This window comes from Tistlia sp. (assembly GCF_040905785.1).
In the GTDB taxonomy this organism is placed as follows: Bacteria; Pseudomonadota; Alphaproteobacteria; order Kiloniellales; family DSM-21159; genus Tistlia.
The window spans coordinates 1-40933 of sequence record NZ_JBBDQW010000016.1 but is presented as its reverse complement, the minus strand read 5'-3'; the positions used below and the strand labels follow the sequence as shown (position 1 = coordinate 40933).

Annotated in this window: 31 protein-coding genes; 12 read left to right on the top strand and 19 right to left on the bottom strand. The window is 71.1% G+C overall.

Annotated features, from left to right (window positions below):
- Positions 1-454: 454 nt before the first annotated feature.
- The 5 genes from WD341_RS04320 to eutB all read right to left on the bottom strand — a co-directional run bounded on the left by WD341_RS04320 (position 455) and on the right by eutB (position 5397).
- Positions 455-952, bottom strand: coding sequence for an Lrp/AsnC family transcriptional regulator (locus tag WD341_RS04320; protein WP_368424196.1), 498 nt, complete (start codon positions 950-952; stop codon positions 455-457).
- A gap of 10 nt (positions 953-962) precedes the next feature.
- Entirely contained in the window at positions 963-1982 is a 1020-nt protein-coding gene (gene doeB, locus WD341_RS04315) for a N(2)-acetyl-L-2,4-diaminobutanoate deacetylase DoeB (protein ID WP_368424195.1), read from the bottom strand.
- Between the two features lie 85 nt (positions 1983-2067).
- The gene (gene doeA, locus WD341_RS04310; RefSeq protein ID WP_368424194.1) at positions 2068-3249 is read right to left on the bottom strand and encodes an ectoine hydrolase DoeA; all 1182 of its coding nucleotides are present in this window, start codon (positions 3247-3249) and stop codon (positions 2068-2070) included.
- A 73-nt stretch (positions 3250-3322) separates the two neighbouring features.
- On the bottom strand, positions 3323-4315 hold the full coding sequence (locus WD341_RS04305) for a cyclodeaminase (RefSeq protein ID WP_368424193.1): 993 nt from the start codon (positions 4313-4315) through the stop codon (positions 3323-3325).
- 104 nt (positions 4316-4419) lie between these two features.
- Positions 4420-5397: a hydroxyectoine utilization dehydratase EutB gene (eutB, locus tag WD341_RS04300; RefSeq protein WP_368424192.1), complete on the bottom strand. Its 978-nt coding sequence runs from the start codon at positions 5395-5397 to the stop codon at positions 4420-4422.
- Between the two features lie 85 nt (positions 5398-5482).
- Here eutB and WD341_RS04295 point away from each other — a divergent pair, with 85 nt between their 5' ends.
- Positions 5483-5704, top strand: coding sequence for a hypothetical protein (locus WD341_RS04295; RefSeq protein ID WP_368424191.1), 222 nt, complete (start codon positions 5483-5485; stop codon positions 5702-5704).
- Complete coding sequence (locus WD341_RS04290) at positions 5701-6414, top strand: GntR family transcriptional regulator (RefSeq protein WP_368424190.1); 714 nt, start codon at positions 5701-5703, stop codon at positions 6412-6414. Before WD341_RS04295 ends, WD341_RS04290 begins: the two co-directional genes overlap by 4 nt.
- On the opposite strand, the gene WD341_RS04285 is transcribed toward WD341_RS04290, so the two are convergent.
- Entirely contained in the window at positions 6411-7127 is a 717-nt protein-coding gene (locus tag WD341_RS04285) for a class I SAM-dependent methyltransferase (protein WP_368424189.1), read from the bottom strand. The two genes, WD341_RS04290 and WD341_RS04285, sit on opposite strands and share 4 nt — an antisense overlap.
- Positions 7128-7291: 164 nt before the next feature.
- On the opposite strand from WD341_RS04285, the gene WD341_RS04280 reads away from it, so the two are divergent.
- Both WD341_RS04280 and WD341_RS04275 read left to right on the top strand, forming a co-directional pair.
- Positions 7292-7918, top strand: a complete 627-nt coding sequence (locus tag WD341_RS04280) for a carbonic anhydrase (protein WP_368424188.1) — start codon at positions 7292-7294, stop codon at positions 7916-7918.
- Between the two features lie 7 nt (positions 7919-7925).
- Positions 7926-8345: a secondary thiamine-phosphate synthase enzyme YjbQ gene (locus tag WD341_RS04275; RefSeq protein WP_368424187.1), complete on the top strand. Its 420-nt coding sequence runs from the start codon at positions 7926-7928 to the stop codon at positions 8343-8345.
- A 25-nt stretch (positions 8346-8370) separates the two neighbouring features.
- Here WD341_RS04275 and treY read toward each other — a convergent pair whose 3' ends face one another.
- The 10 genes from treY to WD341_RS04225 form a co-directional block, all read right to left on the bottom strand.
- Positions 8371-11052 carry a malto-oligosyltrehalose synthase gene (treY, locus tag WD341_RS04270; protein WP_368424186.1) on the bottom strand — a complete coding sequence of 894 codons (2682 nt, stop codon included), beginning with the start codon at positions 11050-11052 and terminating at the stop codon, positions 8371-8373.
- The gene (gene malQ, locus WD341_RS04265) at positions 11049-12932 is read right to left on the bottom strand and encodes a 4-alpha-glucanotransferase (RefSeq protein WP_368424185.1); all 1884 of its coding nucleotides are present in this window, start codon (positions 12930-12932) and stop codon (positions 11049-11051) included. Before malQ ends, treY begins: the two co-directional genes overlap by 4 nt.
- Positions 12929-14755 (bottom strand): malto-oligosyltrehalose trehalohydrolase, encoded by a 1827-nt coding sequence (gene treZ, locus WD341_RS04260; RefSeq protein ID WP_368424184.1) that lies wholly within the window; start codon positions 14753-14755, stop codon positions 12929-12931. The genes malQ and treZ overlap by 4 nt, the downstream gene beginning before the upstream one ends.
- Positions 14752-16839, bottom strand: a complete 2088-nt coding sequence (gene glgX / locus WD341_RS04255; RefSeq protein ID WP_368424183.1) for a glycogen debranching protein GlgX — start codon at positions 16837-16839, stop codon at positions 14752-14754. Before glgX ends, treZ begins: the two co-directional genes overlap by 4 nt.
- Before the next feature lie 12 nt (positions 16840-16851).
- On the bottom strand, positions 16852-19059 hold the full coding sequence (gene glgB, locus WD341_RS04250; RefSeq protein WP_368424182.1) for a 1,4-alpha-glucan branching protein GlgB: 2208 nt from the start codon (positions 19057-19059) through the stop codon (positions 16852-16854).
- The gene (gene treS / locus WD341_RS04245) at positions 19056-22445 is read right to left on the bottom strand and encodes a maltose alpha-D-glucosyltransferase (protein WP_368424181.1); all 3390 of its coding nucleotides are present in this window, start codon (positions 22443-22445) and stop codon (positions 19056-19058) included. The genes glgB and treS overlap by 4 nt, the downstream gene beginning before the upstream one ends.
- A 12-nt stretch (positions 22446-22457) precedes the next feature.
- On the bottom strand, positions 22458-24554 hold the full coding sequence (locus WD341_RS04240; protein WP_368424180.1) for an alpha-1,4-glucan--maltose-1-phosphate maltosyltransferase: 2097 nt from the start codon (positions 24552-24554) through the stop codon (positions 22458-22460).
- 237 nt (positions 24555-24791) lie between these two features.
- Complete coding sequence (locus tag WD341_RS04235; RefSeq protein ID WP_368424179.1) at positions 24792-26255, bottom strand: HWE histidine kinase domain-containing protein; 1464 nt, start codon at positions 26253-26255, stop codon at positions 24792-24794.
- A 213-nt stretch (positions 26256-26468) separates the two neighbouring features.
- Entirely contained in the window at positions 26469-27173 is a 705-nt protein-coding gene (locus tag WD341_RS04230; RefSeq protein WP_368424178.1) for a peptidoglycan-binding protein, read from the bottom strand.
- 254 nt (positions 27174-27427) lie between these two features.
- Positions 27428-28204, bottom strand: a complete 777-nt coding sequence (locus WD341_RS04225) for a response regulator (protein ID WP_368424177.1) — start codon at positions 28202-28204, stop codon at positions 27428-27430.
- A gap of 229 nt (positions 28205-28433) precedes the next feature.
- Here WD341_RS04225 and WD341_RS04220 point away from each other — a divergent pair, with 229 nt between their 5' ends.
- Entirely contained in the window at positions 28434-28691 is a 258-nt protein-coding gene (locus WD341_RS04220) for a NepR family anti-sigma factor (RefSeq protein ID WP_368424176.1), read from the top strand.
- Positions 28692-28703: 12 nt separating this feature from the next.
- On the opposite strand, the gene WD341_RS04215 is transcribed toward WD341_RS04220, so the two are convergent.
- Positions 28704-31355 carry an HWE histidine kinase domain-containing protein gene (locus WD341_RS04215; RefSeq protein WP_368424175.1) on the bottom strand — a complete coding sequence of 884 codons (2652 nt, stop codon included), beginning with the start codon at positions 31353-31355 and terminating at the stop codon, positions 28704-28706.
- Entirely contained in the window at positions 31352-31948 is a 597-nt protein-coding gene (locus tag WD341_RS04210; RefSeq protein WP_368424174.1) for a biliverdin-producing heme oxygenase, read from the bottom strand. Before WD341_RS04210 ends, WD341_RS04215 begins: the two co-directional genes overlap by 4 nt.
- A gap of 385 nt (positions 31949-32333) precedes the next feature.
- Between WD341_RS04210 and WD341_RS04205 the strand changes: the two genes are divergently transcribed.
- The 6 genes from WD341_RS04205 (at position 32334) to WD341_RS04180 (ending at position 38910) form a co-directional block, all read left to right on the top strand.
- On the top strand, positions 32334-32720 hold the full coding sequence (locus WD341_RS04205) for a hypothetical protein (RefSeq protein ID WP_368424173.1): 387 nt from the start codon (positions 32334-32336) through the stop codon (positions 32718-32720).
- Between the two features lie 175 nt (positions 32721-32895).
- Complete coding sequence (locus WD341_RS04200) at positions 32896-33447, top strand: cupredoxin domain-containing protein (protein WP_368424172.1); 552 nt, start codon at positions 32896-32898, stop codon at positions 33445-33447.
- Entirely contained in the window at positions 33444-35255 is a 1812-nt protein-coding gene (locus WD341_RS04195; RefSeq protein WP_368424171.1) for a copper resistance system multicopper oxidase, read from the top strand. Before WD341_RS04200 ends, WD341_RS04195 begins: the two co-directional genes overlap by 4 nt.
- 2 nt (positions 35256-35257) lie before the next feature.
- Positions 35258-35995: a copper resistance protein B gene (locus WD341_RS04190; protein ID WP_368424170.1), complete on the top strand. Its 738-nt coding sequence runs from the start codon at positions 35258-35260 to the stop codon at positions 35993-35995.
- 106 nt (positions 35996-36101) lie between these two features.
- Entirely contained in the window at positions 36102-38423 is a 2322-nt protein-coding gene (locus WD341_RS04185) for a heavy metal translocating P-type ATPase (RefSeq protein WP_368424169.1), read from the top strand.
- The gene (locus WD341_RS04180) at positions 38416-38910 is read left to right on the top strand and encodes a cytochrome c (protein WP_368424168.1); all 495 of its coding nucleotides are present in this window, start codon (positions 38416-38418) and stop codon (positions 38908-38910) included. The genes WD341_RS04185 and WD341_RS04180 overlap by 8 nt, the downstream gene beginning before the upstream one ends.
- 47 nt (positions 38911-38957) lie before the next feature.
- Here the strand turns inward: WD341_RS04180 and WD341_RS04175 are convergent, their stop codons facing one another.
- Positions 38958-39920: a LysR family transcriptional regulator gene (locus WD341_RS04175; RefSeq protein ID WP_368424167.1), complete on the bottom strand. Its 963-nt coding sequence runs from the start codon at positions 39918-39920 to the stop codon at positions 38958-38960.
- A 153-nt stretch (positions 39921-40073) separates the two neighbouring features.
- Between WD341_RS04175 and WD341_RS04170 the strand changes: the two genes are divergently transcribed.
- A complete protein-coding gene (locus WD341_RS04170; RefSeq protein ID WP_368424166.1) occupies positions 40074-40868 on the top strand; it encodes an ABC transporter substrate-binding protein in 795 nt (264 codons plus the stop codon).
- Positions 40869-40933: the final 65 nt, after the last annotated feature.

Sequence of the window (40933 nt, the reverse complement as noted above, 5' to 3'; positions counted from 1 at the left end):
CGGGGCGGGGGGTTTCTTTTTGTCCCGCGTTCCGGGCCGGGGTGCGCGGAGAGCCAGACGACCCTGAGGCGTCAGGCCTTCGGCGAGTCGACCTTGACGGCGCCGGGCGCAGCCGGAAGGGCGACCGCCGCGGCCTTCGGGGCCGCAGTCTGCGGAGCCGCAGTATTGGGGGCCGCGGTCTTGGGGGCCGCCGAGACCGGGCTGGCGGTGGGGGTCTTCTGCTTGGACGACCAGTCTTTGAAGGACATGTTCATGTCTTCCCTGAGCCAATAAATGAACGACCACTTCGAAATATCTGGTCGGTCGCGCTGAAGTTATCAATCAGGTGGCATCGCTATTTATATTTGCGCAACGCCACGGCGCCTCGGGAGCGCTCCGGTTCGTTTCGCGCCGGGCGCGTGAGGGCGCCCGATCCCCAGGCGGCTTCGCCAGTCCCTACGGCGACGAGTCCCGGCTACCGCTCCGCCACCAGCCGCTCGACCGGCAGCGGGGCCTGGCTCTTCACCGAGCGGGTGACGATGTAGGTGAAGTAGCGGTCGATGCCGATCTCGGCCTCGAGCAGGCGGTCGATCAGGCGCTGGTAGCCGTCGACGTCGGCGGCGACGACGCGCAGCAGGTAGTCCAGGCCGCCGCCGGTCGCCCAGCAGTCGAGCACCTCAGGCGTCTCCTGCATGGCCTGCTCGAAGCGCGCGAAGTCCTCCTGGCGGTGGTGCTCCAGGGTGACCTCGACCAGCACCTCGGTGATCGGCGCGACGCGGGCGAGGTCGAGCCTGGCCTGGTAGCCCTTGATCAGGCCGGCCTGCTCGAGCCGCTTCAGGCGCTCCCAGCAGGGGCTCGGCGAGAGGTTGACGGCCTCGGCCAGGCCGACCTTGGTGATCCGGCCGTCGCGCTGCAGCACGGCCAGGATCTTCAGGTCGACGGCGTCGAGCCGCAGCGGGGCGGGCTTGGCCATGGGCGGCCGGTCAGCCGGGGACGGCGATGACGCCGAGGCAGTCGCCGGCCTGGACCATGCCGGGGAAGTGGCGTGCGGCGAGAATGCCCGAGACCGGCGCGCGGTACTCGATGGTCGCGCCCGCAGTGCGCCGCTGGTCGAACACGCGGGCGACCAGTTCGCCCTCGGCCACCGGGTCGCCGAGGTCGAGGCAGGGCTCGACCAGGCCGTGATGCTCGCTGACGACGTAGCCCTCGTCGGGCATGGTCAGCAGGGTGCTCTCGACCGGCTCCGGCGCGCCCTCCAGGATGCCGGCGTGGCGCAGCAGGTTGAGGATGCCGCGCTCGGCGATGCGCACGGTCGAGGCGCGCGCCGTACCGCCGCCGCCCAGCTCGGTGGTGACGAAGGTCTTGCCGAACTCCTCGACGACGGTGTCGTAGAGGCCGCTGGCGTCCATCTCGGTCATGATCACGGAGTAGGGCGCGCCGAAGGCCTCCATGGCGGAGCGGCAGCGTGCCTCCTGCTCCTTGTCGTCGAGCGCGTGGCAGGCGGCGAAGGGCAAGAACTCCAGGGTGCGCCCGCCGGAGTGGAGGTCGAGCACGAGGTCGGCGCGCGGCAGCAGGTTGCGGCAGAAGTAGTCGGCGATCTTCTCGGTCACCGTGCCGCTCGGCGAGCCGGGGAAGACCCGGTTGAGGTTGCCGTTGTCGATCGGCGAGGTGCGCCGCCCGGCTTCGAGAGCGGGGTAGTTCATCGCCGGCACGATGATGACGCGGCCGCGCACCTGCGCCAGGTCGATGGCGGCGGCGAGCTTGTAGAGCGCGATCGGCCCCTCGTACTCGTCGCCGTGGTTGCCGCCGGTCAGGAGCGCCGTCGGGCCCTCGCCGTTGCAGGCGACACAGATCGGGATCATCACCGAGCCCCAGGCCGAGGCGTCGCTGGAATGCGGCAGCTTGAGGAAGCCGTGGCGCAGGCCCGGCGCGTCCAGGTCGATGGAGGCGCGGATCGGCGAGGGCTTCAGGCCCGGGCCCGTGGCCATGCTCATGTTGGTCATCGACCTTGCTCCTCGCTTCCCGCGGACAGGGCCTTGCCCCGCCTCGTTCTCACCCGGGTCGTCGTCCCCGGCCTCGTCTCCCGCGTCATCCCTTGACGAACAGCTTGCGCGGCACCGACGCCAGGGTCTCGCAGCCGCTCTCCGTTATCACGATGGACTCGGTGATCTCCAGGCCCCAGTCGTCGAACCAGAGGCCGGGCATGAAATGGAAGGTCATGCCCGGCTCGAGCAGGGTGACGTCGCCGGGACGCAGGCTCATGGTGCGCTCGCCCCAGTCGGGCGGGTAGCTGAGGCCGATCGGGTAGCCGCAGCGGCTCGACTTCTCGATGCCGTGGCGCGCGAGAGCCTGCAGGAAGGCCTGGGCGATGGCCTCGCAGGGCTCGCCCGGCCTGGCCGCGGCAAGCCCGGCCTCCAGGCCCTCGATGGCCGCCTGCTCGGCGTCCAGCACGCGCGCCGGCGGCCGGCCGAGATAGAGCGTGCGCGACAGCGGACAGTGGTAGCGGTGGTAGCAGCCGGCGATCTCGAAGAAGGTCGCCGTGTCCAGCCCGAGCGGCCGGTCGTCCCAGGTCAGGTGGGGCGCCGAGGCGTCGACGCCGGTCGGCATCAGCGGCACGATCGCCGGGTAGTCGCCGCCGGCATCGGGCAGGCCCTCGGTCCCGGTCTTGAGGATCTCGGCGACGATCTCGTTCTTGCGGCGGCCCGGCTCCGCGACCTCCAGGATGCGCGCGTGCATGCGCTCGACGATGCGCGCGGCGGTGCGCATGTAGTCGAGCTCGCGCGGCGACTTGACGGCGCGCTGCCAGTTGACCAGGGCGGTGGCGTCGCCGAAGCGCGCGTCCGGCAGGTGGCGCTGCAGCGAGGCGAAGGCGGCGGCGGAGAAATAGTAGTTGTCCATCTCGACGCCGATGTGCCGGCGCCCCCAGCCGCGGTCGGTGAGCAGGGCCGAGAGCTGGTCCATCGGATGGCGGATCGTCGACTGCACGTACTCGTCGGGATAGGAGAGGATGCGCTCCTCCGCCATCCAGACGGTGCGCCGGGCGCCGTTGGCGTCCTGCGCGCGGCCCCACCACAGGGGATCCGCGTCGATCGGCAGGACGACCGCCTGGTGGACGTAGAAGGACCAGCCGTCGTAGCCGGTCAGCCAGGCCATGTTGGAGGGATCGGTGACGACCAGCAGGTCGAGATCGCGCGCGGCCATGGCTCGCTTCGTCTTGTCGATGCGCCGGGCATACTCGGCCGGCTCGAAGCGCGGGGCGGGGGCGGTCATGGTTGTCGCTCCGAAGGGCGCCGATCCGGGCGCCGGTTTTCCGATCGTTCGGGGAGGACGAAGGCCGGCGACCCTAGGCCTCGATCTCGCTGCCGACGCCGGCCGCCTTGCAGCGCGCGAAGGCGGCCGTGGCGACGGCGGTGTCCTGGATGCCGGTGCCGGTCAGGTCGGCGACGGTGACCTGCTCGTCCGAGCGCCGCCCGGCGGCGAGGCCGGCGATCACCTGGCCGAGCTCGGGCGGGGCGGGCTCGGCCGGCAGCAGGCCGGCCTCGAGGGCGCTACGCAGCTCGCCGAGCCGGCTGCACTGGCTGACCCGGTCGCAGACCAGCAGGTCGGCGTGCGCCAGCACCGCCGGATCGAGCTCGTTCTTGCCGGCCGCGTCCGAGCCCATCGCGGTGATGTGCAGCCCCGGATGGAGCCACTCGGCGCGGATCAGCGGCTCACGGCTCGGCGTCGTGGTGACGACGACCTGGGCGGCACGAACAGCCTCCTCGGGACTCGCCACCGCGCGCACCGGCAGGCCGAGGCGCGCCGACATCTTCGCGGCGTAGGCGGCGGCCTTGGCGGCATCGCGCGCCCAGACCAGCAGCTCCTCGAAGGGGCGCACCAGCGACAGGGCCTCGAGCTGCAGCTCGGCCTGGACGCCGGCGCCGAGCACCGCCGCGGTCCGCACCCGGCTCGGCGCCAAGTGTCTCGCGGCGACCGCGCCGGCGGCGGCGGTGCGGATGTCGGTGAGGTAGCCGTTGTCGAGCAGCAGCGCCTGGACGATGCCGGTCTCGGCGCTGAGCAGCACCATCAGGCCGTTCAGGCTGGGCAGGCCGAGCTTGGGGTTGTCGAAGAAGCCCGGGCTGATCTTGATCGCGAAGCCCTCGAGCCCGGGCACGTAGGCCGTCTTGACGTCGACCTCGCCGTGGCGCTCGGGGATCTCCATCGACAGGATCGGTGGCATCACGACCGCCTTGGTCGCGAGCGCCGCGAAGGCCTGCTCGATCAGCTCGACCAGCGCGAGGTCGAGCGTCACCTGCCCGCGCAGGTCGCTCTCGGTCAGGATGCGGATCGTCGGCATGGCTCTCCCTCGCCGTCCATTTCGTCATCCCTGCGAAAGCAGGGATCCAGAGACCTCCGCCGCCTGTGCGGACAGCCGGCGGGCTGGTGCGACCGACGATACTTTCAGTCGCCGTAGCCGATCGCCTGGAGGAACTGGCGCCGGTCGACGTTGCGGCCGGAGACCACGACGCCGACGGTCTCGCCCAGCTCCGCCGCCAGCCGCTCCAGCAGCAGCGACACGCCGACCGCGCCGCCGCCCTCGACGACCAGGCCCTCCTCCTCGAACAGCCAGCGCATGCCGCGCGCGATCTGCGGCTCGTCGAGCAGCACGACGTCGTCGACCAGGTCGCGCACCAGGGCGAAGGTGCAGCGGTTGGACAGACCGATGCCGCCGCCCAGGGAATCGGCGAGGCTGGCCTCCTCCTCCACGGCGACGGGCCTGCCGGCGGCCAAGCTGGCGTGCATCGCCGCGCCGCGCGCCATGGAGATGCCGACGATCCGGATCGAGGGCTTCAGCGCCTTGGCGGCGAGCGCGATGCCGCCGATCAGGCCGCCGCCCGACAGCGGCACCAGCAGGGTGTCGAGCGCCGGCGCGTCCTCGAGCATCTCCAGGGCGATGGTGCCCTGGCCGGCGACCACGTCGGGATGGTCGAAGGGCGGGATCTCGGCCATGCCCTCCTCGGCCACCAGGCGGTCGACCTCCTGCTGGGCCTCGTCCTGGGAGCGCCCGCCGATCCGGGCCTCGGCGCCGAGCGCCTCGATGGCGGCGACCTTGTTGGCCGGTACCAGCCTCGACATGCAGACGATCGCGGGAAGGCCGAGGCGCCGCGCCGCATAGGCGACGGCGCGCCCGTGGTTGCCGGTCGAGGCGCAGGTGACGCCGCGGGCGGCGACGGCCTCCGGCAGCCTGGCGACGGCATTGGCGGCGCCGCGGATCTTGAAGGCGCCGATCGGCTGCAGCGTCTCCAGCTTAAGCAGCACGCGGCGCCCGGTCTCGGCCGACAGCGCGGCCGAGGGCACCAGCGGCGTGCGCAGGGCGATGCCGGAGACGCGCTCTGCGGCCCGGCGGACGTCCTCGAGCTGGGGAAGGTCCGAAGTCACTGAAGTGTACATCTAAAGGAAGGCATGCGGGTATTGCGGCCATATGGCGTCATCGAAGTGCTCGAAAACGTCATGATATACACAAGTGTTGCGCAGGAGCCGATGTTTCCGCAAGCTCGGCGAGGAGCACGACCTGACGATGATCATGGTGACCCACCAGATGGGCTTCGCGCGCGAGTTCGCCGACCGCGTCTGCTTCTTCTACCAGGGGCGGATCGCCGAGGCGGGCCCGCCGGCCCAGCTGTTCGGCGACCCCCAGAACGAGCGCACGCGCCAGTTCCTCGGCGCCGTGCTCGAGGCGGGATGAGCGTCCTCGATTCCGGACGCACGGCCGGCCTGACGCCGGCGCGCGAGCGCTTCGAGCGCATCTACGCGACGATCCGCGACCGCATCTGCCTGCTCGAGTACCTGCCGGGCGAGCGTCTGTCGGAGGAGGAGCTGGCCGAGGAGTTCGCGGTCAGCCGAACGCCGATCCGCGGCGTGCTGAGCCGGCTCGAGGCCGAGGAGCTGGTCGAGATCCGCCACGGCGTCGGCAACTTCGTGACCGACGTCGACGAGGACGACCTGCGCCAGGTCTATCGCCTGCGCATGGAGCTGGCGGTGCTGATCGGCCGGCTCGACCCGCTGCCGCGCTCGGCCGAGGATTTGGCGCGCCTGGAGGCGCTGCTCCGGCGCTGCGACCGCCAGGCGCGCGACCCGGAGGCGCCGGCCTTCGCCCGGCTCAACATGGAGTTCTTCCTGGAGCTCAACGCCATGATCGGCAACCGGCCGCTGCGCGAGGTCACCGCGCGGCTCTACTACCTGACCAGCCGGATCTGGCTGAAATCGGTGCCGCGCCTCAACCTCGGCGACGAGATCGCGATCTTCCGCCGGGAGATGGCCGAGACCCTGGCGGTGATGCAGAGCGGCGACCTGGAGGCCGTCGGCCACATCCGCCGCCACCATATCTCCATGAGCGCCAAGCGCATGCTGGCCTACGACCAGGCGGAGGGGTCGGGGGCGCCGGCGAAAGGCTAGACGCTGACCTCGCCGGCCGGGGCGGGGGCGCCGCCGGCACCTGCCTGCTCCTTGCGGCGAAAGCGCACGACCGTGTAGCTGCCGAACAGCCCGACCTTGCGGCAGTCGAGCAGCTCGGCGCGCCCGTCGGCTTCGGCCCAGCGGCGCAGGCGGTCGAGGGGGAACTCCGGGCGCAGGCCGAAGCGGCGCAGGGGGGCCGCGGCCGCGCGCTCGACCCGGGCGGCGAGGCCGCGCTCGGAGTAGAAATGGCTGACCAGGACGATCTGCCCGCCGGGCCGCACGACGCGGACGCATTCGCTCAGCACCTGCTCCGGCCGGGCGACCAGGGTGATGACGAAGGGGGCGACGACGGAGTCGAAGAAGCCGTCGGCGAAGTCGAGCCTGTGGGCGTCCATCACCTCCAGCTGCCGGACGTGGGGATGGCGGCCCGAGAGCAGCCTGCGCTGCGCCCGCGCGAGCATCTCGCTGCTGAGGTCGATGCCGTACAGCGCGATCCCGGGTTTGCGGTAGTGCTCCATCGACAGGCCGGTGCCGATCCCGATCTCCAGGATCCGGCCGCCCTGCGCGGTGGCGGCCTCGGCGGCCGAGCGGCGCGCCTGCTCGAAGATCGAGCCGCAGACGACGTCGTAGACCGGCGCCCAAAGCCGGTAGGCACGCCTAACGGTCCGGTCGTCCAGGTCGTCGGGCACGCCCTGGAGGGCTGGCTCGGTCATGGTCCTTCTCCTTTTGCCACCCTGTTGCGGGGGCTCTGCCGCTCCCGTAGCGCAACGGGCGCCGCGGACAGGCGTTCCCCGGCACGAGATGCGGTCGCTCGACTGCGGGCCAAATGCCGCGCGGACGCTTGACCTTGCCGGGCCTGCGACCGATGTTCCTCGCCATGAGCGACTCAGCCCCTCCCGGTCCCGCCCTGCTCGACCACCTGCTCGGCCAGAACCGCCGCTGGGCGGCGGAGCGCGAAGCCTCCGACCCCGGCTACTTCGATCGCCTTTCGCACCAGCAGAGCCCCGAGTACCTGTGGATCGGCTGCTCCGACAGCCGCGTCCCGGCCAACGTCATCACCGGGCTGGATCCCGGCGAGGTCTTCGTCCACCGCAACATCGCCAACGTCGTCCACGGCGCCGACATCAACTGCCTGTCGGTCCTTCAGTTCGCGGTCGAGAACCTCAAGGTCCGCCACGTCATCATCTGCGGCCACTACGGCTGCGGCGGCATCAAGGCCGCGGTCGAGGGCGCAACCGGCCTGCTCGATTACTGGCTGCACCCGGTGCGCCGCCTCGCCCGCGAGCAGCGCGACGTGCTGGACGTCGTCGCCGACGAGAGCCATCGGCTCGACCGCCTGTGCGAGCTCAACGTCGCGCTGCAGGTCGAAACCCTGGCACGCACGCCGATCATCGAGGCGGCCTGGGCGCGCGGCCAGGAGTTGCGCATCCACGGCTGGTGCTACGACCTGAAGGACGGCCTGATCCGCAACCTGGAGTGCGGGCGCGCCGGACCGCGGGACTGAGCGCGGAGTGCGCCAGGCGAGCCACCGGATCGTCGTCGAGAGCGGCGGACGCGGCCTCACCGAGTTCACGGGCGCCGTTGCGGGCTGGGTCGCGGGGCAGGGCGTCGCCACCGGCCTGCTGACCGTCTTCTGCCGGCACACCTCGGCGTCCCTGCTGATCCAGGAGAACGCCGACCCCGACGTTCAGCGCGACCTCGAGGCCTTCTTCCAGCAGATCGCGCCGGAACAGCCGGGGCGCTACCGCCACGACGCCGAGGGACCGGACGACATGCCGGCCCACATCCGCGCCGCCCTGACTCAGGTGCAGCTCTCGATCCCCGTCGAGGCGGGCCGCTTGGCGCTCGGGACCTGGCAGGGGCTCTACCTCTTCGAGCACCGGCGCCGACCGCACCGCCGCGAGCTCGCCCTGCACCTGATCGGCGAGTAGTGGCCTCCTTGCCGGCGTCGGGAGCCTAATCGCCGAGCAGGAGCGCCAGGGGCAGGGTCCGGAGCCGCTCGCCGAGCAGGAGCTCGCCCTTGCCCGACTCGCCGCTCAGCGCGTCGCTCCAGGCGCGGTCCTGCAGGTCCCGCGGCAGGGCGACCGCCGTGTCGCCCCAGGCCTCGGCGGGAATCGTCGGGAGTTGCCGGTCGAGCAGGGCGAGCGGACAGCGCGGCGCGACGACCAGGGCGGCCTGCTCGCCGAGGCCGCGGGCGAAGGCGATGACGTGGTCGGCGCGGGCGCCGGAGACCTCGAGCGGCCGGTAGTCGCCCTCGGAGAAGAGCGCCGGCCGGTCGCGACGCACCGCCAGGACAGTGGCCAGCAGGCGCTGCTTGATAGCGCCGCCGCGCCAGTCGGCGAGCAGCGCCTCCCAGGGCTGTGCGGCGAGGCCCTCGAGCCGCCCGGTCAGGAGGTCGAACTCGACGGGGCGGCGGTTGTCGGGATCGACCAGGCTGAGGTCCCAGGACTCCGTGCCCTGGTAGAGGTCGGGCACGCCGGGAGCGGTCAGCTTGAGCAGGCTCTGGGTCAGGCTGTTGACGACGCCCGCGCGCAGGAAGGGCTCGGCGGTCGCCGTGAAATCCTTGAGGAAGATCCGGTTTCCGGGATCGAGCAGGCCCTTGGCGAACGCCTGGACCGCGGCTTCGTAGGGTTCGTCGGGCGCGGTCCAGCGGGTCCGCAGCTTGGCCTCGCGCAGCGCCTTCTCCAGGAAGGCCGAGACGCGGGTCGCGAGGGTCTCCAGCCCCTCGGGGTCGTCCGGCTCGAGGCCGGCGGGCCAGGCGCCGAGCAGCGTCTGGTAGAGCAGCCATTCGGTCTCGCGCTCGGGCAGGGCCTCGCTCTCGCCCTCGAGCTGGCTGCGCAGGCCGGCGTTCATCATCGACCAGCGCGACAGCGCCTCGGCCCACAGCCCGGGCGCCTCGCTGAGCGCGTAGAGCCGGGCCCGCGCGTCCTCGCCGCGCTTGGTGTCGTGGGTCGCGGTCGTCGAGAGTCCGCTGGGCTGGGTCGCCTGCCGTCGCGCCATGGCCTCGTGGAAGGCCTCGGCCGAGGCCTCGACGAGGTCCGCCTCGCCGCCGACCTCGTTGAGCGCGATCAGCCGGTGCTCGCGATAGAAGACCGTGTCCTCCAGGGCCTTGGCCATGATCGGGCCGGTCGTCTGCTGGAAGCGGGTGACGAAGCGCAGCGTGTCCTCGCGGTCCTCCTCGGGCACCTCGAGCAGCAGCAGGCTGGCGAGGAAGTCGACGGTACGCGGCTCTTCGACGTCCGGGCGCAGCTTGGCCCGCTCGGCTACCTCGGCGAGCAGCCGGCGGTCGGCGTCCGAGGCGCCCTCGGCGTCGACGTAGCTGCGGTAGACGGGAAAGGCCGCCATCAGGGCCGTCAGGGCGCGCCGCAGCGAGTCGGGTCCGAAATCGCGGGTCGCGATCTGGCGTTGCGCCAGGTCGCTGGCCTGGGCGACCAGGGTACCCAGTTCGGAGGCCAGGTTCTCGGTCAGGATCTGCAGCTTGGCGGCCTCGACCGCCGCCTCGAGATCGGCCGGCCGGCCGATGAAAGCCTCGTAGGCGCTGCCCAGCTCGGCCAAGCCGGCGCCGTCGCACAGGCCGGCGGCGAGGGCTGCGATGAACTCGTAGCCGGTCGTGCCGGCGACCGGCCACTCAGGCGGCAGCCTCTCGCCGGCCTCTAGGATCTTCTCGACGATCAGGTAGCAGTCCTCGGGCAGCGCATCGGCCAGCCGCGCGAGGTAGCCCCGCGGGTCGGCCAGACCGTCGATGTGGTCGAGGCGCACGCCCTGCACCAGGCCCTCCTCGACCAGGCGGAACAGCAGCGCGTGCACGGCGTCGAAGACCGCCGGCTCTTCGACGCGCACGCCGACCAGCCCGGTGATCTCGAAGAAGCGACGATAGGTCAGGCTGTCGCGGGCGGCGCGCCAGTAGGCCAGGCGCCAGGCCTGCGCTTCGTGGACCTCGTGGATCAACGCCTGGTCGCGCGACAGCTCGGCGAGTGCCGCGCGCAGGCCGTCCGCCGTGGCCGCCTCGGCGAGCACCCCGCGCAGCGCCTCGCGCAGCGGATCCTGCGTCTCGGGCGTCGCGCCGGCGAGCGGCCCCGCCAGACGCTCCAGCGCCGGATCGCCGGAGCGCGCCAGCAGCTGCGCGGTGCCAGCCGGGTTGAGCGGCAGCGCCGTCTCGAAGTAGCGCAGCAGCAGGCGGCCGGCGCCAGCATCGAGGTCGAAGGAGAGCTCGCCTGCCTCCAGCACCTCGGCGTAGGGCGCCCCCAGGATCGGCTGCAGCAGCTTGTCGGCGGTCCAGTCGATGTCGAAATGGTCGGCGGTCGGGCTCGCCTCGCCCCACTCGAGCAGAGAGCGCCACCAGCCGTTCTCGGGCGTCGCGCTCATGTGGTTGGGCACGAAGTCGAGGATCAGTCCCAGGCCCTCGCGCTGCAGGGCCCGGGCCATGTCCCGGAAGCCGGCCTCGCCGCCGAGCGCCGGCTCCAGGCTGTTGAAGTCGGCGACGTCGTAGCCGTGGGTCGAGCCCTCGGCCGCCGTGAAGACCGGCGAGGCGTAGAGATGGCTGATGCCGAGCTGCCGCCAGTAGGGGGCCAGGGCCGCGGCGCGGGCGAAGGTCATGCCCTCGCGGAACTGCAGGCGGTAGGTGGCGCGGGGGCTCATCGCTTCGGCCGCTCGGCCGCGACGCCCCCGGCGATGGCCTGCGCCAGCTCGCTGTCGGCCAGCTGCTCCAGGGTCGGGCCGAGCCGGCGCCGCCAGTTCGGATGCTCGTCGTGCGTGCCCGGCACGTTCACGGCCAGACGCTCGCCCGCCAGATCCTCGAGACGCACGGCGAAGAGCCGCGAGGGCGCGCGGGCGAGGTGGCGGTGCACGGCGACCGCGAGCGCCTCGAGCGCGCTTGGCGACAGCCGGTCCTGCAGGAGCGCGCGCGCCTCCGTGCCGCCGAGCAGGCCCTCGGCGGCCAGTCCCTCGACGAGCCCGCGCTGGTCGTCGCGGCGGCGCGTCAGCTCGGTCCCCGCCAGCGCCTCGTCCATGAAACCGAACTCCTGCTGCAGGGCGACGTCGTCGCCCTGCCACCAGCCGAGCAGCGGCGGCAGGTCGTGCGTCGACAGGCAGGCCAGGGCCTGGCGTGGCCAGTCCTGCGGCGGCTTCAGGCCCTGTTCCAGGCGCTCGAAGTAGAGCAGGCGGTAGGACTGGATCTCGGCCGCGGCCATCGTCTCGCGGAAGCCGTCGGGCACCGTGCCCAGGTCCTCGCCGATGATCACCGTGCGGCGCTTATGGCTCGCCTCGGCCAGGGCGGCGAGCATCTCCGCCAGGGGATAGAGCAGGTAGGTGCCCTCGCTGGCCGGATGGCCGGCGGGAATGAAGAACAGCTGGCGCAGGCCCATGACGTGGTCGATGCGCAGCGCGCCGGCGTGGCGGACGACGTCTTCCAGGGTCGCCTCGTAGGGCGCCAGCTTGCGCTCGCGCAGCGTCGCCGGCGACAGGGGCGACAGGCCCCAGTCCTGGCCGCCGATGTTGAAGGAATCCGGCGGCGCACCGATCCTGGCGCCGGTCACCATCAGCTCCGGGTCCGCCCAGGTCGCCGATCCGTCCGGCGCGTCGCCGACGGCGAGATCGAGGTAGAGCCCGATGCGCATGCCCGCCGCCCGCGCGCGGCGCTTGGCCGTCTCGAGCTGCCGGTCGGCCAGCCACTGGAGCCAGCACTGGAAGGCCAGCTCGTCGCGGTTCTTCGCCTCGAAGGCCTGGACGGCCTCGCCGTCGGGCCGTTGGAAGGGCTCCGGCCAGCCCTGCCAGCCGGCGCTGCCGCCGCGGGCGACGAAGTGCGCGGACAGCGCTTCGAACAGCGCGTGGCGCGCGAGCGGCATGCCCCGCTCGGCCCGGAAGGCGTCGAAGGCGGCCCGGTCGTCGGGACCGTTCCCGCTCGCCCGCTCTCGCCAGATCGGCCAGAGGCGGCGCAGGGCCGCGAGCTTCAGCGCGGCGACGCCGGCGTAGTCCACCATGTCCAGGCCGCGCAGCCGCTCGCGCTCTTCCCCGTCGGCCAGCTCCTCCCGGAAGCCGGCGACCCGGTCGACCGCGATGTAGAGCGGGTTCAGGAAACGCCGGTTGGAGGGCGAGAAGGGGCTGCAGTGCCAGGGATTGGCCAGGAAGAGGGCGTGCAGCGGATTGACGCCCAGAAAGTCGGCGCCCAGCGCGCCGGCCTGCTCGCCCACGCGTGCCAGGTCCTCGAAGTCGCCGATGCCCCAGTCGCGCGCCGAGCGCAGCTGGTAGAGCTGCAGGGCGACGCCCCAGACCCGGCCGCGGTCGAGCCAGTCCGGCAGGAAGCAGCGCTGGTGATCCTGCACCTCGACCTGGGCTTCCGGCGGCTCGGGCGCCTCCGCCAGGGCCCGGCGCAGCGCCGCCTCGTCGCCGCACGGCACGCCGATCGCCTCCAGCAGCGCCCGCTTGACGGGCTCGGAGACGGTCCTGACGTCGCCCATCTGGTCTCGGTAGCTGATCGCGATTCCGTGGCGCTCACACAGGCGGTCGAGCAACGCCGTCATGGCCGGGCCCCGCCCAGCGACACCACGATCGAGCTTGCGATCATACGACCCGCCGACAGCGCCTCGGCCGCGCCCTCCGGCCGCTCATGGAGCAGGCGCCCGGGCGGCGGCGGCGCGGCCGGCCGCGCATCGGCCGCCAGGTTCGCGTCGAGCCGAAGCCGGCTGCCGTCGGCCAGCGTCCAGGTGACGGCGACGACGCCCTCGTCCTGCGTGCGGATCTGGCCGCATTCGCCGCCCAGGCCGGCGAGGCGCGGCACGATCTCGGCCGCCCGGATCGCCAGCAGGCGGCGCACCAGCGCCAGATGCTCGCGGCCCCGCTGCCCCTCGCGCTCGCCCCAGTCGAGCCGCGAGGCCTCGAAGGTCGCCGGGTCGTTGGGGTCGGGAATCTGCGCGCGGCTGGCTGCGTCGGCAAAGGCCGACCAGGCGCGGAACTCGCGGCGGCGTCCCTCGCGCACGGCGTCGGCGAGCTCGCCGTGGAAGTCGGTGAAGAAGCAGAAGGGGCGGCGCTCGGCCCACTCCTCTCCCATGAACAGCAGCGGGATCGCGGGGCTGAGCAGCAGCATCGCCGTCAGCAGCTCGAGTGTTCCGTGGTCGGTCAGCTCGGTCAGGCGCTCGCCGAAGGCGCGGTTGCCGGTCTGGTCGTGGTTCTGCAGGAAGTTGACGAAGGCGACCGGCGGCAGCTCCGCGCTCGGCTCGCCGCGCGGCTTGCCGCCGGCGTGGTCCGAAACCTCGCCCTGGAAGACGTAGCCCTCGGCGAGGGCGCGGGCCAGCTTGCCCCAGTGGTCGGCGGCGAAGTCGCGGTAGTAGCCCTCGCTCTCGCCGGTCGCCAGGGCATGCACCGTGTTGTGGAAGTCGTCGTTCCACTCGGCGGTGAACAGCGGCACGCCGCCGTCGGAGTCGCGCCGGTGCAACTTCACGGTGTTGCTGCTGTCCTCGCTGGTCAGGTGGACCGGGCGGTCGGCGATCCGGGCCCGCACCAGCCGCGCCATCTCCTCCAGGATCGGCTCCTCGGAGGGGTCGTGGATCTGGTCGATGGCGTCGAAGCGCAGGCCGTCGAGCCGGTACTCCTCCAGCCAGTAGAGCACGTTCTCGCAGAAGAAACGCCGCACCTCCGGCTTCTCGTAGGCGATGGCGCCGCCCCAGGGAGTGTGGCGCTCCGCGTGGAAGAAGTCCGGCGCATAGAGATGCAGGTAGTTCCCGTCGGGACCGAAGTGGTTGTAGACGACGTCGAGCAGGACCATCAGGCCGCGGGCGTGGGCCGCCTCGACCAGCGCCTTCAGGCCTTCGGGCCCGCCGTAAGCTTCGTGCGGCGCATAGAGCAGCACGCCGTCGTAGCCCCAGCCGCGGCGGCCGGAGAACTGCGCGACCGGCATCAGCTCGATGACGGTGACCCCGAGCTCCGCCAGGTGGTCGAGCCGCTCGGCGACGCCGGCGAAGGTGCCGGCCTCGGTGAAGCTGCCGACGTGGAGCTCGTAGATCACCGCCTCTTCCCAGGGCCGCCCGGCCCAGCCGGTCTCGGCCCAGCGGTGGGCGGCGGGGTCGACCAGCCGCGACAGGCCGTGGACGTCGCCGACCTGGGCGCGCGCCGCCGGATCCGGCACGACGCGCCCGTCGTCCAGCCGGAAGCCGTAGCCTTCGCCGACCGCGACGGCTTCGGTGGTCAGCTCGAACCAGCCGTCGGCCAGGCGCCGCATCGGCAGGTCGCCGCCGCCGGCGTGGAGGGCGACGGCCGACTGCGCGGGGGCCCAGAGCCGGAAGCGGGCGCGGCCGTCGCCGAGCGGCTCGGCGCCCCAGGAGCGGGGCGTGCTCCTTGCGTCGCTCATTCGGTCTCGCCCTCCAGGACCAGCACGGCGCGATCGGGCAGCTTCAGGCTCTCGCGTGCCCGGTGCAGGGGGCCTGCCGGCCGGACGCGGCCGGTGGCGCTGTCGATCAGCACGCGCCAGCGCAGCGCCGTCTCCTTGGCGGGCAGGACGAAGGGCAGCGCCTCGTCATGGGCGTTGAAGAGCACCAGGTGCCGCTCGCCGCCGGTGCCGCAGAACAGCAGCGCGACGGAGCGCGAGTCCGGATTGTTCCAGTCGCCCGGCTCCATCGGGTGCGAATCGTGCCGCAGCCAGACGACGTCGCGCAGCTCCTCGTCCGGCAGCCGCCGGCCGTGGAGGAAGTTCCTCTGGCGCAGGGTCGGGGTCTGGCGGCGGATCTCGACGACCCGGCGCAGGTACTCGAGGAAATCGGCGTCGCGCTCCTCGATGTCCTCCCAGGGCAGCCAGTTGAGCTCGTCGTCCTGGCAGTAGGTGTTGTTGTTGCCGTTCTGGGTGCGGCCAACCTCGTCGCCCATCAGCAGCATCGGCGTGCCCTGAGAGATGAGCAGCGTCGTCGCGATGGCGCGGCGCAGCCGGTCGCGCAGCGCCAGGACCTCGGGATCGTCGGTCGGGCCTTCGACGCCGCAGTTCCAGCTGAGATTGTGGTTGTGGCCGTCCTGGTTGTCCTCTCCGTTCGCCTCGTTGTGCTTCTCGTTGAAGGACACCAGGTCGGCCAGCGTGAAGCCGTCGTGGGCGGTAGCGAAGTTGATGCTGGCCCAGGGCCGGCGGCCGCGGCGGTCAAACAGGTCGGCCGAGCCGAGCAGGTTCTTGGCGAGGCCCGGCAGGGTGCCGGGATCGCCGCGCCAGAAGGCGCGCAGGCCGTCGCGGTAGCGGTCGCTCCATTCGGCCCAGCTCGGCGGGAAGTTGCCGAGCTGGTAGCCGTCCGGCCCGGTGTCCCAGGGCTCCGCGATCAGCTTGACCCGCGACAGCGTCGGGTCCTGGCGGACGGCGTCGAGGAAGACCGCGTTCGGATCGAAGGCGTCGCGGTCGCGGCCGAGCGAGCTGGCGAGGTCGAAGCGGAAGCCGTCGACGTGGCAGTCGCGGACCCAGTAGCGCAGCGAATCGGTGACCATCTGCAGCACGCGCGGGTGGCGCAGGTCGACCGTGTTGCCGCAGCCGGTGGAGTCGAAATAGTAGCGCGGATCGTCGCCCAGCAGGTAGTAGCTGGCATTGTCGATGCCGCGGAACGACAGCGTCGGCCCGAGCTCGCTGCCCTCGGCGGTGTGGTTGTAGACGACGTCGAGCAGGACCTCGATGCCGGCCTCGTGCAGGCGCCGCACCATCAGCTTGAACTCGTGCAGGTTGCCGCCACGCGAGATGAAGCGCTCCGCCGGCGCGAAGAAGCCGATGGTGTTGTAGCCCCAGTAGTTGCTCAGTCCCTTCTGCACCAGGTAGCGGTCGTCGAAGAAGGCCTGGGTCGGCATCAGCTCGACGGTGGTGACGCCGAGCCCGGCCAGGTACTCGACGACCTGCGGCTGCGCCAGCCCCGCGAAGGTGCCGCGGACCTGGGGCGGCAGGTCCGGGTGTCGCGCGGTCATGCCCTTGACGTGGGCCTCGTAGATGATCGTCTCCGACCAGGGCACGCTGGGGCTGCGGTCCGGCCCCCAGGTCACGGCCGGGTCGATGACCACGCACTTCGGCATGACGAAGGCCGAGTCCCGACGGTCGAACGAGAGGTCGCCGCGGGTGTGGCCGACGCGATAGCCGAACAGCGCGTCGTGCCAGCGCAGCTCGCCGTGCAGCGCCAGGGCGTAGGGATCGAGCAGCAGCTTGTTCGGGTTGAAGCGGTGACCGTTGCGCGGGTCGTAGGGCCCGTGCACGCGGTAGCCGTAGAGCTGCCCGGGACGCACGTCGGGCAGGTAGCCGTGCCAGACCTCGTGGGTGAACTCGGGCAGGGCGATGCGGTCGGTTTCGCGGCGGCCGTTGCGCTCGAACAGGCAGAGCTCGACCTTGGTCGCGTTGGCCGAGAACAGGGCGAAGTTCACGCCCGAGCCGTCCCAGGTGGCCCCGAGCGGGAAGGGCGACCCGGCATTCAGCTTCGTCGTCATTGTCGTCTGTTCCTAGGAGGAGGGTCGCAGAATCAACGTCGCCAGCGGCGGCAGGGTCAGGGACAGGGAGGCGGGACGGTCGTGCCGGCCGGGCTCCGCTGCGACCACGCGGCCGCCGTTGCCGACGTTCGAGCCGCCGTAGAGCTCGGCGTCGCTGTTGAAGATCTCGTCCCAGGCGCCGGCGCGCGGCACGCCGATGCGGTAGTCCGTGCGGACCACCGGCGTGAAGTTGCAGACCACGACGACGGGGTCGCCGCCCTCGTCCGCGTTACGCTGGTAGACGAACGTGCTGCCGGCGGCGTCGCTGGCGTCGATCCACTCGAAGCCGGCGGGATCGCAGTCGCGCTGGTGCAGCGCCGGAACCTCGCGGTACAGGCGGTTGAGGTCCCGGATCAGGCGCTGCAGGCCGCCGTGGGCCGGGTCGTCGCAGAGGTGCCAGTCGAGCGAGCGGTCGTGGCTCCACTCGCGCTCCTGCCCGAACTCGCAACCCATGAACAGCAGCTTCTTGCCTGGATGGGTCCACATGAAGCTGTAGTAGGCGCGCAGGTTGGCGAACTTCTGCCAGCGGTCGCCCGGCATCTTGTTGAGCAGCGAGCCCTTGCCGTGGACCACTTCGTCGTGGCTGAGCGGCAGCACGAAGTTCTCGGTGAAGGCGTAGTGCAGGCCGAAGGTCAGCTGGTCCTGGTGGTGGCGGCGATAGAGGGGGTCGCGGCGCATGTACTCCAGGCTGTCGTGCATCCAGCCCATGTTCCACTTGTAGCCGAAGCCCAGGCCGCCGCTGTGCACCGGCGCGCTGACCTGCGGCCAGGCGGTCGATTCCTCGGCGATCGTGGTGACGCCGGGATGCTCGGCGTAGGCGCGGGTGTTGACCTCGCGCAGGAAGGCGATGGCGTCGAGGTTCTCGTTGCCGCCGTGGACGTTCGGAATCCACTGGTCGGGCTCGCGGCTGTAGTCGAGGTAGAGCATCGAGGCGACGGCGTCGACGCGCAGCGCGTCGATGTGGAATCGCTCGAGCCAGTAGAGGGCGTTGGCCTGCAGGAAGTTCGACACCTCGCGGCGGCCGAAGTTGTAGATCAGCGTGTTCCAGTCCTGATGGAAGCCGAGCCGAGGATCCTCGTGCTCGTAGAGCGCCGTGCCGTCGAAGTGCGCCAGGCCGTGCTCGTCGCTCGGGAAGTGCGCCGGCACCCAATCGATGATCACGCCCAGGCCGGCCTCGTGGCAGCGGTCGACCAGCCGCGCGAAGGCCTCGGGCGGTCCGAAGCGGCTGGTCGGCGCGAACAGGCCGATCGGCTGGTAGCCCCAGGAGCCGGTGAAGGGATGCTCGCTGACCGGCAGGAACTCCAGGTGCGTGAATCCCATGTCCAGGGCGTGGGGGATCAGCCGGTCGCCGAGCGCGTCGTAGCCGAGCAGGCTGTCGTTCTCGCCGCGCTGCCAGGAGCCGAGGTGGACCTCGTAGATCGAGATCGGCGCCGAGACCGCCTGGCGCGCGGCGCGCTCCTCCATCCAGGCGCCGTCGCGCCACTCGTGCTGCGGGAGGCCGTGAACCAGCGAGGCCGTCTCGGGCGCCTGCTGCTGGAAGAACGACACGGGATCCGCCTTGAGCGGAAGGCGCTCGCCCTGTGCGCCGAGGATCTCGTACTTGTAGTGCGCGCCCTTCGGCAGGCCCGGCACGAAAAGCTCCCAGATGCCGGCCTCGTAGCGCCGGCGCATCGGGTGGCGGCGGCCGTCCCAGGCGTTGAAGTCGCCGACCACGCTGACCCGCTGGGCGTTCGGTGCCCAGACTGCGAAGCTCACCCCCTCGACGCCCTCGAGCGTGGCGGGATGGGCGCCGAGCCGCTCGTAGAGCCGCCGGTGCCGGCCCTCGGCCAGCAGGTGGCTGTCGAGCTCGCCGAGCAGCTCCGGGAATCGGTAGGGATCCTCGGCCTCCCAGCTGTTCTCGCCGGCGGCGAACTTCAGGCGGTAGGGGAAGGGCTTCTTGCGGCGCGGCAGGCTGCCGGTGAAGAAGCCTTCGGGGTGGATGCGCTCCAGCTGCGCGACCGGCTTGCCGGTGTTCGCGTCGATCACGGCGACCTCGGCCGCCGGCGGTGCGAAGACGGAGACGCGCAGCGGCCGGTCGCCGCCGCCGTGCATGCCGAGCACGGCGAAGGGGTCGCCATGGCGGCCGCGGACGATCGCCTCGACGGCGCTCTGGTCGATCGGAAGGGCAGATTCGCTACTCATGAGTTTCCCTGGCTTCCTTCGGGCCCGGGTGATTCTTCGAGCCCCTCGTTTCCGTCTAGCAGGTCGAGGAGGCCGGCGAGCGGGACGCCGACCCAGGTCGGGCGGTTGGCCAGCTCGTAGCCGATCTCGTAGACGGCCTTCTGCAGCAGGAAGAGGTCGAGCAGGCCCTCGGCGAGACGCTCGTCGGTCGGCCAGGTCGGGGCGCCGGCGATGCTCTCGCGATAGGCGGCCAGCACCGCGGCCGTAGTCTGGTCGCGCCACCGGCGGGCCCGCCCGGCGACGGCCTCCCGGTCGATGCCCGGGCGCTGGCCGTAGTGGCTCGCCGCCATCGCCGCGGCGTAGTCGAGCGAGCGCAGCAGGCCCGCGAGATCGCGCAGCGGCGAGGACTTGAGGCGCCGCTCGGCCAGATTGCGTCCCGGCTCGCCCTCGAAGTCGATGATCGTCAGGTCGTTCTGGGCGACCAGGATCTGGCCCAGGTGATAGTCGCCATGGATGCGCGAGCGTGCGCCCGACGGCTTCAGCGCTGCAACCGCCTTGAGCCTGTCCAGCAGGCGTCCCTTGAGGCCGAGCAGGCGCCGGGCGTCGGCCTGCGCCGCCTCGGGCAGGTCCCGCGCCGACTGCAGCCTGGTCAGCAGCTGCCTGGCCTCGGCCTGGGCCTCGCCGACCCAGGCGCGCAGGTCGGCCTTGGTCAGGGGCTCGCAGGCGAAGGCGGGATCGTCCGTCGGCGCCGCCAGTGCACGGTGGAGCTCCGCGGTGCGGCGGCCCAGCAGCGGGCCCAGGCCGAGCTGGGGCGAGAACTCCTCCCTCGGCGCTTCCGTTTCCGGCGCCTGCTCGGTCGGCTGCAGGGCCTGCTCCTCGAGGTCGCGCTCCAGCGCCTCGACGATGACGCCCCAGGCATCGCCCTGGTTGGGAACGAAGGCGTAGGCGGCGGCCAGGGTCGTCGCCTCGCCCTTGCCGTCCAGCGCCTCGATGGAGCCGAGCAGGGCCGGCGTGTTCGGGTAGCCGGCGGTCTCGGTGAGGAAGCGTGCGACCTCGACGTCGGGCTGTTCGCCCGGACGCAGGCGCCGATAGAGCTTCATGATGACCTGGTCGCTGAACACGATCGAGACGTTGCTCTGCTCGACGCCGAGCGGCCGCGGCGCGCCGAAGTCCTCGATCGCCGAGAGGCGTTCGCTGCCGATGCAGCGCAGCCGGCTGCCCTCGTCGCCGCCGTCCCGCCCATCCGCGGGGCCGGCCTGCATGGCCCGCAGCAGCGAGGCGGCGAAGGCCTCGTCCTGGGCGCCGTCGATCAGCGCGCCGATGCGCGGGCCCCTGCGGATCTTGGCCAGGGTGTAGGACAGCTTGGCCGCCCCGGCGCGCAGGTTCTCCTCGCCCCAGCGCGCCGCCAGGGGCAGGAAGTAGCGCTGGCTCTCCTCGCCGATCTCGACGTCGGCGGTGACCAGCAGGTGGTCGCTGTCGCCGAGGCCGCCGAGGGCGGTAAGGGTGACGCTGCGAATCCGCTGGTCCTTGGCGGCGAACCAGCGCTGCAGGGCCAGGTAGGTCGGCAGCGTCTCGGTCTCGAGCTGTCGCTTCTCGCGGCCGCTCAGCACGCTGGCGACCGTGCCGTCGCGGCTGGTCAGGGTGATGAATTCGGGCAGGATTTCGGGCATCTGCTGGTGCCAGGAAGGGGCCTCGGCCTCGTCGGCGAGCAGGAACCAGTAGAAGCCGTAGGCGGGGAGGGTCAGCAGGTAGGGCAGGTCGCCCACCGGCGGGAAGGCGGCGCCGCCGGTCAGCTCGATCGGCACCGCGCCGCGAAAGCGCGACAGGTCGAGCTCGACCGCCTGGGCCGAGCGGCCAAGGTTGGCGACGCACAGGATGCGCTCGTCCTCGTGCTCGCGCACGTAGGCCAGGATCTTGCGGTTGTGCGGGTAGATGAAGCCGATCGACCCGCGCCCGAAAGCCTTCCGGTCCTTGCGCACCGCGACCATGCGGCGGGTCCAGTTGAGCAGCGAGGAGGCGTCGGCGCGCTGCGCCTCGACATTGATCGCCTGGTAGCCGTAGATCGGGTCCATGATCGGCGGCAGGTAGAGCTGCTGAGGGTTGGCGCGCGAGAAGCCGGCGTTGCGGTCGGTCGACCACTGCATCGGCGTGCGCACGCCGTCGCGGTCGCCGAGATAGTAGTTGTCGCCCATGCCGAGCTCGTCGCCGTAGTAGAGGATCGGCGTTCCCGGCATCGACAGCAGCAGGGCGTTCATCAGCTCGATCTTGCGCCGATCGTTCTGCATCAGCGGCGCCAGGCGCCGGCGGATTCCGAGGTTGATCCGCGCGCGGGTGTCGGCGGCGTAGGTCTGCCAGAGGTAGTCGCGCTCCTCCTCGGTGACCATCTCGAGCGTCAACTCGTCGTGGTTGCGCAGGAAGATCGCCCACTGGCAGGCCTCCGGAATCTCCGGGGTCTGGCGGATGATGTCGGTGACCGGGTGCCGGTCCTCCTGGGCCAGCGCCATGTACATGCGCGGCATCAGCGGGAAGTGGAAGCCCATGTGGCACTCGTCGCCGTCGCCGAAGTAGGGGCGGGTGTCCTCGGGCCACTGGTTGGCCTCGGCGAGCAGCATGCGGTCGGCGTACTTCTCGTCCAGGCTGGCGCGGATCTGCTTCAGCACGACGTGGGTCTCGGGCAGGTTCTCGTTGTTGGTGCCCTCGCGCTCGACCAGGTAGGGGATGGCGTCGAGCCGGAGCCCGTCGACCCCCATGTCGAGCCACATGTGCATCACCTTCAGGACCTCCTTGAGGACCCTCGGGTTGTCGAAGTTGAGGTCGGGCTGGTGCGAGTAGAAGCGGTGCCAGAAGAAGGCCTCGGCGACCGGGTCCCAGGTCCAGTTCGACTTCTCGGTGTCCAGGAAGATGATCCGCGTGCCGTCGTAGCGGTCGTCGGTGTCGCTCCAGACGTAGAAGTTGCGCGCCGCCGAGCCGGGCTTGGCCGTGCGCGCCTTCTGGAACCAGGGGTGCTGGTCGGAGGTGTGGTTGATGACCAGCTCTGTGATCACCCTCAGGCCGCGCCGGTGCGCCTCGGCGACGAAGATCTTGAAGTCGCGCATCGTGCCGTAGCTCGGATTGATCGAGCGGTAGTCGGCGATGTCGTAGCCGTCGTCGCGCAGCGGCGAGGGATAGAAGGGCAGCAGCCAGATCGCCGTGACGCCGAGCTCCTGCACGTAGTCCAGGCGTTGCATCAGGCCGGCGAAGTCGCCCAGGCCGTCGCCGTTGGAATCCTGGAAGGCCTTGACGTGGAGCTGGTAGACGATCGCGTCCTTGTACCAGTCGGTGCTGGAGCGATCGATCGCGCCGTCCCGGCGTACCCGGCCGTCGCCGGCCGGGGTGCGCGTCACCTTCGCGGGGAGCGGACTGTCCATGCTCGCCACCTCCTAGCGCGGCGCGCCCGGCGGGATCAGCCGCCAGATCGCATAGGGGCGTTGGGCCGGGTCCAGCCAGAGGTGCTGGACCTTGCCGTGCCAGGTGAAGTGGCTGCCGGTGACCAGGTCCTCGACCTCGACGGTCGCCTCGTCGGGCAGGCCGAACTCCCAGAGCGGCACCTCGAAGGCCGCACCCTGGGCGCTGTGCGGGTCGAGGTTGACGGCGAATAGGAGGAAGCTCGAGAGGTCAGGCGTGCGCTTGCCGTAGTAGAGGATGTTGTCGTTCCAGGCGTTGTAGAATTCCACGTTGGCGAACTCCTGCAGCGCCGGGTGGCGGCGGCGCAGGTCGTTGAGCAGCCGCACGTCGTCCTTGATGTGGCCGGGCCGATCCCAGTCCCAGGCACGGATCTCGTACTTCTCGGAGTTGAGGTACTCCTCCTTGCCGGGCACGGCGGCGGCCTCGCACAGCTCGAAGCCGCTGTAGAGGCCGTAGTTGCCGGCCAGCGTCGCGGCCAGCGCCAGGCGGACGCGGAAGCCGGCGCGGCCGCTGTGCTGCAGGTAGTAGGGGTTGATGTCCGGCGTGTTGACGAAGAAGTTCGGCCGCATGTAGTGGCGGCACTCCTCCCGGGTCAGCTCGGTCAGGTAGTCGGCCAGCTCCTGCTTCTGGTTGCGCCAGGTGAAGTAGGAGTAGGACTGGCTGAAGCCGATCTTGGCGAGCCGCTTCATGACCTTGGGCCGGGTGAAGGCCTCGGCCAGGAAGATCGCCTCCGGGTGGCGTGCATGGACGTCGCCGATCAGCCACTCCCAGAAGGGAAAGGGTTTGGTGTGGGGGTTGTCGACCCGGAAGATCGTCACGCCCTGCTCGATCCAGAAGAGGACGACGTCGCGCAACGCCAGCCACAGGCCCGGGATGGCGTCGCGGTAGAAGTGGACGTTGACGATGTCCTCGTACTTCTTCGGCGGGTTCTCGGCGAACTTGATGGTGCCGTCCGGGCGCCAGTCGAACCACTCCGGATGCTGCTTGATCCAGGGGTGGTCCGGCGAGCACTGGATGGCGAAGTCGAGGGCGATCTCCAGCCCCTCGACGCGCGCCGCCGACACCAGGCGCCGGAAGTCCTCGAGCGTGCCGAGTTCAGAGTGGATCGCGTCGTGGCCGCCGTCCTGCGCGCCGATCGCGTAGGGGCTGCCGGGATCGTCGGGCTCGGGGACCAGGCTGTTGTTGCGGCCCTTGCGGTTGGTCTTGCCGATCGGGTGGATCGGCGGGAAGTAGAGCACGTCGAAGCCGAGCTCGCGCACGTAGGGCAGGCGGGCGATGACGTCATCGAAGGTGCCGTGGCGCGCGGCGTCGCCCGACTGCGAGCGCGGCATCAACTCGTACCAGGCGCTGAAGGCGGCGGCCGGGCGGTCGGCGAAGACCTGCAGCACTTTGTTGTAGTGCGACAGGTTGGTGCGCGGTCCGGCCCGGCGCAGCAGCGCCGCCGTGTCGTCGCTCATCAGCAGGGAGAAGCGGTCGCCCTCGACGGCGTCCGCCCGCAGCGCCTCGTCGAGCCGCGCCATGGCCTTGCGATCCTCGGCGGTGCCGCGCTCGGCCTGGGCCAGGGCGCTGGCGACCAAACGGCAGCCCTCTTCGATCTCCAGGCCGATCGGCACGCCCGCCCCGTACTTCTTCGAGACCTCGCCGCGCCAGCTCGCGAAGAGATCGCGCCAGGCGACGAGCGTGAAGTCGTAGAGGCGGTTCTCCGGCAGCTCGGCCGAGCCGTGCCAGCGGTCGTTGTCGAACAGCACCATCGGCGCCTCGGTCCAGGCGCTCTCCGTGGCGCCGGCGGGACGAACCAGCAGCGCCGCCTCGAGGACGTCGTGACCGTCGCCGAAGATGTCCGCCTCGACCCGGAAGCGGCCGCCGGCGACGCTCTTCGCCGGAAAGCGGCCCCCGTCGATCTCGGGTTCGACGCCCTCGATGGCGATGCGGTCGGCGGCGAGTTCGCGCAGGCGCGTGTCCTCTCGCGTGTCCTCTCGCGTGTCCTCTGCGGCGTGCAGTGGACCCGTGGTGGCGCGCTTCGGCGCCCGCGCCTTCTTCGGCGCGGTGGGCTTCTTTTCCTTGGCCGTCACGTGATCAATCCGCCTCCCCGTGCGGTTCCTGGTCGTCGGTTTCCAGCCTGCCCTACAGCGGCGGGAAGCCGGCTCAGCCTAACCCCGGCGACCGCCGATCGTTAAGCGTCCAGCCGGCTGGAGCACCGGCAAGGAGCCGCGGCGGCGGTCTGTGCGGGAGACCGGACGTCGGGACGTTGTGGTTCCTAACGCCAGAGCCGGGCCGGCGTTCCGCCCGCGCCGGCAGCGGGCGCGCCGTCAGGGATCGAGCGGGAAGCTGATCCGCCAGCGCAGGCCGCCTTCGGGGAAGTCGAGCTCGGCGGTCCCGGAGATCGCGTCGGGTACCAGCTTCTCGAGCATCAGCCGCCCGAAGCCGGCGGCGTCGGGCTCGACCACCGGCGGCCCGCCGACCTCGTGCCATACCAGGGTCACGCAAGGTCCGTCGGCGGCCACCTCGACGTTCCAGGCGACCTCCACCGATCCGCTCTCGACCGACAGGGCACCGAACTTCGTCGCGTTGGTCGAGAGCTCATGGATGGCGAGTGCCAGGTTCTGCGCCTGGTTGGCGCCCAGCTCGAGGTCGGGCCCCTCGATCCTCACCGCCTGGCGGGGGCCGTCGGGCAGGTAGGCCAGCTGGTCCTCGACCAGTTCCTGAAGTGAGGCCGCCGACCAGCCGCGGTTGACAAGTATGTCGTGCGCACTGGCGAGCGCGCTGAGGCGCGCCGAGAAGCGCTTGATGAAGTCCGTCGGGCTGTCGACGTTGCGTGCGGTCTGGCGCGCGATCGCCTGCACGATCATCAGAATGTTCTTGGTCCGGTGGGTGAGCTCGCGCAGCACGATGCGCAGCTGCGTCTCGACGGCCTTCTCGTCGGTGACGTCGATCGCGACGCAGGAGATGCCGGAGATCGTTCTGTCGGTCCCCTCGTGCAGCGGCTCGATGAACAGCTTGAACCAGCGATCCTTTCCGGCGCTCGGCAAGGGCACCTCGACCACGGTCGTCTCCCCGGTCTCGAGCACTGCCCGCTTGGCCGGCTCGATGGTCGCGAGGGTGACGTCCGGCAGGCCCAGCTCCCGCTCGGTGCGGCCGATGAACTGCCGGTCCGCCAGCTCCTGCGGCGGGTTGTACATCCAGGTGTAGGTCAGATTGCGATCCTGCTGGAAGACGGTGACGCCGGAGCCGCGCAGGGTCAGGTCGAAGCGCTCGCTGATCTCCTGCAGCTCGCGGGTGCGCGCCTCGAGCGCGCTGCTCAGCTCGGTCTCGGCCTTGCGCAGCTTTGCCGAAGTCTCCCTGTGCGCGGCAGCTTCCTTGCGCAGCCCCTCGTTCATGGCCTGCAGCTCGCCCGGCGAGAGCAGGGACAGGAAGCTCGGCACCAGCGACCAGAGCGTCATGGCCGTGTAGAGCGAGACGACCGCCGTCGCCGCCTTGATCAGGCCCTCGGCCCCGTAAGCGGGAATCCAAAGCGTCACCACGCCCGCCAGGTGGGTCAGGGCGCTGAGCAGGATGAAGAGCACGAAGAGGTAGCCGAGCCGGCGCTCGACCGGTCGCAATCCCTCGCGCTTCCTCACGAACGACAGGATCGCCAGGGGGATCGCGAAGTAGGCGACGGCGATGAGCGCGTCGGACACGGCGTGGAGGGCGACGAGGTCGGATCGCCAGAGCAGGCAATCGCCGTGGGGCATGAAGGAAGCCGCCCCGAAGAGGTACTGCAGCAAGCTATCCATCGGCGAATCCCGACTTGCATGGCGCCCGGCGTCCCCTAGCACCGGGCATCGCCCAACGGCAATCCAACTTGTCCGCTCCGGCGGAACCGCCGGAACCGCCGGAACCGCCGGATCCGGCTCCGGTACGCTCGGCCCGGCTCCGGCGCCCAGACGAGAATACCCCGGCTCTTGGGCGAGAGAGCCGGGGTTTCAGCAATCGGGATCCTCGTTGGTTCACCGCGTGGCGTCGAGCGCCTGCGCCTGGACCAGGTCGAACATCGCCCCCGACAGGCTGCTCACGATCGACCAGGATTCCGCGATCGCGTCGCGAAGGCCGTAGTCCTGCGGGCCGGCCGGTGCGACGCGCGCCGCCGGCACCGGCTCCGCCGCCTCGGCACTGGAGATCAGCCGGACGCGCGGCTTCGAGGGCTCCTCCGCGGCGGTCACGATCGGCTCCACCGCCGCGGGTGCCTTCGCGACGGTCGCCGGGCGCCGGCTCTGCCTGGCTTCGGCCAGGGCGCCGGAGAGGTCGCGCAGCAATGCCGGGCTCGCCCTGCCGCTCGGGGCCTGCTGCCGCTCCTGCTCGAAGGCGCGGATGGCGCTGCGCGTCTGCGGCCCGAGCTTGCCGTCGAGCGGGCCTGGATCGAAGCCGAGCTGAGTCAGCGACGCCTGGATCCGGCGAATCTCGGCCGAGCGCCGATCGGCGGCCTGCTGCGCGGTCTCCATGCGCTGGAGTTGAGGCTCCGAGGAGCGATAGGCCGAGCGGTGCTCCTGCATCACGGCCTGCTGGAACAGCGCGACCGGCTCGGCGACCCGGGGCGGGGCGGCCTCGCCGGCCTGCGCGGCGGAGACGCCCGCGACCAGGACGAGGCTCGCCGCCAGGGCGAGTGTGCGAGCCGGTAAGAGGCCCACGGGGATCGTGCCGAACGAGCGTGTCATCTGGTCCTCCTGGACTCTGGTCCGGGGCACAGGCGCTCTGTCATGCCATCGACCCCTCGATGGCTCTGCGCCGCCGCTCCACCGTCCTGCTTGCGCGAACCAACGCGGTTCCGCAGCGGGAAGTTCCCGCGGCGCCGGGTGCGTCGCCCGGACAGGTCAGGGCATGAAAGAACCCGGCCGGAGCAGGCTCCGGCCGGGTTCTTTCATGCTGAGGACGAGGGCTGCGGGGAGGGGCCCCGCCGGTCAGTCGGCGGTCAGTCGGCGGCCTTCTGGCGGAAGAACAGCGCCTGGCCGATCGCGGCCCGCACGGTGTCGTCCTGGTAGGGCTTGGTGATCAGGAAGGAGGGCTCGGGCCGCTCGCCGGTCAGCAGACGCTCCGGGAAGGCCGTGATGAAGATGACGGGCACGTCGAAGCTGGAGAGAATCTCGGTCACGGCATCGATGCCCGACGAGCCGTCGGCCAGCTGGATGTCCGCGAGGACCAGGCCCGGCCGCTCTCGCTGGGCCGTGCTGACCGCCTCGCTGCGCGTCCGCGCGACGGCGATGACGTCGTGGCGCAGCCCCTTCACGATCATCTCCAGGTCGGCCGAGATGATCGGCTCGTCCTCGATGATCAGGACGCGCGTGCGGGCCTGACGCTCGATCTCGCCGATGGCGTCGGCGATCAGGCCCTGAACCTCCTCCGCGGTGCTGTCCAGGATGGTCGCGGCTTCCTCGACGGAGAAGCCTTCCAGCGCGGTCAGCAGCAGCGCCTGGCGGCTGCGCGGGGTCAGTCGCTCCAACCGCCGCTGGGCACCGGACTCCCCGGGGCTTTCCGGCTCAGAGGGTTCGTAGTCGTCGTTGTGGGTGCTCGCCCAGATCCGATGGAAAACCTTGTAGAGCCCGGCCCGCGGCCCGAGCTCGCGCGGAAAGTCCTCCGGCTCGGCGAGCAGCGCCTCCAGGGTCGCCACGACGAAGGCGTCGCCGGCTTCCTGCTGCCCTCTGAGCGCGCGGGCGTAGCGCCTCAGAAAGGGGATCTGTGGAGCGATCATGGTCGAGAGCGACAAAGCGGAACTCCTTGTTGGAACGCCCGGCGCGGGTCCAGTCTCGCCGGTTCGGATAGCAGAAGGGCGACGCGATGACTAGGGCGTTGCTTGGTGGAACCTGCCCCATCTGGGAGCGTTCTGATTGCATAGTAGTTGATCCGCTCCAACTCGGGAACGAGGGAGACGAGATCGATAGAACAGCAGGACGGCGGCACGGATCGGCCGAAAACGGCCGATGAACTACAAGGAGTTGTGGCAAGCCGCCATGCGTGATTTTGGACCCGGTATCAAGACTCAGCGACGCGCGACACCGCCCCTCTCCGGGCGCAGCGGCTGGCCCCAGCCCGTGAGCGCCGAAATGCCGGCCGACATCCCTTGGATCGGTCGCCAGCTCGGCGAGTTGTTCGATGATGTCCTGCAGGAACCCCTGCCGGATCGCTTTGCCGAACTGCTGCGTTGCCTCGAGGCCCGGGAGCGCGACGGCGGGGACTGAAAACGCCGGCCGTCACCGCGCTTCCGGATTAGGTAAGTCGGCCGCGCCCGCTTCGAGGCCGTCGAGCACTCGGCGCAACAACTGGCCGTCGAGCGGCTTCGCCAGAAGCGGCCGATGCTTGTGCGCTGCCGGCAGTACGGCCTGGTCACCATAGCCGGTCGCAAAGACGAAGGGGATGCCGAGTTCGGCCAGGCGATCCGCCACGGCGAAGCTGGTCTCTTGCCCCAGATTGACGTCGAGCACCGCAAAGTCCGGCTTCTCGATGCCGATCCTGTCGTAGGCGGCGCTTACGCTGGGGACGCTCTCGGCCGTCGAAAAGCCCGTCTCGCGCAGCAGGTCCTCCGTCTCGATCGCGAGGATCATGTTGTCCTCGACGATCAGCGCGTGGCCGGCCGATCGCCGGTAGGGAGCCGGCGTCCCGCTCCAGGCCTCCTCCCTCGCCATCGGATCCTCGAGCGGGGCCGGGACGACATGCTGCGCAGGCACCATGAAGTTGGCTCGCAGGCCCTCGGGCCGGAACTCGATCTCGGCGCGGCCGTGCAGGTCGTAGGGGACGGACCGCTCGATGATGGTCGAGCCGAAGCCACGATGGTCGGGTAGCGTGACCGGTGGCCCGTGCGACTCGCTCCATTCGACGACCATGTCGCCCTCTTCGCCCTCCAGCCGCCAGGCGACCGCGACCGAGCCCTCGCCGTTCGACAGCGCGCCGTACTTTCCGGCATTGGTCATCAGCTCGTGGAAGACCAGGGCGAGCGTCGAGAAGGCCTGGGGCCGGATCAGCAGCTCCGGTCCCTGCAGCTGCACCCGCTCGGGCTGCCGCAGCAGGTAGGCCGCGACCTCGGCCTCGACCAGGCCGCGGAAGGAAGCGGGTCCCCAGTTATCGCGGGTGATCTGGTCGTGCGCGCGGGCAAGCGCCTGGATGCGGTCCCCAAGCACTTCGGCGAACTCGTCGACGTTGTCGAAGCCGGGCCGGCTCTGGCCCACGATCGCGCGCATCAGCGCCAGGATGTTGCGCACCCGGTGGTTCAGCTCTGCGATCAGCAGGTCCTGCTTCTGGCGCGCCTGCTCGCGGTCGCGCGAGACCACCTCGCCCAGACTGAGCATGACTTCCAGGATCGTGACCCGCAGCGCCTCGGCGAAGTGACGGTCGGCGGAGCTCCAGGGCTCCGACTGGCCGCGCACGACCTCCTGCCACAGCTCGAAGGATCTGCGTGGCGTCAGGCGCGGTCCGCTGGGACCGGGGGTGACGGCCTTGGCCGGGTCTCCGGCCCACGTGACCTCGCCGGCCACCTCGCGGCGGAACAGGACTAGGTAGTCCCTCGGCGCACGCGAGATCGGCACGGCGAGCAGGCCGGCGATCTCGGGCAGGAGGCTCTCTGCCTCGGGATAGACCTCCGAGAGCCGGTCGGTGGCGTAGAGCTCGCTTCCGGCTGTCCGCGTCAGGAAGTCGGCCAGGGCTTCGAACTGCTCCGGCGTCGGCGTCACGCCCTTCAGCGTCGCTTCGCCCTCGGCCCAGATGCCGACGCCGTGGCAGGCCAGCACCTGTTGCATCTCGTCGAGGTAGGCCGCGATGTTCTGCGCCGTCGTCGCCGCGGACGCCAGGCTGCCCATCAGCCGGAGGTGCAGCGAGCGGGCGCGCTCATCGTAGGCGACCTCCTCCTTGCGCTCGCCGGATTCGACCAGTAGCGAGAAGACCTGACCGAACAGCTCGGCCGCGGTGCGCGTCTCGAGCGGCAGGATCAGCGGCTCGCGATGGTGGCAGGCCAGCAGCCCCCAGAGCCGGCCGCCGACGATCACCGAGACCGACATGGAGCCACGCACGCCCATGTTCGACAGGTATTCGAGATGAATCGGCGAGACCGAGCGCAGCCCCGACATCGACAGGTCGAGCGGCGCGCCCTGGGCGTCGCGCGCCGGCACGACCGGGACCGGCTCGGCGGCGGCGTCGGCGATCAGGCGCAGCCAGTTGCGCAGGTAGAGCCGACGCGCCTGCTGGGGAATGTCGGCGGCCGGGAAGTGCTGGCCCAGGAAGGAGGGCATGCCGCCGCGCAGCGACTCGGCGACGACCTTGCCGGATCCGTTGTCGTCGAAGCGATAGACCATGACGCGGTCGTAGCCGGTCAGCGCCTGGAGCAGGCGCGCGGCGTCGCGGAGCAGCTGGTCGAGGCCGTTCGTCGCCTGGAGGCGGCCGATCATCGCGCGAACCGAGCCGCTCGCGGAAGCGAGACCGGTGTCGTGGGCGGGTTCGCCCTCGATCACGATCGTCCCGCCGGACAGATGCACCGACAGGTCCAGCGGCGGCCGCCCTGCCGCGATCCCGACGTTGAAGAGCGGCTCGACGGCGTTCGCGCCGCGCAGGTACTGCAGGCGATTGCGCAGGGCGTGAATCGCCTCGCCGCTCAGCACCTCGTTCGCCGGCCTGCCGAGCAGCTGCTCGGCAGGCCGGCCGAGCCAATCCTCGCAGTTCGCCGAGACGCGCTGAACGACCCAGTCCGGCGAGACGGCGAGCAGGAAGCCGAAGGGCTGGATCGCGCCCAGCAGGTGGATCGGCTCCCGGTCGCAGTTGGTCAGGTCGACCTGGAAGGTCTCCGGGACTTCCGCCTCCGTCTCCTGGCCGCGCTCCCCCTTGCCAGGCGGCGGCCGGTCCCTTCGAGTGCCGGTCAAGACGGGCGTCCAGGGCAGGCGTCGAGCGCCACCAGATAGGCCTCGAAGACCGCGCGGGCACCCGCCGACGCCTCCGACGACTCGGACTCCGAGGCGGGCCGGCGGTCGAGCAGCGCGAGGAAGCTGGTCCACAGCGCCTCGGATCCGCCATGGCCGAGGAAGCCGGTCGTGGCGCGCACCGCGGGATCGTCCGACCGAGCGACGACCCTCATCATGAGCCTCGCACCGTTGCGCGAGCCCTCCAGGGCATAGGCGAGGCCGAGTTGCCGGTGGCGGCCGCCGGCCTCGACGGCGACCGGCGCCGGCGCCGCGAGGCCCAGCCGCTCGAGGTCGGCGAGCAACGCGTGGCGCCGACGCCGTCTCGGCCAGTCCGGGAGGATCCCCTCGATGCCGCCGCGCTCAAGAGCCAGCTCCAAGGCCGGTACGACGCTGGCGCTGACCGAGAGGAAGCGCTCGTAGTCGCGGCGGCGGGCGAAGTCGAGGCGGGCGAAAGCCTCGTCGAGACGAGCGTGGACCTCCTCGATCTCCCGCCGCAGCCGGAAGCGCAGGTTCTGGCCCTCACCCTCCAGGGGGACCTGGGCATGCCGAGCCACCCTGCGCGGCGTCGGCAGCGCGACGTCGGGCGCCTGCGGCCGGGGCGCCTGCGGTAGGGGCGCCTCGGCAACTGCCTGCGGCGCCCTTTCCTGTGTGGAAAGCGCTTGCACAAGGGATTGGAAAAGGCGGGCCAAGGGACTTCTTCCGGTGGATGATCGGCTTTGGACTGGACGAACCGTCGGGCGCCGCGACCGATCCTGTCACCGCCTCGATCGATCTGCTGCCCCTCCACAGAATATAAGACACGGTGTCGGGGATAGGTTCCATGGTCCCCGGCGCGAGGTTCCGCGGGCGCAGGAGGCCGTCCTACGGATTGTAGAGCGCGCCGGAATCCCTTAGAACCTCCTCCATGGTCCCATGCGGCGAAACGGAAGAGCGAGCGGAATGACGCGCCTTGCGTCGGCCCTGCCCTGGCTGGCGATCCTGCTGATCGCCTTCGCCGCGCCCGCCCTCGCCGATGCGCCGGCGGCGGCGTCGGCCGCTGCTCACGCTCTGCACGGTCATGTCCTGCCCGCCGACACCGGCGAGGCCGCTGCCGCGCCGTCGGCCCGCCACGCGGACCGCAAAGGGCACCAGAGCGGCGAGCGCACGGCTCACGACGACGGCACCACGTCCTGCTGCACGGCCGGCTGCGGCACGGCGGCCCTTGCCGATGGCGCTCCGAGACTGGCCGGCCCCGTGCCGAGACGCCTGCGGACGCCCTGGATGAACCCGGTCGCCCTCGACCGCGCGACCAGCCCGCCGCACCGGCCGCCACGCATTCTGGCCTGAGCGTTCCGGACCGCCCGCGGCGGAGCTTCCGCACCGACCGGGCCCCGCGACCCCCCATGCGAAGCTTTCGTCGGCCGCCGAGCAGGCGCGCCCGAAGCTCCGCCAACGCTTCGGTTCCGCCGCCCCCGTGCCGAGATCCCGCGCCGGGATGCGGAACCCGCTAGAGGAAGATCCCATGACCCGCAGTTCCCTGGGTGCCGTTGCGGCAGCCCTGCTTGCCAGTCCCCTTCTCTTCGGCGCCGGCCAGGCGCTCGCCGCGGGCGAGCACGGCGGCGGCCACGGTCGCGCAGCGATCGGCGCGCCGGGCGAGGCGGCAGCCGCCGACCGGACCGTCGAGATCGCCATGTACGACAACTACTACGAGCCCGAGCGCCTCGAGGTCGCCGGCGGCCAGACCGTCCGCTTCCTGGTCCGCAACGAGGGCTCGCTGGTGCACGAGTTCAACATCGGGACCGCGGAGCAGCACGCCGCTCACCGCGACGAGATGATGATGATGGTCGAGCACGGCGTGCTGCTGGCTGACCGCATCGACCGGGAGCGCATGAAGATGGACATGGGCGGCGGCCGCACCATGGAGCACGACGATCCCAGCAGCCTGCTGCTCGAGCCAGGCGAGACGGCCGAGCTCGTCTGGACCTTCCCCGAGAGCGGCACCCTGGAGTTCGCCTGCAACGTGCCGGGCCACTACGAGGCCGGGATGGTCGGCGACCTGGGCATCCAGAAATGAGCGGCGCGAGCGGGAGAGGCGCCCTGGGCCGGCCGCGAAGGGTCGGCCGGGGGCTCTGCCTGGCGCCGCTGTTCGCGGCCGTCCTCGGCGTTCTGGCGCCGCTGCCGGCCGGTGCGGCCGAATACGACCTGGCCATCGAGCCGGTCACCGTCGAGCGCGACGGCGCGACCCGCACGGTGATTGGCTACAACGGCCAGTCGCCCGGGCCGACCCTGCGGTTCCGGGAGGGCGAGGAGGTCACGATCAGGGTGACCAACCGCCTGCAGGTGTCCAGCTCCATCCACTGGCACGGCATCATCCTGCCGAGCGGCATGGACGGCGTGCCCGGCCTGTCGTTCGACGGCATCGAGCCGGGGGAGACCTTCACCTACCGCTTCCCGGTCACCCAGAGCGGCACCTACTGGTTCCACAGCCACAGCGAGCAGCAGGAGCAGGACGGCGCCTACGGCTCGATCGTTATCGAGCCCGAGGGCCGCGAGCCTTTCCGCTACGACCGGGACTACGTCGTCCTGCTGTCCGACGAGCACGACCACGCCGGGGCGACGATCCTGAACAACCTCAAGACCATGCCCGACTACTACAACCGGCAGCAGCGGACCGTCGGCGACTTCTTCGCCGACGTTTCCGACAGGGGGCTGGGCGCCACCCTCGCCGAGCGCGCCGCCTGGGGCGAGATGCGCATGATGCCGACCGACATCACCGACGTTCAGGACTATCGCTACCTGATCAACGGGCGCGATCCCGGGCAGAACTGGACCGCGCTCTTCGATGCCGGCGAGCGGATCCGGCTGCGCTTCATCAATGCCTCGGCCATGACCTACTTCGACCTGCGCATCCCCGGCTTGCAGATGACCGTGGTGCAGGCCGACGGCAACAACGTGCAGCCGGTCCCGGTCGACGAACTCCGCATCGCGGTGTCGGAAACCTTCGACGTGATCGTGCGGCCGACCGAGGCCAGGGCCTACACGCTCTTCGCCGAGACGATGGCGCGCGACGGCTACGCCCGCGCCACCCTGGCCCCGCGGGAGGGGATGACGGCGGAGGTCCCGGAGTTGCGAGAGCCGCCCTTGCTGACCATGGCCGACATGAGGCTGGCGCACGGCGACATGGGCCATGGCGACATGGGCCACGGCGAGACGGGCGAGGCCGGCATGGGCGAGGCCGACACGGGCGAGGCCGACATGGGCGAGGCCGGCATGGACCATTCGACGATGACCGGCGAGGCGGCCGAGGGTGGCATGGCGGGCATGGATCATGCGCAGATGGGCCACGGGGCCGCGACCGGGGCGGCGGCCGATCCCTTCTATGCGCCAGGCAGCGGCCTGACGCCGAGCGCCGCCGGGGGCGGCCGCTTCCTGTCCTACGCGGATCTCAAGGCGCAGCGCCCGCTCTACGCGGAGCGGCCGGCGGGACGCGAGATCGAGATCCGGCTGACCGGCAACATGGAGCGCTACATCTGGTCGATCAACGGCATCAAGTACGAGGACGCCGAGCCGATCCGCCTGCAGTACGGCGAGCGGGTCCGCTTCAAGTTCGTCAACGAGACCATGATGACCCATCCGATGCACCTGCACGGCATGTGGTCGATCCTCGACGCCGGCAGCGGCAAGTGGAATCCGGTCAAGCACGTCGTCAGCGTCGCGCCCGGCACCACGGTCTACACCGAGACCGAGGTCGACGCGCCCGGCCGCTGGGCCTTCCACTGCCACCTGCTCTACCACATGGCCTCGGGCATGTTCCGCGAGGTCCGGGTCGAGGGTGGCCCCCAGTCGGCGGCACTGCCGACCTCTCCGGCCAGGGGGGAATGACGATGCGGCAGCCGACCGACCGGATCACGCCGCTGCTGGCGGTCGCGATCCTTGCCTGTGCGGCTCTTCCGGGCGCTGCCCGGGCGGCGGAGAAGAGCCCGCTGGTCGTCAGCGCGGTGGCCTTCGAGCGCATGGAATATCGCCTGGGCGACGAGGGCGACCTGCTGGCCTGGGAGGGCGAGGCCTTCGTCGGCACCGACGAGTGGAAGCTGCGCCTGGAGAGCGAGGGAGAGTGGTCGCTCGACGGCCACGGCTTCGAGACGCTGGAAAGCCAGGTGCTGATCCAGCGTCCCCTCGACGAGTTCTTCGACCTCAAGGCGGGCCTGCGCTACGACGCGCCGAGCGGCCCGAACCGGCTCTACGGCGTCCTCGGGCTGAGCGGCCTCGCGCGGCAGTGGGTCGAGGTCGAGGCCGCGCTCTTCTTCTCCGAGGAAGGCGGCGCGCCCTCGGCCCGGCTCGAGCTCGAGTACGAGTTGCTGCTGACCAACCGGATCATCCTGACGCCCGCCGTGGAGGTCGACTTCGCCTTTGCCGACGACGAGGAGATCGGCGTCGGTGCCGGCCTGTCGACCAGCGAGCTCGGGCTGCGCCTCAGCTACGACCTGCTCTACCGGGACGTGGCGCCGTACCTCGGCCTGCACTGGGAGAAGGCCTATGGAAAGACCGCCGAGTTCGGGCGCGAGGAGGGCGAGGGCACCGACGAGTTGTTCGCCGTGATCGGTGTCCGGTTGAGATTCTGAGCGGCCTGGCCGGAAGGGCGGTCGCCGAAGGCCTTGACCTTCCAGCGACTGGAAGGACCACGGTAGGGGTCCGCCGCCCTTCCGGCCGGCCCTGGGAGCCTTGGATATGACGGAACAGGACGCGAAGACGACGACCGACCCGGTCTGCGGCATGACCGTCGACCCGGCACGCTCGCCGCACAGCCACCAGCACGAGGGCACGCGCTACCATTTCTGCTCGGCCGGCTGCCTGGCGAAGTTCGAGGCCGATCCGTCCCGCTACCTCGGCGAGGCGCCGGTGCCCGACGAGCCGGCGCCGCCCGGCACGCTCTACACCTGTCCGATGCATCCTGAGATCGTCCAGGAGGGCCCCGGGACCTGCCCGAAGTGCGGCATGGCCCTGGAGCCGATGGGCGTTCCGGCTGGCGACGAGGGGCCCAACCCCGAGCTGGCCGACATGACCCGGCGCTTCTGGGTCAGCCTGGTCCTGTCGCTGCCGCTGCTGGCCCTGGAGATGGGCCAGCATGTCTTCGGCCTGCCGGTCGACACCCTGGTCCCGCATGCGGCCAGCCCCTGGATCCAGCTCGTCCTGGCGACGCCGGTGCTGTTCTGGGGCGGCTGGCCGTTCTTCGAGCGGGGCTGGAACTCGGTGGTCACCGGCCACCTCAACATGTTCACCCTGATCGCGCTCGGCACCGGCGCCGCCTATCTCTACAGCCTGGTGGGGACCTTGCTGCCGGGCCTGTTCCCGGCGTCCCTGCAGACGGCCGCCGGCACCGTGCCGGTCTACTACGAGAGCGCGGCGGTGATCGTCACCCTGGTGCTGCTCGGCCAGGTCCTCGAGTTGCGGGCGCGCGAGCGTACCTCGGGCGCGATCCGGGCGCTGCTCGACCTCGCGCCCAAGACCGCGCGGCGGATCGGCGCGGCGGGCGAGGAGGAAGAGGTGCCGGTCGAGGAGGTGCGGCCGGGCGACCGGCTGCGGGTCCGCCCCGGCGACAAGGTGCCGCTCGACGGCGTCCTGGTCGAGGGCCGCAGCAACCTCGACGAATCGATGCTGACCGGCGAGCCGCTGCCGGTCGAGAAGGCCGCCAGCGACCGCGTCACCGGCGGCACGCTGAACGGCTCGGGCAGCTTCGTCTTCGAGGTCGACCGGGTCGGCGGCGAGACGCTGCTGGCCCAGGTCGTCCAGATGGTCGCCGAGGCGCAGCGGTCGCGCGCGCCGATCCAGAAGCTGGTCGACCGGGTCTCCGCCGTCTTCGTGCCGGCGGTGATCGTCTCGGCGGTGCTGGCCTTCGCGGCCTGGTCGATCTTCGGCCCGGCACCGGCCCTGGCCTATGCCCTGGTCGCTGCGGTCAGCGTGCTGATCATCGCCTGTCCCTGCGCCCTCGGCCTGGCGACGCCGATGTCGATCATGGTCGCGACCGGTCGCGGCGCCGGTCTCGGCGTCCTGGTCAAGAACGCCGAGGTCCTGGAGCGCTTCGCCAAGGTCGGCACCCTCGTCGTCGACAAGACCGGCACCCTGACCGAGGGGCGGCCGCGGCTGACCCGCATCGTCGCCGCCGGCGGGCGCGGCGAGGCGGAGGTGCTGCGCCTGGCGGCCAGCCTGGAGACGGGCAGCGAGCACCCGCTCGCCGCCGCGATTGTCGCCGCCGCCAAGGAGCGCGACATCGCGCCGGCCAGGACGGAGGCCTTCGACAGCGTCACCGGCAAGGGCGTGCGCGGGCAGGTCGAGGGGCAGGCCCTGGCCCTGGGCACGGCCAGCCTGATGCAGGATCTGGGGGTCGAGTCGCAGCCGCTGGAGGAGCAGGCCGACGCCCTGCGCCGCGAGGGCGCCACGGTGATGTTCCTGGCGGTCGAGGGCGCGCTGGCGGGACTGCTGGCGGTCGCCGACCCGATCAAGGAGACGACCCCCGAGGCCATCGAGGCGCTGCACCGCGCCGGCCTGACCATCGTCATGGCGACCGGCGACAACCGCGTCACCGCCCAGGCCGTGGCGGGCCAGCTCGGCATCGACCGGGTCGAGGCCGAGGTCATGCCGGAGGACAAGGCCCGGCTGGTCAAGGAGCTGCAGGCGCAGGGACAGGGCGTGGCCATGGCCGGCGACGGCATCAACGACGCCCCCGCCCTGGCCCAGGCCGACGTCGGCATCGCCATGGGCGCCGGCGCCGACGTCGCGGTCGAGAGCGCCGGCATGACGCTGATCAAGGGCGACCTGCGCGCCGTCCTGCGGGCGCGCAACCTCTCCGCCGCGACCATGCGCAACATCCGCCAGAACCTGTTTCTCGCCTTCGTCTACAACGCGCTCGGCGTGCCGATCGCGGCGGGCGTGCTCTACCCCTTCTTCGGCATCCTGCTCAGCCCGATGATCGCGGCGGCGGCCATGAGCCTCAGCTCGGTCTCGGTGATCGGCAACGCGCTGCGGTTGCGCCGGGAGAAGCTCGATGGCTGATCGCGGCGGGCCCGCGCGGGGGCGCTTCCGCCTGCTTATCGCCGCCGGAGTCCTGGTCCTGGTGGCGCTCGCCGTGCCCTTCGCGGTCGGGCCCTGGCGCGGCGAGCCGCCGGCTGCGGGGCTGCGGCCGGACGCGGCGGCCTTCGTCGCCGAGGGGGCGGCGCTCTACGCGGAGCACTGCGCCTCCTGTCACGGCGCCGACCTGGGAGGACAGGCCAATTGGCGCGAGCGCAACGCCGAGGGCCGCCTGCCGGCGCCGCCGCACGACGCCAGCGGCCATACCTGGCACCACAGCGGCGAGCAGCTCTTCGCGCTGACCAAGTATGGGCCGGCGGCGCTGGTCGGCCAGGGCTACGAGAGCGACATGCCGGCCTACGAGGGCATACTGGACGACCGCGAGATCTGGGCCGTGCTGTCCTACATCAAGAGCCGCTGGCCAACGGAGATCCGCGCCCGCCACGACGGCATCGACGAGGCGGCGCGGTAGCCCGGGAGGAGCTCCGACCCGCGCCCATTCCGGCCAACAGGCGGACGTCAGCCCGCCGCGTAGGTGCGTTGGGTCAGCGGCGTGGCGGCGATGCGCTTGCGCAGCAGTTCGAGCAGGCCGGCCTCGGCGCGGTTCAGCTTGGCGGCGGGATTCCAGACCAGGAAGATGTCGATCTGCGGGGGCTCCTCGTAGGGCGGCAGGCGCCACAGCCGGCCGGCGGCGACGTCGTCCTGGGCGACATGGAGGGGCAGGGGCCCGATGCCCAGCCCGGCGACGATCATGCGCCGGACCTCCTCGAGGCTGGAGGAGATCCCGACGATGGCGCTGTCGAGGCCGGCGCGGGCGCGCAGCAGCGCCACCGGCCGCAGGGCGTCGGCGGGCTGGTCGGTCTGGAAGGAGACCGAGGTCTCGCCGCGCAGGTCCTCGAGGGTCAGGCCGCCGCGCCGGAACAGCCGGTGCTTGGGCCCGCAGAAGAAGCCGAAGAACTCGCGGTAGATCTGCTCGTACTCGAGCCGGGGGTCGCGCTCGCGTACCAGGCAGAGCCCGAAGGAGGCCTGCTTCTGCAGCACGGCCTTGACGACCTGCTCGCTGGTCGTGACGCCGAGCGTGAAGGTCGCGCGCGGGTGGGCGGCGTGGAACTCGGCGAGCGCGCCGTCGAGCAGCGGCGAGATGACATGGCTGGTCAGCGCGATGGCGACGCGCCCGGTGATCTCTTCCTGGACCTCGCGCAGCAGGATCGGCAGGCGCGAGACCGTGCCGAAGACCTCGACGCACTCCTCGTAGAGCAGCCGGCCGACGGCGGTGACCTGAAAGGCGTTGGGCTTGCGCTCGATCAGGCGGCGCTGCAGCCGCTCTTCCATGCGCCGCAGTGCGTTGCTGACCGTCGGCTGCTTCAGGCCGAGGCGGTCGGCCGCGCGCGTGATGCCCTGCTCCTCGACGATCACCATGAAAGTGCGCAGCAGGTTCCAGTCGAGGTCCCAGGCGAGGCGGTCCTGGCGGGTGTCCGGCATTCCACAGGCCAATGATCGATATTGAGATTATCTATTTGCAGAATGACTGCGGGAAAGCAAAGGATTTGCCGCGGGGAGACCGGCGGCGACAGGCCGCGGGCCGCCGCATCCGCCGCCGGTGAGTCTCGGGCGGCCGAACAGGGAGAGCAGACCATGAAGACGCTACTTTCCGGCCTGGCCGCGGCCGGCCTGATCGCAGGCCTGGCCTTCGCGGCGCCGCAGGCGCAGGCCGAGGACCTGGCGAAGATCAAAGAGGCGGGCGAGCTGCGCATCGCCATGAGCGGGGCTTACCCGCCGTTCAACTTCGTCAACGACCGCAACGAGGTCGTCGGCTTCGATGCCTCGATCGGCCGCGCCATCGCCGAGCGCATGGAGCTGGAGCCGGTGATCGTGACGACCGCCTGGGACGGCATCATCGCCGGCCTGCTGGCCAACAAGTACGACACCATCGTCGGCTCCATGACGATCACCGACAAGCGCCTCGAGGTCGTCGACTTCGTCGGCCCGTACTACAGGGCCGGCCGCGGCGTCTTCGTGAAGGCCGACTCCGACGTCCAGAGCATGGACGACCTGGATGGCCAGACGATCGGCGTGACCCTCGGCGAGACCCACGAGAAGTGGGCCCGCGAGAATGCCGGCGCGCACGGCGACTGGGGCATCCGCACCTACAAGGGCCTGCCCGAGCTGATGCTCGAGCTCAACTCGGGCCGCGTCGACGCCATCGTCGTCGACAACATCCCGGTGCGCGTCGCCGTCAAGGAAAGCGGCGCCCAGGTGCGCCAGCTCGAGACGCCGGACATCGAGGGCGGCGCGGTCGAGATCGGCATCGCCATCCGCAAGGGCAATCCGGAGCTCAAGGCCGCCATGCAGAAGGCCCTCGACGAGATGATGGCCGACGGCACCTACGAGCAGATCTCCATGGAGTGGGTCGGCGCGGACATCCGCTAAACGCCACGGCAAGGGCCCCCTCACCCTCCCGCTTCACGGGTCCCTCCCTCTCCCCTGAGGGGAGA

Bases quoted from the DNA above. Each gene is read 5' to 3' on its own strand.
- WD341_RS04285 (WP_368424189.1), bottom strand. From the start codon at position 7,127: ATGACCGAGCCAGCCCTCCAGGGCGTGCCCGACGACCTGGACGACCGG.
- malQ (WP_368424185.1), bottom strand. From the start codon at position 12,932: ATGACGGCGTTGCTCGACCGCCTGTGTGAGCGCCACGGAATCGCGATC.
- WD341_RS04235 (WP_368424179.1), bottom strand. From the start codon at position 26,255: ATGGATAGCTTGCTGCAGTACCTCTTCGGGGCGGCTTCCTTCATGCCC.
- WD341_RS04195 (WP_368424171.1), top strand. From the start codon at position 33,444: ATGAGCGGCGCGAGCGGGAGAGGCGCCCTGGGCCGGCCGCGAAGGGTC.
- WD341_RS04205 (WP_368424173.1), top strand. From the start codon at position 32,334: ATGACGCGCCTTGCGTCGGCCCTGCCCTGGCTGGCGATCCTGCTGATC.
- WD341_RS04200 (WP_368424172.1), top strand. From the start codon at position 32,896: ATGACCCGCAGTTCCCTGGGTGCCGTTGCGGCAGCCCTGCTTGCCAGT.
- WD341_RS04225 (WP_368424177.1), bottom strand. From the start codon at position 28,204: ATGATCGCTCCACAGATCCCCTTTCTGAGGCGCTACGCCCGCGCGCTC.
- treZ (WP_368424184.1), bottom strand. From the start codon at position 14,755: ATGAGCGACGCAAGGAGCACGCCCCGCTCCTGGGGCGCCGAGCCGCTC.
- WD341_RS04170 (WP_368424166.1), top strand. From the start codon at position 40,074: ATGAAGACGCTACTTTCCGGCCTGGCCGCGGCCGGCCTGATCGCAGGC.
- treY (WP_368424186.1), bottom strand. From the start codon at position 11,052: ATGAGCCCCCGCGCCACCTACCGCCTGCAGTTCCGCGAGGGCATGACC.
- doeA (WP_368424194.1), bottom strand. From the start codon at position 3,249: ATGACCGCCCCCGCCCCGCGCTTCGAGCCGGCCGAGTATGCCCGGCGC.
- WD341_RS04290 (WP_368424190.1), top strand. From the start codon at position 5,701: ATGAGCGTCCTCGATTCCGGACGCACGGCCGGCCTGACGCCGGCGCGC.
- WD341_RS04175 (WP_368424167.1), bottom strand. From the start codon at position 39,920: ATGCCGGACACCCGCCAGGACCGCCTCGCCTGGGACCTCGACTGGAAC.
- doeB (WP_368424195.1), bottom strand. From the start codon at position 1,982: ATGACCAACATGAGCATGGCCACGGGCCCGGGCCTGAAGCCCTCGCCG.
- glgB (WP_368424182.1), bottom strand. From the start codon at position 19,059: ATGAGTAGCGAATCTGCCCTTCCGATCGACCAGAGCGCCGTCGAGGCG.
- WD341_RS04280 (WP_368424188.1), top strand. From the start codon at position 7,292: ATGAGCGACTCAGCCCCTCCCGGTCCCGCCCTGCTCGACCACCTGCTC.
- treS (WP_368424181.1), bottom strand. From the start codon at position 22,445: ATGGACAGTCCGCTCCCCGCGAAGGTGACGCGCACCCCGGCCGGCGAC.
- WD341_RS04185 (WP_368424169.1), top strand. From the start codon at position 36,102: ATGACGGAACAGGACGCGAAGACGACGACCGACCCGGTCTGCGGCATG.
- WD341_RS04230 (WP_368424178.1), bottom strand. From the start codon at position 27,173: ATGACACGCTCGTTCGGCACGATCCCCGTGGGCCTCTTACCGGCTCGC.
- WD341_RS04220 (WP_368424176.1), top strand. From the start codon at position 28,434: ATGAACTACAAGGAGTTGTGGCAAGCCGCCATGCGTGATTTTGGACCC.
- WD341_RS04320 (WP_368424196.1), bottom strand. From the start codon at position 952: ATGGCCAAGCCCGCCCCGCTGCGGCTCGACGCCGTCGACCTGAAGATC.
- WD341_RS04305 (WP_368424193.1), bottom strand. From the start codon at position 4,315: ATGCCGACGATCCGCATCCTGACCGAGAGCGACCTGCGCGGGCAGGTG.
- WD341_RS04190 (WP_368424170.1), top strand. From the start codon at position 35,258: ATGCGGCAGCCGACCGACCGGATCACGCCGCTGCTGGCGGTCGCGATC.
- glgX (WP_368424183.1), bottom strand. From the start codon at position 16,839: ATGACGACGAAGCTGAATGCCGGGTCGCCCTTCCCGCTCGGGGCCACC.
- WD341_RS04180 (WP_368424168.1), top strand. From the start codon at position 38,416: ATGGCTGATCGCGGCGGGCCCGCGCGGGGGCGCTTCCGCCTGCTTATC.